We start from the raw sequence: 56385 nt of genomic DNA, 5'->3' as shown, positions 1-56385 counted from the left end.
GCAGATACAGCGCCATCACCACGGCAGAGGTCTTGATGCGCATCACAGTTCCTCCGGGATGTCCGATGCCGAACGGTCCATATTCGTCATCACCGTGTAGAAAACCCAGGAGACCAGCAGGATGACAAGGAAATACATCAGGCTGAACGCCGCCGCCGGGCCGAGATCGAACTGCCCCACCGCCATCTTCACCAGATCGATGGACAGGAAGGTGGTGGCATTGCCGGGACCGCCGCCGGTGACGACGAAAGGCTCGGTATAGATCATGAAGCTGTCCATGAAGCGCAGCAGCACGGCGATCAGCAGCACGCCCGACATCTTCGGCAGTTCGATATAGCGGAAGACGGCCCAACGGCTGGCCTGATCGATCTTCGCCGCCTGATAATAGGCCTGGGGGATGGATTGCAGACCCGCATAACACAGCAGTGCCACCAGCGAGGTCCAGTGCCAGACATCCATCACGATGACCGTGACCCAGGCGTCCAGCACATCGGCGGTATAGTTATAGTCGAAGCCGAGCGCGGCCAGCGTATGGCCCAGAAGCCCGATATCGGTGCGCCCGAAGATCTGCCAGATGGTGCCGACGACGTTGAAGGGGATCAGCAGCGGCAGCGACATCACCACCAGCACGAAGCTGGACCAGAAGCCCTTCTTCGGCATGTTCAGGGCGACGAAAATCCCCAGCGGCACCTCGATGGCGAGGATGATGGCCGAGAACAGGATCTGCCGGCCAAGTGCGGCATGCAGGCGGTCGGAATGGACCATCTCGTCGAACCATTCGAGACCGGCCCAGAAGAATTCGTTATTCCCGAAGGTGTCGTTGAAGGAATAGTTCACCACCGTCATCAGCGGGATCACGGCGGAAAAGGCCACGATCACCAGCACCGGCAGGACAAGGAACCACGCCCTGTTGTTCTGGGTCTTTTCCATCAGGCGGCCCTCTCCTCGGGCGCGACGCGCCAGTCATCGGCATAGACATTGATCTTTTCGGGCCGGAACAGGACGCGGCTGCGGCCCTCGACGGCTTCGCCTTCGGCCAGCACGATGTTCAGGGGCTTGCCCAGAACCGCGCCGCGCAGAAGCCGGTGCCGGCCCGCATCCTCGACGCGGCTGATGGTCAAAGGCAGCCCCTGATCGGCGCTGAGGCGGGCATATTCGGGCCGGATGCCGATCTGCACCCTGCCGGAAGCGGGGGCGTAGTGCGCCCCCAGATCGACGCTTTCGCCGCCGGGCAGAACGGCGCGGTTTCCCTGCACCTCGGCATCGAGAAAATTCATCCCCGGCGACCCGATGAAATAGCCCACGAAGGTATGGGCGGGGGTCTCGAACAGTTCCTCGGGCGTGCCCATCTGGACGACGCGCCCGTCATGCATCACCACGACTTTCTGGGCGAAGGTCAGCGCCTCGGTCTGATCATGGGTGACATAGATCATGGTATGGCCGAATTCGCGGTGCAGCTGCTTCAGCTGGGTGCGCAATTCCCATTTCATATGCGGGTCGATGACGGTCAGCGGCTCGTCGAACAGGATCGCATTCACATCCTCGCGGACCATGCCGCGGCCGAGGCTGATCTTCTGCTTGGCATCCGCCGTCAGTCCCTGCGCCTTGCGCGACAGCATCCCCTCCATGCCGATCATGGCCGCGATCTGATCGACGCGGGCCTTGATGTAACCCGCATCCATGCCGCGATTGCGCAGCGGGAAGGCAAGGTTGTCGCGCACGGTCATGGTGTCGTAGACGACCGGGAACTGGAAGACCTGGGCGATGTTACGCTCCGCCGTCGGCGCATCGGTCACGTCGCGGTCGCCGAACAGCACCCGGCCATGGCTGGGCCGCAAAAGCCCCGAGATGATGTTCAGCAGCGTGGTCTTGCCGCTGCCCGAGGCGCCCAGCAGCGCATAGGCGCCGCCGTCCTGCCAGACATGGTCGATTTCCTTCAGCGCGTAATCCTGCTCCGACGCGGGATGCGGATTGTAGCTGTGGGCAAGGTTTTTCAGCGTGATCTGTGCCATGCGCCTCAGGCCGCCATTGCATAGGACGCGGGCGCGGCAAGCCGGCCTTCGGCGTCGAACAGATAGACATGGGCCGGGTCCAGCCAGACGGTCAGCGGCTGCCCCGGTTGCAGGGCGTGGACGCCCTCGACCAGCCCGACCCAGCGGTCGCCGGCGTGATCGACATGGATGAAGGTCTCGGACCCGGTGATCTCGGTCACGGCCAGCGTGCAGTCGAAGGGTATCGCCGCCGCGCTGTGCTCCGACAGATGCAGGTGATTGGCGCGGAACCCGGCCTGATAGCGGCCATCGGAGAGATCGGCGAAACCCGCGACCGGCGTGCCGCCCAGCACCATCCGGGCGCCCTGCTTTTCGGCCGCCATGAAATTCATCGGCGGATCGCTGAACACCCGCGCCGTGGTGGCGTCCTGCGGCTGGCGATAGACCTGCGGTGTCGGGCCGAACTGCGTCACCCGGCCCTCCCACAGCGTCGCGGTCTGACCGCCGAGAAGCAGGGCCTCCTCGGGCTCAGTGGTTGCATAGACGAAGATCGCGCCGGAAGCTTCGAAAATCCTTGGAATTTCCACGCGAAGCTCCTCGCGCAGCTTGTAGTCGAGATTGGCCAGCGGCTCGTCCAGCAGGACAAGCCCCGCACCCTTCACCAAGGCTCGCGCCAGCGCGCAGCGCTGCTGCTGGCCGCCCGAAAGCTCCAGCGGCTTGCGGCTCAGCATCGGCGTCAGGCGCAGCATCTCGGCCGTTTCGCGCACCGCGCGGTCGATCTCGTCCTGCGGGCGGCCGAGGATGCGCAAGGGCGACGCGATGTTTTCGTAAACCGTCAGGCCCGGATAGTTGATGAACTGCTGATAGACCATGGCCACGCCCCGGTCCTGCACCCGCTGGCCGGTGACGTCCTGACCGTTCCACAGGATGCGCCCGGCTGTGGGCTGATCCAGCCCCGCCATCAGCCGCATCAGGCTGGTCTTGCCCGCCGAGGTCGGCCCCAGCAGCACGTTCATCGTCCCCTTTTGCAATGTCAGGCTGGTGGGATGGATATGCACCCTGCCCCCCACCGCGCGTGACACGCCCTGCAATTCCAGCGCCATTCGGCCTCCCCTTTTCCTGTCGCGCGCGCCTGCTCTCTCTCGGGCGGCATCGCGCCTTATTGCGCGGCGGCGGCCATCCGGGCCTGCCGCACATAATCGTCCATGGCGGCCACCTGTTCGGGGGTCATGTGCAGCCCCAGCTTGGTGCGCCGCCACAGGATATCATCAGCAGCATGCGCGTATTCGCGGGCGATCAGCCAGTCGATTTCGGCCCCGGTCAGGGTCGCGCCGAAATCCGGCCCAAGATCAGCGCCGCTGCGCGCCGCGCCCAGCAGGTCGAACGCCTCGGTCCCATAGGTGCGGATCAGTCGTCTCGCCCAATCCACGGTCAGGAACGGATAGGCGGTCAGCAGGTTTTCCGTCAGCGCCTCCACGCCGTCGACCGGGAAATCGCCGCCCGGCAGCGGCACCCGCGCGGTCCAGTCGCCCGTGGCCTGCGGGAACCACGGCTTCAGCTTTTCCAGCGCGCTTTCGGCCAGCCGCCGATAGGTGGTGATCTTGCCGCCAAAGACGTTCAGCAGCGGCGCGCCCTTGTCATCGACGCTGAGCACATAGTCCCGCGTCGCCGCCGTGGCCGATTTCGCCCCGTCATTATACAGCGGCCTGACCCCGGAATAGGTCCAGACGACATCGGCGGCCGTCACCGGCCGGGCGAAATACTGACTGGCAAAGGCGCAGAGGTAATCGCGCTCCTCATCGGTGCAATGGACCTGATCGGGGCGCCCGTGATGGTCCTTGTCGGTGGTTCCGATCAGGGTGAAGTCCTGCTCGTAAGGGATTGCAAAGATGATCCTTCCGTCCGAACCCTGAAAGAAATAGCAGCGGTCGTGATCATAAAGCTTCGGCACCACGATATGGCTGCCGCGCACCAGCCGCACCCCTTCGCTGGACTGGATATGGGTGACGTTGCGGATCACGTCCTCGACCCAGGGGCCGCCGGCATTCACCAATGCGCGGGCGTAATGGGTGGCGGGGCCGTCCGGGCCCTCGACCTCGACCCTCCACAGATCACCTTCGCGATGGGCGGCGGTGACGCGGGTCCGGGTCATGATCCGGGCGCCCCGCGCCTCGGCATCGCGGGCGTTCAGCACCACCAGACGCGAATCCTGCACCCAGCAATCGCTGTATTCATAGGCCAGCCCGAAGCCCGGCTTCAGCGGCCGCCCGGCCGGATCGGTCTTCAGGTCCAGCCTGGCGGTGCCCGGCAGGATCTTCCGCCCGCCCAGATTGTCATACAGAAACAACCCCAGCCGGATCAGCCAGGCCGGGCGGCGCCCCTTCATCCACGGCATCACCATCCCCAGCAGGCGCGAGGTCGGCGTATCGCTTTCGAAGCGCATGTCGGCCGAATAGGGCAGCACGAAACGCATCGGCCAGCTGATATGCGGCATGGCGGTCAGCAGCGTCTCGCGTTCTTCCAGCGCTTCGCGGACCAGCCGGAACTCGAAATATTCCAGATAGCGCAGGCCGCCGTGAAACAGCTTGGTCGAGGCTGATGAGGTGCCCTGCGCCAGATCGCCCTGCTCGGCCAGCGTCACCGAAAGGCCGCGCCCGACGGCGTCGCGGGCAACGCCGCAGCCGTTGATCCCGCCGCCGATGATGAACAGATCGGCCGGTGCTGATGATGCGGTCGCAGGCACGTTTCCTCCTCACGCGATAGGCTCGCGTTTTTGTTGCCCTCAGCAGTAAAGCTTTCGCCTATCCGGTCAAGAAAAATTATTCGTTCATGTTCGTTTTTGACAAAAGCGAACATTCTTTTCCCAATAAAAAGCACCAAGCGAAGGGGATATGCTGCAATTGCAGCATGAATAGCCCCTTGAATGCGCGTTTTCCTTGGGTCACCCTCAGCATCAGGACAGACGGAGGAACCATGGCGCTGAGCATCCGGCAGAATGAAATCGTCGAACTGGCCCGCGCCGAGGGCCGCGTGCTGGTCGACGATCTGGCCCAGCGATTCGAGGTGACGCTGCAGACCATTCGCCGCGACCTCGGCGATCTGGCCGAGGCGGGGCTGCTGGACCGCGTTCATGGCGGGGCGGTGCCGCGCATGGGGATGGTCAACCTGGGTTACGAGGCCCGGCGGCGGCTTCATTCCGACGCCAAGACCGCCATCGGCGTGGCCTGTGCTGCGGCGATTCCCGACAATTCCAGCCTGATCCTGAACATCGGCACCACGACCGAGGCCGTGGCGCAGGCGCTCCTGCAGCATTCCAACATCACCGTCATCACCAACAACATGAACGTGGCCAATATCCTTGCCGCCAATCCGGGCTGCGAGATCATGGTGGCCGGCGGCGCGCTGCGCCGATCCGACGGCGGCCTCGTGGGGGAATTGGCGACCCAGTTCATCGAACAGTTCAAGGTCGATTACGCGGTGATCGGCACCTCGGCGCTGGATCTGGACGGCGATCTGCTGGATTACGATCTGGCCGAAGTGCGGGTCAGCCGCGCCATCCTGCGCCAGGCGCGGCAGTCCTTTCTGGTCACGGATCATTCCAAGCTCGGTCGCTCGGCCCCGGCACGCATCGCCAGCCTGTCCGATATCCACACGGTCTTCACCGACCTGCCCCTGCCCACGCCACTGATGGACCGCTGCGCCGGCTGGGGCACCGAGGTGCGGATGTGCGGTGAAGTAGCCGGGGGCTGAGCCGCGGCCGCCATTTGTCTGCGGCCACCGCGGACGGCGCAACCATGATTTCGCGGCGCTCGCCCGTTCGGCGTCGCCTGAAACGATGCCGCGCCGTCACAAGGCCATCACAATAACCAAGCGGCGCGTAACGACCGTCTCACTGTTCATCCCGGCGACATCAGCCCGCGCTATATCGACGCCATGGTCGCCCTGCACCGATGAGCAGGCCGCCTTGGGCTGGCCTTGGCGCGGAAAATCGACCAACGTGCTGGGGAACAGGCCAGATCGATTGCCGCCAGCGGATCGCTGCGCGGAGGGGGCTGGCGAAATATGGACGGACCTGATGCAACCTGACCTCATCGCCCTGGGCGAGCCGATGATCGAATTCAACCAACTCTCGGACGGAGGGGCCGGCAACTGGCGGCTGGGGCACGGGGGCGACACCTCGAACAGCGCCATTGCCGCCGCGCGGCTGGGCGCGAAGGTCGGCTATCTGACCGCGCTCGGCGCCGATGACTTCGGGGACGAGCTGATGCGCCTCTGGCAGGCAGAGGGCGTCGATGCCAGCCGTGTCATCCGCAACCCGGCCGCCCATACCGGGATCTATTTCGTCGCCCACGGCCCGCAAGGCCACAGCTTCAGCTATCTGCGTTCGGGTTCCGCCGCCAGCCGGATGCGCCCCGAGGACCTTCCTGCCGATTACATCGCCGGGGCACGGATCCTGCATGTCTCGGGCATCAGCCAGGCGATCAGCGCCTCGGCCTGTGATACTGTCTTCGCGGCGATCGAGATTGCGCGCCGGGCCGGGGTGCAGGTCTCCTACGACACCAATCTGCGGCTGAAGCTGTGGCCGCTGGCGCGTGCGCGCGCCATCAGCGCCGCGACCGTGCCGCAATGCGACATCCTGCTGCCCGGCATGGAGGATGCCGAGGCCTTGACCGGCCTGACCGATCCCGATGCGATCATCGATCATTACCTGTCGGCGGGCGCCCGGCTGGTGCTGCTGAAAATGGGCAAGGAGGGGGCGATCCTGGCCACCCCCGACAGCCGCGACCCGGTGCCGGGCCGGGTGGTGCAGGCCGTGGATGCGACGGGCGCGGGCGATACCTTCGATGGCGCCTTCCTCGCGCGCCTGCTGGCGGGCGATCCCCCGCTGGAGGCGGCGCGCTTCGCCAATGCCGCCGCCGCGCTGTCCACGACCGGCGTTGGCGCCGTGGCCCCGATGCCGACCGAGGGCGCCGTGCGGGATTTCATCCGCCGGTCCTGACGCCGCCACAACCGCAGAGCCACCACGCGCCGGCCGCCGCAAATGGGTGTCAGGAGAGCCGCGCCGCCTCCAGCACCTGCGCCAGCACCGAGGCTGCCAGCATGCGCGGATCGCGAACTGAGGGGATCAGCCCGAAGGGCGCCGCCAATCGCGCCGTCGCCTCGGGCGGGACCCCCAGCGCCAGCAGGTCGGCACAGCGGGCGCGGTGGGCGCGCAGGCTGCCCTGCGCGCCGACATAGAGCGCCGGCGAATCGAGCGCGGCCTGCAACAATCCCGGCTCCCAGTCGTGATCGTGGAAGAACAGCGTCACCGCCGTGCGCGCATCGGCCGTCAGTCCCGCAGGCCAATCCTTGCCCGACAGAAGCCGCGCGCGTTCAAGCCCCGCCAGTGTCTCGGGATCCGGCGAAAAGCTTTCGACCGGATAGCCGGCCGCCGCGGCGAGCGCCGAGAAGACCCGCAGTTCGGGGCCCTTGCCGAAGGCCAACACCCGCAATTGCGGCTGGAGGTTCAACACCAGCGGCCCCAGTTGCAGCATTGCCGGGCGCCGCGCCTGCAGGCTGGCCTGCGCCTGCGCCAGCGCCCGCCGGTCCGGCGCGGGCAGGATCAGGATGTCCAGGCCGCCGCCGCAAGGCAACACCAGATCGCGGAAGGGCGAGCCCGCGCCATAGCGCAGCGCCCGCACCTGCCCGTCCGCCAGCGCCGCGCGGGCATGGATCACCACATCCCGTTCGATACAGCCCGAGGACAGACTGCCCCAGCTTTCGCCGGTGGCACGGATCGCCATGCCCGCGCCGAGGGGACGATAGGACGGCCCCTCCACCCCGATGATCAGCGCCAGCGCGGCCCGGTCGGCCGCCAGCAACGGGCCGAGCGGCAATTCGCTCTCGCACAGGCTGACCACGCGGGCCGCGCTGTCGGGACAGGACAGGTCAGGCGTCGGGCGGCTCATCCCCTCAGCCCGGACAGACCGCGCCGGTGTCGATCCATGCGCGGGTCAACTGACCCAGCACGTCCTGCGAGCCCGGCGCCGGGCTGCGACCCGCGCCCGGATCCCAGCCCCAGCCGACCAGACCATCCGTCGCCATATGTTCGTAAATGGCTTCGAGGTCGCGGCCGCCATTACGCTCGGGGTCCTTGATCTGGGTGCAGATTTCGGCCAGCGACTTGCCAACCCAGCCCATCGAGACGGGGGCCAGCGACCACGGCTCATGCCCCGGAATGCTGCCTTCACCCGAGGTCAGGGTGACGTTCTGCGGCCCGTGACAGGTGTTGCAGGTCATGCCCGGCGCACCGAAATCGGCATCGCCGCGCACCACCGGCGGCGAGTGCGGGTGCATGTCGTCACCCTGCGTCGGGCTGTTCCCGACCGGGTGACAGTTGAGGCAGCGCGGATTCGTCAGCACCTTGCCAATCTCGGTGAACATTGCTGCCGAACGCTGTGATTCATCGGCAATGTTTTCGAACGCATCAGGCCCGGACAGAGTGTCTTGCGCCAATACCGGACGAGCAGCCATCAGCGCTGCGATACACAGAAGGGGCAGATGCTTCATGCGATGGCTCCACCAAAGGGCAGCTGATATTGCTTGTTGCCGGTCAAGGCGCGCCAGGCATTGCCAAGCGCGGGCGCCAGCGGCGGCACGCCCGGCTCGCCCACCCCGGTCGGATCGGCGCCGCTCGGGATGATCGCCACTTCGACGGCCGGCATCTCGGCGATGCGCAGCATCGGATAGGTGTCGAAATTCGATTGCTGGACCTCGCCGCCGGGCGCCAGCGTGATGGCGTCGTGCAGCGCCGTGCCAAGGGCAAAGCCGATGCCGCCCTCCATCTGCGCGCGGATCACGTTGGGATTGACCGGAATGCCGCAATCGACCGCGCACCAGACGCGAGTGACATGGGGCAGCCCGTTGCGGTCCTCGACCTCGACCACTTCGGCCACGTAGGTGCCGAAGCTTTTCACATAGGCGATCCCGTAACCCTTGCCGTCGCGCGTGGGGCCGGTCCAGCCCGAGATCTCGGCGACCTTTTCGATCACCCCGCGCTCGCGCAGGGCCTCGGGCGGCAGCAGGTCCAGCCGGCCCTGCACGGGATCCTTGCCCGCCGCGGCCAGCACCTCGTCGAGGAAGGTTTCGGCGGCATAGCCCGTATGCGTATGCCCGACCGAGCGCCACCACAGCACCGAGACCGGGTTTTCCATCTTCGCCCAGCCGATCCGGCGCGCGCCGAAGCGGTAAGGCAACCCGCTCGACCCCTCGAACGAGGTCGTGTCCGGGCCGCCTTTCAGCATCGCCTCCATCGGGCCGCCGGCCAGGATCGACTGGTTGGCGACGATGTTCTCCCAGCCGACGATATTCCCCTCCGCGTCCAGCCCGGCCCGCAGCTTGTGCAGGCTCATCGGGCGGTAATAGCCGCCCTTCAGATCGTCCTCGCGGGTCCAGACCAGTTTGAAGGCGCCGTCGCGGCCTGCGGCCTTGGCGATTTCGGCGGCCTCGGCGGCGATATGGGCGCTCGCCTGCGCGCGCCGCCCGAAAGATCCGCCTGCCAGCAGCACGTTGATCGTCACCGGCACCCCCAGAATGGCGGCGGCGGTGGGCTGGTCGAGGCCGGGGAACTGGCTGCCGAACCACATCTCGGCCTTGCCTTCCTTCAGCTCGATCACCGCATCCAGCGGCTCCAGCGGGGCGTGGGCCAGATAGGGGAAGCGGTATTCTGCCTCCAGCACCTGCGCGGCATTGGCGAGGGCCGACAGATCGCCCTCCTCCTCGACCGTGACACCGCCTTCGGCCACGGCCCTGGCATAGGCGTCGAACATTTCGTCCGAACTGCGGGTTTCGGCGCCGGCTTCGTCCCAGGTGACTGCAAGCGCGTCGCGGCCCTTCAGCGCGGCATAGGTATTGGTCGCATAGACCGCCACGCCCGAGGGGATCTGGCGAATCATCTCGACCCCTTTGACCGCCAGGGCCCCCTTATCGTCAAAGCTGGCGACAGTGGCGCCGAATTTCGGCGGGTGGGCGACAACCACGGTCAGCATGCCGTCGCGATAGACATCCATGGTGAAGACCGCGGCGCCGGTCGATTTGGCGACCGTGTCCAGTTTGGGCCGGTCCGATCCGATCAGCACGAAATCCTTCGGGTCTTTCACCGGCGGGTCGGCGGGAACCGGCTGCCGCGCGGCGGCCTCGGTCAGCGCCCCGAAGCCCGAGGACTTGCCCGAGGCCGCATGCGACACCACTCCGGCCTTTACGGTGATTTCAGACGCGGGCACGCCCCATTCCTCGGCGGCGGCGGCGACCAGCATGGCGCGCGCGGCGGCGCCTGCCTTGCGCATCTGCATGAAGCTGTTGGCGATCGCGGTCGACCCACCGGTGCCCTGCATCCCGAAAAACAGATTGGCGTAAAGCGCGTTATCGGCAGGCGCGCCCATGGCGCGCATCTGCGCCCAGTCGGCGTCCAGTTCCTCGGCCACCAGCGTCGAAAGGCCGGTATACGGACCCTGCCCCATCTCCAGATGTTTGATCATCACCGTGACCAGATCATCGGTGCCGATGCGGATGAAGGCATTGGGGGCGAACGGGGCGGCGGCAGCGGCAGCGGTCTGCGCGCGCGCCCGGCCCAAAGGCAGCATCAGGCCCAGCATCAGCCCGGCCCCGCCGGCCAGAAAGCCCCGCCGAGAGGTTTCGATTGCGGTCATGGCCTAGCCCTCCAGCGTTTTCGCGGCGTCATGGATCGCCTGCCGGATGCGCACATAGGTGGCGCAGCGGCAGACATTTCCGGCCATGGCGTTGTTGATATCCCCGTCCGTCGGGCTGGACACCTGCTGCAGCAACGCGGTCGCCGACATGATCTGGCCCGACTGACACCAGCCGCATTGCGGCACGTCGATCGCTTCCCATGCCGCCTGGACAGCGGCGATCTCGGGACCCTCCATGCCTTCGATGGTGGTGACCTCGCTGCCCTCGACCATCGAGATGGGGGTAACGCAGGACCGGCGCGGCATCCCGTCAAGCATCACGGTGCAGGCGCCGCATTGTGCGACCCCGCAGCCGAACTTGGTGCCCGTCAGGCGCAATTCGTCGCGCAATGCCCAGAGAAGCGGCGTGTCGGGGTCGATATCCAGATCGACTTCACGCCCGTTCACAGTGAATTTTGTCATGACCTGGCCTCAAAAGCTGGGTTACGCCCCCATGATGAACCCGACAGCGCCAGCGTCAAGGACCCGCAGTGAAATTCGGCATCCGTGATAGGTGATAACGCCGCGCCGGCGTCACGGCGATGGCGGCAGATGGGTGCGAAGGATGACGAAGCCGGTCCCTTTCCGCCGCAGCAGCAGGTGAGCCTGCGCGCACGGGCCGGGACTTCGCGCCGCCTCCGGCGGGGCGCCCGCGGCGCTGACGCGCCATGCGTTCCCGTCCCTGTGGATGAGCGCATAGGGCGCGGCGGTCATCCGCGCTGCGAAGGTCAGCGCCAGATCGTCCAGCATGAAGCCCGACAGTTCCAGCATCCTCGTCCGGGTCAACGTGAAGGGTCGGCCGTTCATGGCGGTGCTGTTATGCCCGGCGCAGAGGGGCATAGATAGCTGGTTCCGCCCCGTGCCGCCCGACCGCCGGGGTCCGGGGTCATATGGCCGCCGAGATCAAAGCCCGGATGCGAGCTGCCCCCTGCCGGGGGCCGGGCGACATAGCAGGGCGCGCCCGCGTCAATGCCCCTGACGATCAGCAGGCGCTTCCAGCTTTGCCCGTCGATGTCAGGATCCCGGCTGCTGCCGGTCACGTTATAGAGCGGTCCGGCCTGATCGACCAATGTGGCGGCGGTGGATGGGAGGATGGCGCCCGCATGCCGGTCGGCAAACCCGGCTAGGGCAGAGGTGATGCTGGTCATGGCGCGTCCCTTCCTCCACCAAGGGAACGCCATCAAACGGGAAGCCGCAACAGGAAACGCCCCAGTGCCACCGCCCGCCCTCAGCCTGTTGGCGACTGCCGCAAGCAGCCGAACCGACAGGACGGCAGGTGCGTAAGCTCGGCTGTGCGCCGTCGAAAGCCCGGAGGTCTGGCCTTACCCGGTAACGTAGGCGCCCCGATCATCACCGATCCGGTGCAGGCCGCGCCCCGACACGTTCCAACGCCCGTGGCGCGGCGGTCAGCCGCCGCGCAGTTGCGGCTGTGCGTTGTCAATACCTCGGCGTTGCTGCGCCCGCGCAACGACAAGCCGCCCACCATCATCGTCTTGCCGATCCTCGCCGCCGCCGCCGATGCGCGCGAAACAAGAAGCTCCGCGCGGCTATTTCAGCTCGCGTTTGAGGATCTTGCCGGTGGCGGTCATCGGCAAGGCGGCGACGATCTCGACGATGCGGGGGTATTTATAGGCCGCCATCCGCGCCTTGCTCCAGGCGATGATCTCGGCGGGGTCCGCCTCGGCGCCCGCCTGCAGGATGATGAAGGCCTTGATCTCCTCGCCATGACTGTCTTGGGGCACACCGATCACCGCGGCCATCGAGATCGCCGGGTGAGTCAGCAGGACTTCCTCGATCTCGCGCGGATAGACGTTGAAGCCGCCGCGGATGATCATGTCCTTGGTGCGGTCGATGACATAGAAATACCCGTCCGCGTCCTGCCGCGCCAGATCGCCGGTGCGGAACCAGCCGTCCCGGATGACGGCCGCCGTGGCCTCGGGGCGGTTCAGATAGCCCTTCATCACATTGGGTCCCTTGATGGCGATTTCGCCCACCTCACCCGGCGCGGTCACGTCATTCCAGTCGGCGTCGATCAGCTTGGCCTCGACGCCCCAGATCGGCACCCCGATCGAGCCCTCGCGCGGCGGCTCGCCGGGTCGGCTGAAGGTGGCGACCGGGCTGGTTTCCGACAGGCCGTAGCCCTCCAGCACTGTCACCCCCAGCCGGGCGCTGATCTGCCGGGTCAACTCCACCGCCATGGCCGAACCGCCCGAAATGCCGAGGCGAAGCCTGTCCGCGATCCGCCCGACATCGACATTCGCGCCGAGCGCCTGCAGCAGCCCCCACCACATCGTCGGCACCCCGGCGAAATAGGTGATATCGTTGCTTTCCATGATCTTCACCGCCTGCGCGGCATCGAAGCGCGGCAGCAGATGCAGGGTGGCAGCAGTGGAGAAGCCACAATGCAGATGCACGGTGGCGCCAAAGCTGTGAAACAGCGGCAGGCAGATCAGATGGGTGTCGCGCGCCGGCAGATTGCCGAACAGCCGGTTCGCAGCCAGCGTGTTCATCATCAGATTGGCATGGGTCAGTTCGGCCCCCTTGGGCTGGCCGGTCGTTCCCGAGGTATAGAGGATGACCGCCGTATCGGTGGCCTCGGTCACGACAGAATCGAAGTCGCCGGGCATCGCGGCCAGGGCCTGGGCCAGCGTCTCCGCGCCGGCGATGGGCCCGGACGCGGCCGGGTCGGCGGTGACGACGAAGAAATCACGGACCGAGGGCGCCTGTGTCAAAGCCGCGTGCCCCTCGGCGGCCATCGGCAGGTCGGGCGTGCCTTCGAAGCAGAAATAGGCCCGCGCCGCGGCATCGTTCAGGTGATAGGCGATCTCGCCGCTTTTCAGCAGCACGTTCATCGGCACCACCACCGCCCCCGCCTTCAGGATGCCGTGATAGATGATCGGGAAGGCCGGCAGGTTCGGACAGCTCAGCGCCACCCGGTCGCCGGGCTGGATGCCGCGCGCGACCAGCAGGTTCGCCACCCGGTTCGCCTGCGCGTTCACCTGCCCATAGTTGAGCCGCTGCGCCCCCAGCACCAGCGCGTCCCGGTCGGGATAATTGCGCGCGGAATCTTCCAGCAATGAGGACAGGTTCAGCATGATCCGCCCCCTGCGCCGGTGGGAATCGCTGCACCGGGCAGGCTGCGTTCGGCGGCAGGGCCGCCTTCGGGTCCGTGAATCATGCCAACTCCTCCTGCTGCGCGGTCGCGCCATGGGCCGGGGACCGGCCAGCGGGCAGCGATGCGCTTCCAGCACCTTCATATCGCGGCCATGGCGTGCTGTCGCGATCCGCGCCCGGTCATGCCGCAGCGTCACCCCGGCGGCACGCGGCGTCAGCCGCGCCCGATATAGGGCATCGCCGTGGCCATCACCGTCATGAACTGCACATTCGTCCCGCCGGGCAGCGTCGCCATGTGCCAGACGGCGCGGGCGACCTCGGCGGCGGGCATCACCGGCTCGATCCGCAACTGGCCGTCGGCCTGCGGCACGCCGCGGGTCATCTTCTCGGCCATGTCGGTCATCGCATTGCCGATGTCGATCTGGCCGCAGGCGATGTCGAAGGCGCGCCCGTCCAGCGACAGCGACCGGGTCAGCCCGGTCACCGCGTGCTTCGACATCGTGTAAGCCGCCGAGCCATAGCGCGGCACCTGCGCCGAGATCGAACCATTGTTGATGATCCGGCCGCCCTGCGGGGTCTGCCGGCGCATTTGCCCAAAGGCCGCCCGCGCGGTCAGGAACATGCCGGTGATATTCACATTCGCCAGCGCCAGCCAGTCGGCGACGGCGATCTCGTCGATCATGGCGGTGGGCAGCGAGATACCGGCATTGTTGAACAGGACGTCCAGCCGCCCGAAACGCACCGCGCTTTCGGTGACCGCTGCCCCGATCGCCTCGGCGTCGGTGACATCGACTGGAAGCACCAGCGCGCGGCCATGGCCCTGTGCCGTCTCCTCCAGCGCGGCGGCGCGCCGGCCTGCCAGCGCGACATTCCAGCCGTTTTCAAGAAACAGCCGCGCCGTTTCGCGCCCGATGCCGCTGCCGGCGCCCGTGATCAGGATCGTTTCCGCCATCTTCTCCCCCTTCATCATCCCGCGTTGACGCGTCGGAATGTTAACGTTATCATTATGCGAGGAGGAGGATTCGGGCAAGTCATTTCCTGGCCCGAGCATCCGGCAACCACGGGAGGAATCGGCAGATGGTCACACGCGGCACCGCCGTGATCTGGGTCCTGATCGAGGCGCTTCTGGCGCTTCTTCTGGCCGGCATGATCGTCATGGTCTTCACCAACGTCGTGATGCGCTATGGCTTCGATTCGGGCCTGCGCTGGGGGATCGAACTGTCGCGGCTAGCCTTCGTCTGGATCGCCATGCTCGGCTCGGCGCTGGCGCTGCGCAGCAACGAACATCTGGCCGTCACCGAACTGGTCGAGACCTTTCTGCCCGGCGCGCTGCGCCCTCTTTGGGTGCTGACACGGTTGGTCATCATCGGACTGCTGGCGATGTTCGTGATCGGCTGCTGGCGGCAGATGATGCTGAACTGGGTGAATATCAGCCAGGTCACGGGTCTTCCCACAGCCCTGTTCTATCTGGCCGGTGTGGTCGGGGGCGGCCTGATGATCGTCGTGGCCATCGGCCAGCTGCTGACCCCGCCGCCCCATGCCGCCCATGCTGAAAGGCCGATCGAATGACGCTGGCACTGTTTCTGGGGGTCCTGATCGGGGCCATTCTGCTGGGCCTGCCGGTGGCCTTCGCGCTGCTGCTGTCCTCGCTCGCGCTGATGCTGCAGCTGGACACGTTCAGCGTCGACATCATGGCGCAGTCGCTCATCAACGGCATCGACAGCTTTCCGCTGCTGGCCATCCCCTTCTTCCTGGTCGCGGGCGAGGTGATGGCCACGGGCGGGCTGTCCAAACGCATCGTGCGGCTGGCGACCAGCCTGCTGGGTCACCGCAAGGGCGGCCTCGGCTATGTCGCCATCTTCACCTCGGTGCTGCTGGCGGGGCTGTCGGGCTCGGCGGTGGCGGATGCGGCGGCGTTGGTGTCGATCCTTTATCCGATGATGAAGCAATCGGGCTATCCCGAGGGGCGTTCGCTGGGCCTGCTGGCGGCGGGCGGCATCATCGCGCCGGTGATCCCGCCGTCGCTGCCGCTGATCGTGCTGGGCGTGGCTGGCAATATCTCGATCGCGCAGCTGTTCATCGGGGGCATCGTGCCCGGCCTGATGATGGGCGCGGCGCTGATGATCACCTGGTCCATCACCACCCGCAACGAGGATCTGGCCGTCGCCCCCCGCGCCAGCGCGGCCGAGCGTTGGGCGGCGCTGCGCGACGGGGTCTGGGCGCTGATCATGCCGATCCTCATCATCGGCGGCATCCGGTCCGGGATCGTCACCCCGACCGAAGCCGCCGTCGTCGCCGCCGTCTATGCCATCGTGATCTCGATGCTGGTTTACAGCGAGATGACATGGAAGATGCTGTTCCACACGCTGATCTCGGCCGGGCGGTCGACGGCGATGGTGATGTTCCTCGTCGGGTCGGCCATGGTCGCGGCCTGGCTGATTACCATCGCACAACTGCCGCAGCAGCTGGCGGTGATGCTTGGCGGGCTGGTCGACAATCCGCGCCTGCTGATGCTGGTGATCATGATCGTGGTCTTCCTGGTCGGCATGGTCATGGACCTTGTGCCCTCGGTCCTGATCCTGGTGCCGCTGATGCTGCCGGTGGTGAAACAGGCGGGCATCGACCCGGTCTATTTCGGGCTGATGTTCATCATCAACTCCTGCATCGGGCTGATCACGCCGCCGGTCGGCTCGGTCCTGAACGTCGTCTGCGGCGTCGGCAAGGCGCCGGTATCGAAAGTGGTGCGTGGCACCCTGCCCTTCGTAACCGCCTATCTGATCCTGCTGGGCCTGTTCATCCTGATCCCCGGCCTCATTACCGTGCCGCTCGCGCTGCTGACCGGCAAGTAATCCAACACAAACGACAACAAGGAGGACCCCATGACCACATTTTTCCGCACCGCCGGACTGGCGGCCGTGCTGGCGCTGACGGCCTTCGCCGCCCAGGCGCAGACCACGCTGAAGCTGGCCCATCCGGTGCCCGAGACCGATCTGCAGCAGAACCTCGCGCTGGAGTTCAAGCGCGTGGTGGAGGAAAAGACCGGCGGCGAGGTCACCGTCCAGATTTTCCCGAACGGCCAGCTTGGCAATGACCAGCAGATGATCGACGGGACCCGTGCCGGCATCATCGACGTGTCGCTGATCGGGCTGAACAACTATACCGGCCTCGTCCCCGAAGCCGGCGCGTTCGAACTGCCCTTCATCTTCCCGACGCGCGAGGTCGCCTATAAGGTGCTGGACGGCGCGCCGGGGCAGGAGGTCGCCAAGCAGATGGAAACCCATGGGCTGAAACTGCTGGGTTATGGCGAGAACGGCTATCGCAACATGACCAATAATCGCGGCCCGATCCGGGTGCCGGACGACCTGAAGGGCCTGCGGATGCGGGTCAACAACTCCAAGGCGCTGAACGACATGTTCGAACTTCTGGGCGCCAACCCGCAGCAACTGCCGGTGGCCGAGCTGTATACCGCGCTGGAAACCGGCGTCGTCGATGCGCAGGACCATCCCATCGGCGTGGTCGTGTCCTTCAAGTTCAACGAGGTGCAGAAATACCTCAGCCTGACCCAGCACGCCTATTCGGCGCTGGGGCTGACCATGAACAAGGCCAAGTTCGACAACCTGACCCCCGAACAGCAGGCCGCCGTGACCGAGGCCGCCAAGGCCGCCATCGACCTGCAGCGCGGGCTGGTGCAGGCCAAGGAAGAAGAAATGATCGCCGGGCTGGAAGCCGAGGGGATGGAGGTCAACCGCGATGTCGACGCCGCTGCCTTCCAGGCCGCGATCAAGCCGGTCTGGGACAATTACGTGGCCGAGAACGGCGACGTGCTGCTGAACCAGGTTCTCGAAACCGCCAAGTGATCGCCTATCCTGCGCCGGTCGAGGCGCGGGCAACCAGCTGCGGCTCGACCTCGATCAGGGTCGGGCCGTTTTTCGTGGCATCGCCGCGCAGCAGATCGGCGATCAGCTGGCCCGCCTGCTCGCCGATGCGGGCTGGAAACGGGTCAATGCTGGTCAGCGCCGGAACCGCCACCCCCGAGATCTCGAAATTGCCGAAACCCGCGATGGCGATGTCATCGGGCACCCTTACCCCCCGCCGCGCGCATTCGGTCAGCGCCCCGAAGGCGGCGGGATCGGCGACCGCGACCACCGCCTCGGTATCGGGCAGCGTGTCCAGCAGGATCGCCATCGCCGCCGCGCCTTCGCGCATTGACACCGGCGGACGCCCCACCGTGATCAGCCGCGAGGGGTCCAGCCCGCGTTCCTCCATCGCCGCGACAAAGCCCCGGCGGCGGTCGGCGCCACGCGTATCATAGGCGGAATCGCCGCCGATGAAGGCGATCCTGCGATAGCCCCGCGCCGTCAGATGCGCGACCATGAACCGCATCACATCGGTGTTGGAAAAGCCCACCACATGCCCCAGCGGCGCCTTGGGCAGGTCCCAGGTCTCGACCACCGGCACGCCGGCCTTCTGCATCATCCGCCGGGCGCGCTCGGTATGGTGGCCGCCGGTGACGACAAGCGCCTCGGGCTGGCGGCGCAGAAGCTGGCCGATCAGGCGCTCCTCCTCGGCCATGTCGTAATTGGTGCGGCCCAGCAGCACCTGCAGGCCGGCCGCGTCCAGCCGCGAGGTCAGCGCGGCCACCGTATCGGCGAAGTTGGCGTTGTTGATCGAGGGGATCGTCACCGCGACAAAGCCGCTGCGCTGCGAGCGCAGGTTCGAGGCGACCGAATCGAAGACATAGCCCAGATCATCCGCAGTCTTGCGGATATGCTCGCGCGTGGCATCGCTGATCGAGGCATCGCTGCGAAACGCGCGCGACACCGTCATCACCGACACCCCCGCTGCAGCGGCCACTTCCTTCATTGTCGGTTTCGTATTCATCCCGGCTCCTTCCGGGCAGGAATAGGGCCGATCAGGCGGGAAAATCCAGCATCTCCGTGACGTGGTGGTGGATTTTGCCGTCGAACCGGCCGGCAATGGCGGCCTGTGTGGCGGCGCGGCTGGACAGCCGGATCGGGTGTTCCAGCGCCGCTTCCATCGTCGGGCGGTCGGGATAGGTGATGGCGAGGATCAGCGGATATTCGGGCGCTCCCTCGTCGCGTTCCTGGCCGAAGGTGATGCGCAACCCGGTCTGGCCGGGGAACTGTCGCCACATCGGCACCAGATCGTTCACCACCGCCTGACGGAAGGCGTCTTCCTGACCGGGCAACAGATGGCCTTCGAAAATCGCGTAACGGGTCAGCATCAGGATACCTCCGGGATGGGCAGGGTTGCGGTGAAATATTCCATGAGCGCGGCCTGATCCTCGGCCCCCAGCCCGGCGCGGGTCAGCATCCGGTGCACCTCGGCGCAGGCCGCGGTCAGCGGCATCGGCGTGGCCGTCGTGCGGGCCACCGCCAGCGCGCCGTCGAGATCCTTGACCATATTGTCGATCCGGCCGGTGCGCCGGTAATCGCGTGCGGCATAGCGCGGCATGTATTCCTGCAGGATGGCGCTGTCGGCACGCCCGCCGCGCAGGGCCTGCGGGATGCGGTCGACGGCGATGCCCGCGGCTTCGGCCAGCGCGGTCGCCTCGGCCACGGCCAGAAAGTTCAGCCCGCAGAGGACCTGGTTGATCAGCTTGGTCGCCTGCCCGGCCCCGACCGGCCCCATATGGGTGATGTTGCTGGCGACATGGGTCAGCACCTCGCGGGCGCGGGCCACATTGGCCGCGGTCCCGCCCAGCATCAGCGTCAATTCGCCGGTCGCGGCCTTCGGCGCGCCGCCCGAGAGCGGGCTGTCGACCCAGGCGAGCCCCGCCGCTTCGGGCCGTGCCGCCAGATCGCGGGTGGCCGCGGGATCGATCGAGGACATATCGATGATCAGCGTCCCCGGCGCCGCGCCCGCCGCCACGCCCTGCGGGCCGAACACCGCCGCTTCGACAATTCGCGGGCTGTTCAGGCTGAGGATGACCGCATCCGCCCCCCGCGCCGCAGCGGCGGCCGAGGGCGCGGCCTCGGCCCCGAGCGCCACCAGCGCCGCGACCTTTTCAGGGTCCAGATCGAAAACCCGCAGCGACTGTCCCACGGCGCAGAGCCGCGCGCCGATGGCCCCGCCCATGGCCCCGGCGCCGATGAGTGCGAGGGTCACAGCGACACCGAGATGCCGCCGTCGACGAACAGCGTATGCCCGTTGACGAAGCTGGACGCATCCGAGGCCAGAAAGACGCAGGCGCCGACCAGTTCCTCGACCTTGCCCCAGCGTCCGGCGGGGGTGCGCCCTTCCAGCCAGGTGCTGAAGGCCGGATCGGCGACGAGGGCGGCGTTCAGCGGCGTGTCGAAATAGCCCGGCGCGATGGCGTTGCAGTTCAGCCCCAGCCGCGCCCAGTCGGTGGCCATGCCCTTGGTCAGGTTGCCCACCGCCCCCTTGGTCGCGGTATAGGGCGCGATGCCGGGCCGGGCCAAGGCCGTCTGCACGCTGGCGATGTTGATGATCTTGCCGCGCCCGCGCCCGATCATGTGGCGCGCGACCGCCTGCCCGACATGGAAGACGCTGGCGATATTGGTCTGCAGCAGACGCTCGAAGGCCTCGGCCGGGAAATCCTGCAAGGGCGCGCGGTGCTGCATGCCGGCATTGTTGACCAGAATGTCGATGGGGCCGGTCCCGGCCTCGAAGGTGTCGACGGCGGCGCGCACGGCCTCGTGGTCGGTGGCGTCGAAGCTCAGCGTCTCGACGTCGAAGCCCTCGGCGCGCAAGGCCTCGGCAGCCGTTGCCAGCCGGGTCGCATCGCGCCCGTTCAGCACCACCGTGGCGCCCGCCTGCGCCAGCCCGCGCGCCAGCGCCAGGCCGATCCCCTGCGTCGATCCGGTCACCAGCGCCCGCCGCCCCGTCAGATCAAACATGCCGCCGGCTTCAGACATCGCCTCAACTCCCCGCTTTTCAAACGCCTCTGGCTTCTGTATGTTATCGTTAACAAGCCATGTCAAGCGAGTCGTCCATGCCGGAACAGATGAAAGCCGTCGTCGTCCATGCCGCCCAGGATGTGCGGATCGAGGATCGCCCCGCGCCGCCGGAACCCCAGCCAGGGCAGGTGCTGCTGCGGCTGGCCGCCGGCGGCATCTGCGGATCGGATCTGCATTACGCCCAGCATGGCGGCTTCGGCACCGTGCGCCTGAAGGAGCCGATGATCCTCGGGCACGAGGTCTCGGCCCATGTCGAGGCGCTTGGCGAGGGCGTCGAAGGGCTGCATCCGGGCCAGCTGGTCTCTGTCTCGCCCTCGCGGCCCTGCCGCAGCTGCCAGTATTGCCTTGAGGGGCTGCCCAATCATTGCGAGAACATGCGCTTCTACGGCAGCGCCATGCCCTTCCCGCATATTCAGGGCGCGTTCCGCGAATACCTGCTGGCCGATGCCCGCCAATGCGTCCCCGCCGACGGGCTGACGCCGGGCGAGGCCGCGATGGCCGAGCCGCTGTCCGTCGCCCTTCACGCCACCCGCCGGGCGGGGGGGATGCTGGGCAAATCCGTGCTGGTGACGGGCTGCGGACCGATCGGGCTGCTGTCGATCCTGGCCGCGCGGCGGGCGGGCGCGGACCGCATTGTCGCCGCCGATCTGTCGGATTTCACCCTGGCGCTGGCGCGGCAGCTGGGCGCCGATGAGGTCGTGAACCTCGCCCGCGATCCGTCCGGTCTGGCGCCTTTCGCCGCCGGCAAGGGCACTTTCGGGGTGATGTATGAATGTTCGGGCGCGAATGCGGCGCTGAATGCGGGGATCGCGGCGATGCGGCCGCGCGGGATCATCATGCAGCTTGGCCTCGGCGGCGACATGACCATTCCGCTGGGGCTGCTGACGGCGCGCGAGATCGACCTGCGCGGCGCCTTCCGCTTCCACGAGGAATTCGCCACCGCCGTCAGTCTGATGCAGAAGCGCCTGATCGACGTGCGCCCGCTCATCACCCACAGCCTGCCCCTGTCCAGGGCATTGGAGGCGTTTCAGGTCGCCGCCGACCGCAGCCGCGCCATCAAGGCGCAGATCGTTTTCGACCAGACCGAGGAACCCAAGCAATGAGCCAGACCATCGCCATCGGCGCCTATACCGACACCGACAGCGCGGCTCTGGCAGAGGAACTGGACGCGCGGCCCCTGCCCGATCTGTCGGTGCTTGCCGCCCTGCCCGAAGCCGACCGTCAAAGCGTCCGTGCGCTTGCCTACAAGGGCCATGATCCGCTTGGCGGGGCGCAGATGGACCTGCTGCCGAACCTGCAGGTGATCGCGAATTTCGGCGTGGGTTATGACGCCATCGACGTGAGCGCAGCCAATGCCCGCAAGGTGCTGGTGACGAATACGCCCGACGTGCTGACCGAGGATGTGGCCGATCTGGCGGTCGCCCTGATCCTTGCGCAGGCGCGCGAGGTCGTGCCGGCGGCGCAATATGTCCTCGATGGCGACTGGGCGCGGGGGGCGGCGCTGCCGCTGGCGCATAAGGTCTCGGGCCGACGCGTGGGGATTCTGGGCCTCGGCCGGATCGGCCAGCAGATCGCGCAGCGCATGGCCGGTTTCAACTGCCCGGTCCATTACTGGTCGCGCGCGCCGAAGGACACGCCCGAAGGCTGGACCTGGCACCCAACGCCCGAGGCGCTGGCGGCCAACAGCGATTTTCTGGTCATCGCGCTTGTCGGCGGGGCCGAGACCGCCGGGCTGGTGTCCGAACAGGTGATCGCGGCGCTGCCGGACAATGCGGTGGTCGTCAACATCTCGCGCGGTTCGACCGTGGACGAGGACGCGCTGATCGCGGCGCTGGAAGCCGGTCGCATCCGCGGCGCGGCGCTGGATGTGATGCTGAACGAGCCGAACCCGAACCCGCGCCTGCTGGCGCTGCCGAATGTCCTGCTGCTGCCCCATATCGGCAGCGCCACAGTTGAAACCCGCGCCGAGATGGGCGCCCTGCAGCGCCGCAACATCGCCGCCGTGCTGGCGGGCCAGCCGGCCGAGACGCCGGTCAACACCGGCTTCGGCGCCTGACAGAAGCCAGCGGTCGCGCACCTGGCGTCGCGACCGCCGGCCGCGCGGGGCGGCGCGCGCAGCCCTCACGCCGAGAATGCAAACGCCCCTGCCCCCGCCACGCGGGACAGGCCCTCGTCCCCCGTCCGTCCCCCGCCGCATTTCCTTGCCTGGCCGGCGACGCTTGCCGCCCTGAGGCCGCCGGCTCGGTTTTCTGCGCAGCAGCAGCGACGGGCGCTCAGTCCCGCGCCTCATCGTCGGGATGGCCGATATCGACGAACCAGCCGCCGAGGCAGCGCACCGCAGGGGCGCGTGGATCGGGGGTATCGGTGCGCGCCTCCATCCCGGCGCGGAAGCGTTCGGTATTGTCCTGCGGGTGATAGCCCAGATGCGCGGCACGGGAATTGTCGACCGGCTTCACCTTGTTGTCGGACATGCCCACGGTGACGGTAAAGCCCACGCGCGGCGCGGTCAGCGCCGCCGTCACCAGCCGCACGCAATCGTCAAAGGACAGCCAGGACCACAGCATCCGCCGGTCGGCGGGCTCGGGGAAGGACGAGAAGATCCGGATCATCACGCTTTCGATGCCGAACTTGTCCCAGTAGAGCCGACCCAGATCCTCGACGAAGCATTTCGACAGGCCGTAAAGGGTGTCCGGCCGGTGCGGGGCGGCGGTATTCACATGCTCCTCAAGCTCGTTATAGCCCATGGCGTGCACCGAGGAGGCATAGATCACGCGGGGAACGCCATGCTTCCGCGCCCCTTCATAGATGTTATAGCTGCCGCGGATATTGGCGTTCAGGACCTCTTCCCACGGGCGTTCATGGGGCGCGCCGCCGAAATGGACGATGGCATCGACACCCGCGCAGGCGGCCATTGCCGCCTCCATATCGGCAAGATCGAAGGTCAGCACCTCCTCGTTCGGTCCGCAATCGGTGATCCGCGCGACATCGGCCAGCCGCAACTTGCGGGCCAGTGGCGCAAGACCGCGGCGCAGTTCTGTGCCGAGGCGGCCGGCGGCGCCGGTGATCAGGATGGTGTCGAAACGCGGGCTCATAAGGCGGTCTCCCTTACAGGTTTCATGCGCAGCCGGTGCACGCCAGCATCCCCCTTGTGACGGCGGGCGCACGGAGGAGGGGCGGCGCCCCGACTGCCGGTCCGGGGGGATCCTATATGAGCTTCGGCCAGAAGGTAATCCGGCACATCTCTGTCTCAGCGCCCGGCCCTGCGCTGGCAACTGCCCGGCTTGGCGCCGACAATTGCGGCGGCGAAGGAATTGCGGCGGCGAAGGCGACCTCGGCCGTGGCCCCGGTCACGTCATCGCCGGCCTTCAACCTTGCCAGCAGCGCGTTGAAGATGATCTGCGTGGCCTCTCCGGCGATGACGCGCTGAACGGGAGTATCATCGAGTCGGTTTCCGCGCCGGAATTTATCTGCCACCGCTTGGCGCGGGGCGAGTGTCCTCTTTGCCCGCGCCGCCTTCCGGGCTGCGCCGGCACGATGCGTGGCCGCCGGAACAGCCGGCTCGTCAATGCCAAGCACGATCATCTTGATCCCCTGCGCCGCCATCAAGGCCGAGGACATCGGCACCGAAAGCCCGATGGCGACATGATTCAATGGGTCAAGCAATGCCGGATCGGGCATGACGATTACGACATGCGGGACCATAACCGCATCGTGGGTTTTCACCCCGAGGCGAACACTTTCACACTCGCCGACGGCTTTTCCACCCATGGCCTGCTACAGTCCCCCCGCTATCGGCCACGCCGATCGTGGACGGCGGCTTTCGCGCCCCTGACTTGACCGCCTTGTGCAACGAACGCATGCCGCTGAACGGACCCTTCGTGGGAGAAGCGGTGTTCTGACCCTTCAGAGCATATCGCCGAGCGCCTGCCGGTCGATCTTCGAGCCGTGCCGGCGATCCATCGGCAGGCGGTCGAAATGGCGGATGACGGAAATGTTCAGGCTGCGCGCCGCGTCCTGCCACTCGGGCAGATGCGCGGCGTCGCCGGCAAGCGCGAGCACCGGGGTTCCGCGCCGCCCGATCAGCGCCGCCTGCGTGACGCCGGGCCATTGGCGGGCCGCGATCTCGACATTGAAGGGGAAGCGGGTGACGCCGCCGATCACCACCTGAGAGCCGAGGCGGCCAAGCAACCACAGCCGCCCCTGCCCGTCCAACCGCCCGGCATCGCCGGTGCGGTGCCAGATGATGCCGCCCTCGGGCAGCTTGTTTTCGGCATCATGCGCAGGGTTCAGATAGCCGGGATTGACATGCGCGCCAGCGACCTGGATTTCGTGCTCGCGGATGCGCAACCGCAACCCCGGAACCGGACGCCCTGCCAGCAGCCCCGCGCCCTGCGACATGGCCGCGCGGTCGTTCTCGGTGATGTCGCAGGCGTCGAGATGGGCGATGGGCTCGGCCTCGGTCGAGCCGTAGACGCAGGTGATGCGGGCATTGCCACGGCGTTGCAGCCGCGCCAGCAGGTCCGGGAAGACCGGGCCGCCACCGGTGAAGATATGACCCAGATCGGGGGGCAGTCCCGCCTCGGCGAGTTTTTCGCAGAGCGCCGGCGGGATCAGCGCACGGGTGACGCGCTGGCGGACCATCCAGTCGCGCAGCCGCTGCGGGTCCAGTCGGTCCAGCCGCGACATCCGCCAGTTCGGCAGGATCGAGGTGCGGCCGGCGGCGATATTGATCAGCGCGAAAACCGGAAAGGCCACCAGGTCACGCTCGGCCCGGTCGCTGTGCAGCAGGGGCGCGATGGCGGCATGCTGGGCCATCAGGAAGGCGTGGCTGCGCGGGATCGCCTTGGGCTGGCCGGTGCTGCCCGAGGTAAAGGAAATCAGCGCGGTATCCGCCGCCGAGGGCGCCGGCGCCGGCGCCATGGCGGCCGCCTGTCCGCCGAGGATCGTGACGCCCCACAACTCGGGCAGCAGGATGCCAAGGGCGCGATACCAGCCGCCGGCGCAGAAGCCTTTGGGCCGGGTGACACGGGTTGCATGGCGCAGACCCGCCAGACCCATGGCAGGTTCCGGCAGCACCGCCACCGCCCCCAGCGCCCATAACGCGGCCAGGCTGGCGTAAAGGTCGGCATCGACCGGGCGGGCGATCAGCACCCGGTCGCCGGGGCCGATCCCCTGTGCCTGCCAGCGGACGGCAAAACCATCGGCGCGGGCTTTCAGGGTGGCGAAGCTGGTTTCGCGCCCGCGCCCGTCGACAATGGCGATGCGATCGGGAAAGCGGCGGGCGGCGGCGGCGAACTGTTCGGGCAGCGTGGTCATGCCAGCCGCAGGCCGAACAAGGTGTAGCGGCGAAAGACCTCGGCCCCCTCGACGGCGCTGCGCATCGCCGAGAGGTTGTCGTCATGGATCAGCGCGTGGATGGCGGTGTCGTAACCCAGCGCGCGGGCACGGCTGTGGAAGGCATGGGCCAGATGCCGTCCGGCGCCGGGCATCAGGCTGGCATAGGTCTTCAGGATCGCGGTCTTCGTCTGCGGCCCTTCGGCATAGTTCGGGATGCCGAACAGAAAGCCTGCCAGCCGTCCCTCTGGCGTGGTGGCAAAGAAGATCAGCTCGGGCTTCATCAGGGGCAGGACGGGCATGTACATGGCCAGAAAATCCGCGCGCCGGATCGGCCTGTAGAAGGCATTGCGGCTGAACGCCTCGACCGAGAGGTCGAAAACCTGCCCGAACAACGCCGCGGGGTCTTCCCCCGACCAGGAGGTGATGGTGAAGCCTTCGGCGGGCGGGGGCGGCGCGGCCGCGGTCCGGTCCAGTGCCACGCGGGCTGAAAAATACCGGCCAATGGGCTGGAAGCCCGCCTCGGCGAACAGATCCGGCGCAAAGGGTTTGTTGCTGGGCTCAAGCAGGAAGGGCGGGCTGCCATCGCTTTCGGTGACGAAGCGATAGCTGTGCCAGGTGTCGCCATCCATCGGAGCGATCAGTTGGCGGATGCCGAAGGCGCGCGCCTGCGCCAATGCCTCGGCCAGAAGGGCGCGGCCGGCGGCGGCGTCGGGGCAGACGAAGTTACCCAGCGTGGCCGCGGGCGCGCCCTGCCATTCGGGGCCCTCGGGATAGAGGGTCAGGCGGCCACCCCCGGCCCGGATGAGGATGGGGTCCATGTCAGCCTCCGATCGTGGCGATGGCGTGAAGATAAGCGCCGAGGGGCAGGATCAGCGCCAGCACCGACAGTTTTGTCATCCGGCGCTGGTGGAAATGCCGGGGTGCGAGGCTGGGAACAAGCGCCGTCAGCGCCAGACTGGGCAGGACCATGCGCCAGAGCGGACCGGCCCAGTTCGCCTCGGCCGGATTTGCCATCAGCGCCCATTGGCGCAGCAGGCCCAGCCCGGCGGTGATCGCGATCAGCGCCGCTGCGCGCCGCCACACCGGCTGGGGCACCAGCGCCAGCGCCGCAAGCCCGGTCGCCAGCCCCATCATCGCCGCGCCATAGAAGGAGATCGCGTTCCAGCCCGTAGCCTGCCCCAGCACCAGCGAGCCGAAGCTGATCAGCGCCACCGCAGCCACAACATCGAGATCGGGGAAGCGGCCCGCTCCGGGATTGGCGTCGCGCGCCCAGACATGGATGAACAGCACCAGAAGCGGGACCACCGCATTGTGGAAGGCGGTCGCGGCCAGCAGCAGGAACAGCGCGATGACGTAAACGCGCGCGCTGTGCCTGGTCAGGCCAAAGCGGCCCGCGACCGACAGGAAGGCAAGCACCGACAGCGCGAACCCGACCGCCAGCACCGCCAGCGACAACGGATCCTTCTGGGCATGCGTCGTCAGGAAGATCAGCAACCCCACCGGCAGGAACAGGTTGTCGAAGCCTTGCCAGCTGGTCGCTTCGACCATGGTGCCGAAGCCCGCGACCATGGCCGAGATCAGCAGCATGTTCACGGGCGGCAGCGGCGTCATCAGCATCAGGCAGACCAGCGAAATCAGGAAGCTGAGCGTGAAGAAGACGACGCTGCCCTCGATGCTTTTGCGGCCCTCGCCGACGATGAAGAACCTGCGGCCATAGCTGCTGCCCGCCAGCGCCGCGGCGGCATCGGCGAGCGTCAGGATGGCAATGGGCAGGACGTAAAGCCAGGGCCGGTCGCCCGACAGGAACATGCACATGCCGATCGCGATAGCCAGCATGAGATCGCCATAGGACTGCCGCTCGACCCCGTGTAGCGTCGCGCCAAGGCCCGTGGTCGCCACCTTCGGCAGCCGCAGCACCCCCATCACCACCAGCGTGACCCCGACCAGCAGATAGACCGGCCAGCGGTCGGGAAACAGCCAGGGCAGCGTGAGGGCGTAAAGCCCGGTGGTGATATGGATCAGCTTGCGCTGCATCTCGGCGCTGATGTGATGGGCGGCGGCCATGCGACGCAGCAGCGCCATCAGCCCGAGCAGCACCAGGACTGAACAAAGCGCGATGGCGATCTGCAAAGGCGCGCTCAACCGATGACCTCCTCGACCACGAAATCGGAATAGAAGAAGGCCTTGTCCTGCGCCTTCAACCGGTCCTCGATGGCGCTCAGGGTTCGCACGCGGGCTGCGTGTTCCGGTGGCACCCGGCGCGGCGCCATCATGTTCCAATAGACCAGCCGCGCGCCGGGATTGGCGGCATCGAGGATGCGGCCATAGACCTGCGAGAAGACCTGCGGCGGCATGTATTCGAAAATGTCCGAGAGGTTATAGCCATCCGCCCGCTCGCCGGTGGAGACGAACGCCTCCAGCGCGCCGGGGCGGATCTTGATCCGCTCCAGACGGTCGCGGATGGTCCGGTAATGCTCGGGACGCCAGCTCATCGGCAGCGCGGCGCCATGGCCGCCCTTCAGGATCCAATGCAGATAGGGGTTCTGCGCCGGATCGAGATCTACGCCCGCATGGCGGATGCGGCTGGCGACATGCCGGGCCGGGCTGCCCTCGACATGGTCGAAAAACGCCTTGTCGCGGCCCATGCGGCCCATCACGAAGCGCGAGAAAAACAACTTCACCAGCAGCCGCCAGCGCAGGTTGTTGAACCGCTGGTTCAGAAACAACTCGCGTTCCGGGCGCGGGCGCGGAATGAAGGTGTCGTCGATGGTCCGCCTTGAATGGACGAAGGGCAGCAGGCGGGTGCGGAAGATGCGGAAATAGCGCTCGAACCTGCCGACGCCGCCAGCGCCATGGGCCGCCACCTCCTGCGACAGCGCGGCCCAGAAGGCGCGGGTTTCGGGGTCAAGATCAGCGGTCGCGCGCTCCAGCAACGCCTTGCGGCGCGGACTTGGACGCGCGCCCATCAGCTCCAGAAACTCGGCGTGATCCAGCGCCCGGAAGGCGCCCATGCGCAGGTGGAGGCAGGCGATCTGGGCGGGCGACAGATCCACCACCACCACACGCTCGGGATCCAGCGTCAGCATCGCCAGCGCATTGTCCCCGGCCGAGCAGATCGACACCAGCGTGGCCCCCCGCTGATCGCCAAGGGCTTCGGTCAGGACATCGGCATCCTCCCACAGCTGGGCGTAGCGGATGTGGTCGAAGCGTGCCCGCGCGGCGATGTCGGAACTATGCATCCAGCCGCTCCACCCTGCCGGTCGCGCCATCGACGCCGAGGGTTTCGCCATCGGTGATCCAGTCGGTCGCGCCCTTCAGCCCGACGACGCAGGGGATGCCCAGTTCCCGCGCGACAATGGCCGAATGCGACAGCAGCGAGCCGCGTTCGACCACAATGGCCGAGGCATTGGAAAACACCGCGATCCAGCCCGGATCGGTGTGGCGCGCGACCAGAATATCGCCGGGGGCAAGGCTTTCGCGGCGCGGGTCGCGGATGATGCGCGCGCGTGCCGTGACCCGCCCGGCCGAGCAGCCGGTGCCCATTTTCACCCGCGCATCGCTCGGCGGCGCGCCGGTGGCGGTGGCGGTCCAGACGGGGGCAATGGCCGGGCCGTAGATCTCGATCCGTTCCGGCGGATCGGGACGGCGGCTTGACACCGCATCCTCGGCCTTGCGCAGCCGGGCGATGGCGGCAAGGTCCGGGGACAGTCCAAACCCCTCGACCGCGCCCAGCACCTCGGACGTGGTCAGCCAGAAGATATCGCGCGGCTCGTCCAGCAGCCCACGGGCGTGAAACTCGCGGCCGAGGGCCAGGAATACCCGCCGCGCATAGCCAAAGATGCGGGTGCGTTCAAAGCGCAGATTCTCGCGGTCGCGGACGCGGGCGCGGGCCCAGTTCGTCAGCGCCCGCGCCACCCGGCGGCGCAGCGGGTTTTTCGGGAACAGCGCCCGCCAGTCCGCTTCGCCGGAGGGGAGAGGGCTGCGCGGGCCCTGCGCGGCGCTGGCGGCGATGGCGGCCAGAAGCGGCGCCGGGTCCTGCATAAGGGGGATGCTTTCCAGCTTCAGCTCCTCGGTGCAGCGATCACCGAATTTCTGCAGATAGGCATCCAGCTCGGCGACGATCTCGGGATGGCCGTTCAGTGCCGTGACCCCCTGCGTCTCCAGCGCCGCGGTCAGCCCGGCGGCGCGCACCATCTCGCCCATCCGGGCGATGCGGCGCGCCGGCTCGGCCGAGATGATGTCGCCCTGGCCGATCATGACGTCGTTATGCAGCGCCAGCCCCTGCGGCCCCAGCCATCTCTCCAGCATCCTGCGCGAGGCGCCGAAGCCGATCATGCACAGGAAATCATTGACGAGCGGCGCGTCCCAGCGGTCCAGCAGATCGGCCTCGATCCGGCGGAACTGCGCGGCAAGCGCGACCGGGCCGGCGGTGGCAAGGTCCAGATCGCTGCCAAGAGCGGCGTTCAGCCGGGCGTAGAAGCGCGCCCGCGTGCGCGGCAGCCACGCCGCCTGCCACAGCAGCCCGGCCCCGACCCGCGCGACCCGCAGGTATTCCGTCACCCTTGCGAATCCCTGCGCCGGGGGCGGCCCGATGCTGGCGGTCAGCGCCTGCGGCAGCGGCTCGGACAGGCCCATCATGGTTTCCATATAACCCCGGTTCAGTGCGAAACCCGGCAGCAGCGCCAGCGCCCGGTACCAGTTGCCGAGATTGTAATAGACCCGCCCGTCCACCCGGCCCAGCATGTTGGCGAATATCCCGGCATGATCGGCGACGGTGGCGGCAGGCACGCCCAGCAGGTCCACGAAGGCGCGATAGACCCGGTCATAGACATGCATGGCAAAGCTGTAGGTCAACGGGCTTACAATGCCCGGATAGCTTTCAATGATGTTGGAATTGTCGAAGACCGTCAAAGTGTCGTCGGCGGCGGGCGCAGGCCGGAGGGGGGTGGTGATCGGGCGGCTTTGCAGGATGTGCAGCCCGTCCGCATCGATGGCCCATTCGATGTCCTGCGGCGCGCCGAAGGCCGCCTCGGCCCGGCGCGCGAGATCGGCAATCGCGGCGGCCTGTTGGGCGGTCAGCACCGCCGGCCGCGCGGGCGCGGTCACCGCCGCGCCGAAGACCCAAGGCTCGCCGTCGACCTCACCCGCGACCAGCCGTTCGCCCAGACCCGCAACGGCCGAGATCATCACCTCGCCCCGCAGCCCCGAGACCGGATTGGCCGAAAAGGCCACCCCGGCCGCCCGCGCGTCGATCATGCGCTGAACGATGATGGCGGGGGCCTCGGCTGCGCCGCCGCTGCGTCTGGCGCGGTAGGTCCGGATGCCGTCGGTGAAGCCCGAGGCCCAGACGGCCGCGGCGGCGGCGATCACATCCGCTGCGGCGACGTTCAGGCGGGTGTCGAACTGGCCGGCATGACTGTGTTCGGCGCCGTCCTCGCCCCGGCCGGAGCTGCGCACGGCATAAGGGGCCGGACCAAGCCCCGCCATCGCGGCGGCAAGCTCCTCGGCCAGCCGGGGATCGGGGGTGCCATCGGTGAAGGCTTCGGCGCGGATCACGATGAAGTCGGGCGGTGCGAAGCCGGCGGCGGCCAGTCGGTGCAGGCTGGCCGCCTTGCCGCCGACCTGCGCCGGATCGCCTGCCGTGTGCTGGGGGACGACCAGCCTCATGTCAGCGCCCGGACGAGGAAGGGCGCGAAACCCGCGGTGGCATAGCACAGAAAGACCCACAGGCCGGACAGCGTATCAACCAGTTTCTGCGCCTCGGGCGTGGGGGCGGCCGCATAGCGCCGCGCCGCGCCGGCGCAGGCGGCAAAGCCCAGCAGGGCGACCATGCCACTCAGCCACAGCGCACCGGTGCAGGCGCCGACACCAACCAGCAGCAGCGCCGACAGCCCGACCGCGAGTGTCCAGACCCGCGACGCAGATCCCGGCCCCCACAACCGGGAATAGCTGTCGACGCCGGCGATTTCATGATCGGTCGCCCACAGCTTGCGCCCGATCTCGAGCACGCAGCCATTGACGAAGGACAGCCCCAGAAACAGCCACAGCCCGGCGGGCGCGCGGCCATGGGGCATCCATTCCAGCGCGGTCAGCAGCAGGTCGATCAGCGGCATGATCGCCATATGGCTGACCAGATACAGAACCGGCCGCGCCTTCAGCCATGCCGGCGCGCCGAATTCCAGCGTCATCGCCGCGAGCCACATCCAGACCAGCCCCAGCAGCCACAGCACCGGCGGATACCACAGCCCCGCCGCCAGCGCCGTCAGCGCCATGCTGGCGCCCCCCAGCGTCAGGATCAGCCTGAGCGAGACCAGCCCGCGCGGGATCGGCCGGTCGGGGCGATAGTGACGGTCGTCATCGAGATCCTTCCATTCGTCGCAGGCGCGCATCTGGAAGAACAGCGTCATCGCGATCACGAAACCAGCCAGAAAGGCCGGCCAATGCGGCAACCCCCGTCCCGCCAGTTGGGCCGAGGCCGAGATGCTGGCCGCCGAGAACACCCCCAGCAGCGGCGCCGTTCTGGCCAGCGGAAACCGCTCGGCCTGATAGATCCACAGGTTGCGCAGGCTCATCGGTGGCGCGCCAGGGTTTCATGGGCGCGGGCGAACTCGCCCGCCGCAATGGCGGCGACGATGGAGATCTCGCCGCAGAGGCAGGTGGCGGCAGCGACCTCGGCCAGGGCGGCGGCCTTGCCCGCACCTTTCAGGCCAAGAATGTTCAACCCGGCGGTCTGGCTGGGCAGTCCGGTGCCCCCGCCGACCGAACCAACGAGGATGTTGGGCAGGGTGACGCTGACGAACAGGTCGGGGCCGCGCGCCTCCATCCGGGTGATGCCGACCGCGCTTTCGGCCACGCAAGCGGCATCCTGCCCGGTCGCCAGATACAGCGCCGCGAGGCCATTGGCGAAATGCGCCTGCGCGCCGATCTGGCCCGACAGATGCGCGCCCAGATCGGCGACCCGGCCATAGTCCAGCATCGCCTGCACGCTGGTGCCCAGATGCTTTTCGACCACCACCGCAGGCAGCGTGACCGAGGCACTGATCTTGCGCCCGCGCCCGGTGATCAACCCGAGGAACGAGGCCTTCTTGTCACCCGAGAAATTGCCCTCGATATACCAGGCGCGGAGCGGGACCGGGCATTCGGCCAGGATCGCCTGACACAGCGCATGGGTGGCGATGGTGACCATGTTCTGCCCGGCCGCGTCGCCGGTCGTATAGCGGCAGATCAGAAAGACCACATCATTATCGATGATCGGTTCCAGTGCGGTCAGCTTGCCATGGCGCGTCGTCGCCTCGGCCGCGCCGATCAGATCGTCGATATGGCAGACCACCCATTCGACGAAGCGCCCGGCATCGAACAGGCCGCCGAAGACGAAGGCGGGCGTGCGGATGACCCCTTCATAAAGCAGCGCTGTGCTGATTCCGCCCGCCTTGGTGGCGACATAGGCCCCCCGCGCGTAAGACGCCACCAGCGCCGCTTCGGTCGTGGCCATGGGGACGTGGAAATCGCCCTTGGCGTTCAGCCCATTGACCCGCATCGGGCCGATGATACCGACCGGCAGTTTCACGGTGCCGATGAAATTCTCGATATTGGCGGAATAGACCTCGGGCGCGGTCATGGTGTCGGGGTCCGCCAGCGCCGCCTGATCCGCCGCCGTGGCGGTACCGATCAGCCGCGCCCAATAGCGCCCGACCGAGGCCGCACTGGCCTGCCGGACCGGGCGCAGGGTGGTGAACTCCTCGTCGCTGGGCAACATGCGCGCTTCCAGCGGTTCGGTCTGGAAGCGCGCCCGGACACGGCGCAGCATCTCCTGGACATGCGAGGGAATGGTCATTTGGCGGTTTCGAAACCCGACGGACTGATGCTACCACATTCCCGCAGATGGCGGGTTTTGTTGGAAAAGATCAGGTATGCGCACAAAACTCAAGCATCGGTGGAGCGTCGGGCACAATTACCTGACCGGCATCACCTTCGGGCGATGGATGCGGCTGCTGGCGCAGAACGGCTTCCGCATCTCGCCGGCCTATCTGCACCGGGCAGCCTTCATCACCGCCGCCAGCCTGCCCAATTCCGCCTTCGCCGCCATTGAAAAACTGCGCTTCGGCAGCGCGATCGAGGCCGCGCAGATCAGCCGGCCGCCGCTGTTCATCCTCGGCCACTGGCGCAGCGGCACGACCCATCTGCACGACCTGCTGGCCTGCGACCGGGCGCAGTTCCAATTCGCCAACACCTATCGGGTGGTGAACCCGCTGACCTTCCTGACTACCGAAACCGTCGCCGCACGGCTGTTTTCCTGGCTGGTGCCGCCGAAGCGGCCGATGGACAACATGGCGCTCAGCCTCGCCTCGCCGCAGGAGGACGAGTTCGCGCCCCTGCTGATGAGCCTGTGTTCGCTCTATCTGGGTATCAGCTTTCCGGCCCGGCAGGATCATTACGAACGGCAATTGAGCTTTCGCGGCGCCGATCCGGCCGAGGTCGCCGCGTGGAAACACGCCCTGCTGACCTTCTGCAAGAAACTGTCGCTGCGGGATGACCGGGCGCTGCTGCTGAAATCGCCGCCCCACACTGCGCGTATCCGCACCCTGCTGGAGATCTTCCCCGAGGCCCGATTTGTCCATATTCACCGCGATCCTTACCGGGTCTTTCAGTCGCAGCGGCATTTCTTCGACACGGCGGGCTGGTATACCTATCTGCAACGCCCCGATCCGGCCGCCATCGACGACGGCATCCTGACCCGTCACGAAACCATGTATGACGCCTATTTCGACGATCTGCCGCTGATCCCGGAAGGCCGTTTCTGCGAATTGCGCTTCGACGCGCTGGAGGCCGATCCGGTGGGCCAGATCGCCACAGTCTATGACCGGCTGGGGCTGGACGGGTTCGACCGGATGCGACCGGATCTTGTGGCCTATCTGGACGGCCTGCGCGGCTATGAAAAGAACCGCTTCCCCGAACTGGACGCGCCCACCCGCGCCGTGGTCGCCAGCCGCTGGCGGCGCAGTTTCGAGACCTGGGGTTACCCGACATGAGCCGCGCCCCCGGCCCGCGCGGCCACCCGATCACTGGCTCGCTGGCGGGTTTTCGGCACGATCCGCTGGGGCTGATGGCGGGCGCGCTGCGGGCGCATGGCGATATCGTGCGCTTCCGCTTCGCCCATATCACCGCGCATCTGCTGAACGATCCCGACCACATCGCGCAGGTGCTGTCGCGCAACGCAGCGAATTACGACAAGAACACCCGCAGCGCCGCGCTGATCCGCGACGCCTGCGGCGACAGTCTGCTGTCGGGCAACGAAACGGCCTGGGCGCGCCACCGCCAGCTGCTGGCGCCGGTTTTCCAACCCGGCGCGGTCGCGCCCTGGGCGCCGCTGATCGACGCCCGGATGCAGCCCGTGCTGGCCCGCTGGGATGCGGTGGCGCAGACCGGCGGCCAGATCGACATCGTCGCCGAGATGATGTCGCTGGTCATCGGCATGGCCGCGCGGCTGTTGTTCTCGACCGAGATCGACGTGGCCCGGATCGAGGCGCCGCTGGCGGTGCTACTGGAAGATACCTGGCGCCGGCTGCAGGCGCCCTTCGATGCAGCGGTGATCTCGGCCGCCTTTCACCGGCGCGCCTTCAAGGATGCCCGCGCGCAGATCGACGCCGTGGTGATGCAGATGATCCGCGACCGGCGCCAATCCGACCGGCGCCCCGATGATGTCCTGTCCCGCCTGATCGCCGCGCATGAAGCCGAGGGCGCGGCGGCGCTGACCGATACCGAATTGCGCGACGCCGCCGTCACCCTGCTGCTGGCCGGGCACGAAACCACCGCCAATGCGCTTGCCTGGATGTTCTGGCTGGTCGCCCGCGAACCCGCGCGCGGCCTCGAAACCACCGATCCGCAGAAACTGCTGGCCGAGGCGCTGCGGCTTTACCCCTCGATCTGGATCATCGAGCGGCGCGCCATCGCGCATGACCGGATCGGCCCCTACCGGATCGGCGCCGGCAGCACGGTGCTGATCTCACCCTGGCTTCTGCACCGCAACGCCGCATTCTGGCCCGACCCCCAACACTTCGATCCCGAACGCTTCGGCCCCGGTCAGAGCGGGGCGCGCCCCCGCCACGCCTACCTGCCCTTCGGGCTGGGGCCGCATCGCTGTATCGGCCTGCATCTGGCGCGGCTGATTGCGGGGCGCATCATCGCGGCCAGTTATGATCACTTCCGCTTCACCGCCCGCGATCCCGACCCCTGCCAGATCCGCCCGCAGATCACCCTGCGCCCCAGCGGCCCGCTCTGGCTGCGACCGTACCGGATCTAGTGGCGGCCGCCCGGTCACGATCCGCGGTCCATCTCGTTCTTGGCCCACAGATATCCGATGAAGGCACCCTTCACGATGCGCAGCAGCACCAGCGTCAGCAGCGTTATCCCAACCGTCAGCACGGTCAGGAAGGTGACCGGATCGGGCTGGAACAACACCCAGCCAAAGCCGATTGCGGGGATGAGCAGCAGCATGACGAAGGTCATGGTGAAGAAGGCGGGACCGTCCGCCGCCGGGTATCGGCCCAAGGGCGCGTCGCAGTGATGGCAGGCGTCCACCACTTTCAGATAGCCGTCGAAGATCCGGCCGTCGCCGCAATTGGGGCAACGGCCGAGCGCGCCGCGCTTGACGGCGAGCGAACTGTCGCGTGTCTCGGTCATGGTCAACATCCTTGTCGAAATCCGCCTTGAAACCTGCGCGCCGGGCCGGTGCAGCCCTGCCGCCCGCGTGGCCAGCCAGATGAGCTTGCGCGCCACCGACTGGGCGATCTTCACGAAATTATGGACAAGCACACCCTGCTCATCAATGCGATAGTTCACCGACAGTTCGGTGATGCCGAGCGGCGCGTGAATATCGAAAAAGCGCACCCCGGCCCGCTGCGCGCCGCGCACCGATTCGGGCACGATGCAGAATCCCTCGCCGATGGCGACAAGACTCAGCGCGGTCTGCAGGTCCTGACTGAAGACGCGCCGTTCGAATTCCAGCCCCCGCAGCTTGCATTTCTCCAGCACGAAATCGGCATAGTTCGGTCGCGGAAATTCGGGATAGAGGATCAGGTTCTCGCCGGTCAGCTGCCCGAGGTCGCAATTCGTGGCGCTGCCCGTCACCATCGTATCGGGGGCGGCGATGATCAGCGGCTCCTCGCGCAGCTTGCGGCTCATGAACTCCTTGTCGACCAGCGTGGGGCGGGCGAAAGCCACGTCGATCTCGCGGCGGATCAGGCTGCGATAGAGTTGGGCGTTGTTCATTGGGATCAGGCTCAGCGCGACGCCGGGGTAATTGGCGCGGAAGGATTTGATGATATTGGGCACGATCCCGAAGGTGGCCCAGCCGACAAAACCGATCCTCAGCCGCCCCGCCGCGCCCTGCCCGATCCGGCGCACCTCCAGCTTGGCATCGTCGAGCTGCTGCAGGATGCTGCGCCCGCGCTCCAGCAGTCGTTCACCGGTCTGGGTCACGGTGATGGCGCGTTGACCGCGGTTGAACAGCACCGCTTCCAGTTCGTCCTCGATCTGCTTGATCTGGCGCGACAGGGGGGACTGCGCCATGCCCAGCCGTTCGGCGCCACGCCCGAAATGCAATTCCTCGGCGAGGGTGACGAAGTAGGTCACCAGACCCACGGCGCGCATCCGCTGTTCGTTATGCATGATGCCGCTCAGGCTGCACTCCAGTCCCGACAGCCAGTCATCGCGCCCAAGCGGTTCAAAGGCACAGGAATGGGCCGTCTGCCCAAAGGCCAGCGTTGCCATGAAGAAATAGATGCCTTGGCTGTGCGCGCAGACCGCCCAGATGATCCGGGCCAGGGCAACTGCCACGCCGATGCCCGCCGCCATCGCCACGGGTAGCATATTGGCCCAGCAGGAAGCTGCCCCCCTCCCCCGGTCGAGCGGGACCATCGGCCCGAACGAGGTTTCGACCGCGCGGCGATCTCGGTCACCTCGCCCTCGACCGCCAGCGGCGTGACCTTGTGTATCGCAGAAGACGACGGCGCCGACAGGATACAGCCGGCGCCGTCGTCTGGCAGGTCGGAGGATCAGCGCCAGAGGATCGTCGCAACGTGATCGGCGGCAACCCTCTGGATTGCCTCGAACCGGGCGCCGGCGGCCCAGTCCGGCCCCCAATCCTCGGCCAGTGTCAGGGCCATCCCCTCCGGCAACCAGTCGGCATGGGCGGCGGAAAAGGCGCGAAACTGCCGGGTGGCGGGATAAAGCGCCTTGAAAAGCGCCTCCTTCGCCGAGAAAACCCGTGTGACCTCGTGATGCAGGGACAGGCCGGACCGGCCGGGCGGCAGTTCGGGCATGACATCGGGGGCCAGCCGACGTGCGGTCTCCGGGGTCACCAGCCGCTCGATATCCAGCCCGATCAGCCGCGCCGTCCCGGCAGGTGCGGCAATGGCTGCGGCGAGGCTGCCGCCATGGCTGATGCTTCCCCGCCAGCCGGCGGGCCAGACCGGCAGGCCGTCCGCGTCCATGCCGGGCGCCTCTGCTTCGGCCAGCCCGGCCCGGCGCAGCGCCGTCCGTGCGGCGAGGCGACCTGCGGTGAAGCTCGCCCGTCGCCGGGGCGCGCTGGCGCGGATGCGGGCGGGCAGCGTGATCTGCTCCGTGGCGGCCAGCGGCACCACGGCCAGCCCGGCGCCGGGCGGCAGATGCAGGCCACGCAAGGCCGCAGCTAACAGTTCGGCAGGCATCCGGGTCACATCCGCTCCTCTGCTTGATCCGTGTCGGCGCTGCGCCGGGACCGCCGGCACCATTTCCACCCAGGATCCGACATGCAACGTCACGCCGGGCCAGCGGATGCCGTTATCGCCTTTTGATCGCCTGCGCCAAGTCAAATGACCGACCGGTCCGTTCAACTTGGCGTCCCCCTGTTGGCGAGCGGACGCCAGAGAGAAGATCAGGCATCTTCGCGCCTTCATCACGGCTCGGCCGTATCGAGGCCCGAAACAATGGCGCTCACGGTTCACGGGTGGAAATTGCCGTGATCCTTGAATTCGGTGTGCAGGGCATATAAGGCTTTAACTCAAGTTGAAGGTTAAGGACCTGCGCCATGAAAATCGGCGAAATCGCCAAGGCCGCCGGCGTCAGCACGTCGCGCATCCGTTTCTATGAACGCGAGGGGATCATCCCGGCTGCCGACCGCAGCGCCAACGGCTATCGCGATTATCCGGCCGAACTGGTGACGCTTCTGCGTTTCATCGAACAGGCGCAGGGCCTCGGCTTTACGCTGCGCGAAATCTCGGGTGTCGGAATCGGCACCGGCGAACATATCGTGTCCTGCGCGGACGCGCTGGAACTGCTGGCCGGCAAGCGCGACTCGATCACTGCCCTGATCGCCGAAGCCCAGGACCGCAAGCAACGGATCGAAGCGCTGATGGCGGAACTGGAAGCCAGCAGGGCCGCGCGGCGCGCGACGGGTTGAGGAACCGGCGGCCAAAAGCCGAATACCAACGCGTGACGCCATTGGAAATGCATCCCCGCCTGCCTACATGCGAGCAGCAAGCATATAGGGGGACCAAGGATGACCTATACGAAATCCGACGATGCGATTGCCCGCCTGACGCCCGAACAGTTCCGCGTGACCCAGCAGAACGGCACCGAGCGCGCCTTTACCGGCGAATATGACGAGCATTTCGAACCCGGTATCTATGTCGACATCGTCTCGGGCGAGCCGCTCTTCGCCTCCAGTTCCAAGTTCAATTCGGGCTGCGGCTGGCCGTCGTTTTCCAAACCCATCGTCGACGCGAATGTCAACGAGTTGCGCGACACCAGCCACGGCATGATCCGCACCGAGGTGCGGTCCGCCCATGGCGACAGCCATCTGGGCCACGTCTTCCCGGATGGCCCGCGCGAGATGGGCGGCCTGCGCTACTGCATCAACTCGGCCAGCCTGCGCTTTGTCCCCAAGGCAGAGATGGCGGCCGAAGGTTATGGCGACTATCTGGATCAGGTGGAGGAGAGCTGATGACCGAACGTGCTGTTTTGGCCGGGGGCTGCTTCTGGGGCATGCAGGATCTGATCCGCAAGTTGCCGGGGGTCGAAGCGACCCGCGTGGGTTATACCGGCGGCGATGTGGCGAACGCCACGTATCGCAATCACGGCAGCCATGCCGAGGGGATCGAGATCCTGTTCGATCCGGCGAAGATCAGCTATCGCCAGCTGCTGGAATTCTTTTTCCAGATCCACGACCCTTCGACCCGCGACCGGCAGGGCAATGACCGCGGCACCAGCTATCGCTCGGGGATATATTACACCTCCGACGCGCAGCATCAGACCGCGCTGGAGACGATCGCGGATGTGGATGCCTCGGGCCTGTGGCCGGGCAAGGTGGTGACCGAGGTGAAGCCGGCAGGCGATTTCTGGCAGGCCGAGCCGGAGCATCAGGACTATCTGGAACGCATCCCGAACGGCTATACCTGCCACTTCCCGCGCCCGAACTGGGTTCTGCCCAGGCGCGCCGCGGAATAGCCTTTATCTGCGCCGGGTCCGAGCTTGACGTGGAGCCTCGCCCGGATCGGCGCGTGGCTGCCGGCCCCACCATCGCCTTGTAGCCACGAAGCGCATGCCCCGGCCGTCGCTCCACCGCTTCAAGGAAAAGGGTCAGCGGACTGACCCGCTGACCCGCTGAAAATCTTCAGCCGCGAATGAAGGCCAGCAGATCCCTGTTGATCGTCTCGGCCTCGGTGGTGGGCATGCCGTGCGGGAAGCCCGGATAGGTCTTCAGCACGCAGTTCTGCAGCAGTTCGGCCGATTTCTTGCCCGAGATCTCGAACGGGACAACCTGATCGTCCAACCCGTGCATGACCATCATCGGCGTGGTGATGCTTTTCAGATCGTCGCGGAAATCGGTCTGCGAGAAGGCAACGATGCTGTCGTAATGCGCCTTGGCGCCGCCCATCATGCCCTGACGCCACCAGTTGTCGATCACCGGCTCCGACGCCTTCGCACCCGGACGGTTATAGCCATAGAACGGTCCCGCCGGCACGTCATGGAAGAACTGCGCGCGGTTTTCCCTGGTGTTCTTCTGGAAGTCGTCAAAGACCGACTTGTCGATCCCGTCCGGGTTATCCGCCGTCTTGACCATCAGCGGCGGCACCGCGCTGATCAGCACACCCTTGGCGACCTTGTCTTCCGGGTGCCGCGCGATATAGCGCGCGACCACACCGCCGCCGGTCGAATGGCCGACATGGACCGCCCCCTGCACGCCCAGATGCCTGACCACGGCGGCGGTGTCATCGGCATAATGATCCATGTCGTGACCGTCCCAGACCTGTTGCGAACGGCCATGGCCGCGACGGTCGGTGGCGATGACGCGGAAGCCCTCGCCCAGAAAGAACATCATCTGGGCGTCCCAGTCATCCGCGCTCAGCGGCCAGCCATGGTGAAAGAAGATGACCGGAGCGTCTTTCGGGCCCCAGTCCTTGAAGTAGATTTCGACGCCATCATCCGTGGTAACGTAACCCATTTATATTACTCCGATATATCTCAATGACTGTGGCACCACGGCGAATTTTTCCCGGAAAGGATGGCGTCGTCGGACGGTTTCAGCACGCGGCCGAAGGAATCGAATACCCGGCAGACAGACGCAGCGTCTTCAACACATCAACGCAAATAATCGTTCACAAACAGTCTTCTGCCGAAAGGCGGCACGGCAGGAAGATTCGGTATCCGAAAGCTGACGACCTCCTCTTTTCAGGACGATTCGCGGGGATGCCAGCCAAGGCTAACATTGAACCGGAGTTAAGGGTCAAGCGCCCTGAAGAAGGCCATTCGCACCTCCGCTGACCGCCGGGAGGATCGGGCCAAATGCCGCTGGCCGGGGCGGCCTGCAGCCGGTAATCTACATATCCGCCGCAGCTGCGGCATGCCCCCCGCGTTGGACCATATGCGCCCTGCCAAGCATGGCCAGCGACATCACCCGTTCGGCATTGCTGGCGCAATCCATGCCGTCTGGGCGGCTGGAAAGGGCTTCGCTGATGGCCAGCAGATGCGCCTTGCTGGCTGCGAGGCGCGCCTGCGCGATCTCGATCTCGGTGATTTTCCGGCTCAGCGTCGCAGTCAGCAGGTCGTGGTCCCAGACCGCCAGATCGCGCGGGACCAGCATCTGCATCTCCTCCAGCGTGAAGCCCGCATCCTGCGCCAACAGGATCAGGCCGATGATGATGACCGCATTTTCGGGATAGACACGATAGCCGTTCGGCAACCGCTCAACCGCCCGCAAGAGGCCGATCCGCTCGTAATAGCGGATGCGGGATTGCGAGAGCCCGGTCCGCCGGGAAAGCTCGCCTATCCTCATCCCCGTTCTCCCTTCGCGCTCTGCCGTCAAAGTAACCGCGCGCCCCCAAACTGTCGAGCAGCCCCCCGAAGGCGGCCCGCATCTGCAAGGCGCGGCCCCCCGTCGCGGTGCGTCCGCATGGGCGGCCGATCCAAAGCCGAGCGGGCTGTGGGCAGCAGCGGAAACCGCCGCCGCTGTCACTGTCGCTGTCGCGGTCCCGTTTCAGCGCGGGTCAGCCGCTTCGCGCGGCGCCCGGCGCCAGCGTCGCAGCCTGGCGGCGACTCGGGCGAGGCTAGCTGTAGCGCGCCACGGCCAGGTCGGTCGCGTCGATCTCCGGCGCGCGGCCGGAAACGAGATCGGCGATCACCCGGGCCGAACCCGAGGACATCGTCCAGCCGAGCGTGCCGTGTCCGGTATTCAGGAACAGACCCTTGACCCTGGTGGGACCGATCACCGGGGTGCCGTCCGGCGTCATCGGGCGCAGCCCCGACCAGAAGCGCGCCCGCGACACGTCGCCGCCGGGGAACAGATCGGTGACGGAATGTTGCAGCGTCAGCCGGCGCGGCTCTCCCAGATCGTTGGTATAGCCGGAAATTTCGGCCATGCCGCCGACGCGGATACGCTCGCCCAACCTGGTGATGGCGATCTTGTAGGTCTCGTCCATGACCGTCGATTCGGGGGCGAGCGCCGGATCGACGATCGGAATGGTCAGCGAATAGCCCTTGACCGGATAGACGGGCAGCCGGATCCCGTGCGACTTGACCAGCAGGGGCGAGAAGCTGCCAAGCGCCACAACCACGGCATCCGCTTCCAGCCTGCCATTCGCGGTGACCACGGCGCGCACCTCGCCGCGTTCGACCTCGATGCTGCGGATGATGCTGTCATAATTGAACTGCACGCCCAAGGCGGCGGCCTGCACCGCCAGCGCATTGGCGAATTTGAAGCAATCGCCGGTTTCATCCTGCGGGGTCAGCAGACCGCCGACGATCTTCTCGCGCGCATGGCGCAGCGCGGGCTCGGCCCGGATGCAACCTTCCGGGTCGAGGATTTCATAGGGCACCCCGTCCGCCGCCAGCGCCTTCACGTCCTTTGCCGAGGCGTCCAGCTGCGCCTCGGTGCGGAACAGCTGCAGCGTGCCCTTCACCCGTTCGTCATAGGAGATGCCGGTCTCTGCGCGCAGTTCCGCAAGCGCGATCCGGCTGTAATCGGCCAGCCGCAGCATCCGGCCTTTGTTGATAGCATAGCGTCTGGAGGTGCAGTTGGTCAGCATCTGCAGCATCCAGGAAATCATCGCCCGGTCGACCTTGGGCCGCAGGATCAGTGGCGCGTGCTGCATCAGCAGCCATTTGATCGCCTTCATCGGAATGCCGGGCGCGGCCCAGGGCGAGCAATAGCCGAACGAGACCTCGCCCGCATTGGCAAAGCTGGTCTCCAGCGCCGGGCCGGGCTGACGATCGACGACGGTGACTTCGTGCCCCGCCTTGGCAAGCTGGTAGGCCGAGGTGACGCCGATAATGCCGGCGCCGAGAACAATGACTCTCATGAAATCCTCGGGAAACGAGAGAAAGGGTCAGAAACGGGTCTGGACGCTATTGGAAACGGTACCGCGTGTCTGTGCAAGACCTTGTTGCATCGGCAATATGTCAATCTTCTGCGACTTGCGTTGCTGCCGTGCAGATCGAGTTTCAGCCCCCCCGGTTGGGAGGGCGCGGCGCATCCGCGTTCCGAATAGCCACCCGAGCGCCGGCGGGTCGCGCAGAGGGTCGACCTCCCCTCCTTGAGGGATCGGCGGCGCCTTTACCGTGCGCCGGCGAGAAATTTACCCGTTTTCAGCCGCGGATTCCCCTTGAACCTCTAGTTGCTAGAGACCTTAGATTTCGATTCGATGAAGGCAATTGCCCTGTCCGGGGCCGAGGGAACAGCATGACGACATCCGAAAAACAAAGCGCCGCCGCCTGTGACTGGACGGTTTCCGGCATGGATTGCGGGTCCTGCGCGACAAAGATCAAGGACGCCGTGAGGCGCCTGCCGGGGGTCAGCGGCGTCGAGATCGGCATCATGTCGGAGCGGCTGCGCCTGACGCTGGACGAAACCCAGACAGGCCGCGAAAAGGTCGAGGCGGTCGTGAAATCGCTTGGCTATGGCATCGCACCGCGCACGGCGGGGGCAAAACAGGACTTCGTCCTGTCGGGGGACGGCCCCGCGGCGGGGAATGGGCACGATCATGCCGGACATGACCATGACCACGACCACGCGCATGACCACGACCATGACCATGACCATGACCATGGGCCGAAGAAGGCCGCTGTAGCCCGCAACGACATTGGACATGGCAGCCCCGGCCATGTCCATGATGACCCCGCCGACCGTGGCAAGCGATGGTATCAGACCGCCAAGGGCAAACTGGTGATCTTCACCGCGATCCTGCTGGCTGCGGCCTGGATCATCGAACTGCTTGCCCCGCAGATCGGCAAATGGGCCTTTGTCGCGGCTTGTGTGATCGGGGTCGCCCCCATCGCCCGGCGCGCCTTCGCGGCGCTGCGCATGGGCCAGCCCTTCACCATCGAAAGCCTGATGACGGTCGCCGCCATCGGCGCCCTGTTCATCAATGCCGCAGAGGAGGCCGCGCTCGTCGTCTTTCTGTTCGCGGTGGGCGAGGTGCTGGAAGGCGTCGCCGCCGGCAAGGCGCGCGACGGTATCCGCGCGCTCGCCAACCTGGTCCCCAAGACCGCGCTGCTGGAGGTGGGCGGGGCAACGCGCGAGGTCCCGGCATCGAGCCTGCTGGTCGGACAAACCGTCCTTGTCCGTCCCGGCGACCGCATCCCGGCAGATGGCGAGATCGCCGAGGGCACCTCGGGCGTCGATGACAGTCCGGTGACGGGCGAAAGCGTGCCGGTCACCAAGGGGCCGGGCGATCCCGTCTTCGCCGGCTCGATCAATACCGAGGCGGCGCTGCGCATCACCGTCACCAAGGCGGCCGAGGACAACACCATCGCCCGCATCATCCGGCTGGTCGAGGAAGCCGAGGACGCGCGCGCGCCGACCGAACGTTTCATCGACCGCTTCAGCCGCTGGTACATGCCCGCCATCGTCGCCGTCGCGGCCTTGGTCGTCGTGGTGCCGCCGCTGGCCTTCGGGCAGCCCTGGGACACATGGATCTATCGCGGACTGGCGCTGCTGCTGATCGGCTGCCCTTGCGCGCTGGTGATCTCGGTTCCGGCCTCGATCGCGTCGGCCCTCTCAACCGGCGCGCGGCGCGGCTTGCTGATGAAAGGCGGCGCGGTGATCGAGGCCGCGGCCCGAACGCGCCGCGTCGCCTTTGACAAGACCGGCACGCTGACCCATGGCCGCCCGGCCGTCACCGATATCGTCACCTTCGGCGAGGTGACCGAGGTCGACCTGCTGGCCGTCGCCGCAGGCGTCGAAACGGGATCCAGCCACCCGCTGGCCGTGGCCATCCTGAACAAGGCGCAGGAGGCGGGCGTCCAGCCCCTGCCCTCGCGCGATGCCAGGGCGCTGATGGGCAAGGGCGCGACCGCCACCGTCGGCGATGCACCGGCCTGGGTCGCCTCGCCGCGCCACGCGCTGGAAATCGGGGGGCTGGACGAAGCCGGATTGCGGCAGGCGGCTGGCTTTGAAGACGAAGGCAAGACTGCCGTCGCCGTTTTCCGCGACAAGACCCCGCTCGGCCTGATCGCCATGCGTGACGAACCGCGTGGCGACGCGGCCGAGGCGGTGCGCCAGCTGACCGGGATGGGCGTCAGCTCGGTCATCCTGACCGGGGACAATCCCCGCACGGCAGCGGCCATCGCCGGCGGCCTGGGCATGGAGTTTCAGGCCGACATGATGCCGGAAGACAAGCTGATCGCGATCCGCAGGATGAGCGAACAGGGCGGCGTGATGATGATCGGGGACGGCATCAACGACGCTCCGGCGCTGAAGCAGGCCAATGTCGGCGCGGCGATGGGTTCGGGCACCGATGTAGCGCTGGAAACCGCCGACGCAGCGATCCTGCGCGACCGGGTGACGGACATTCCGGCGTTGCTTCGCCTCGCCCGCGCCACCATGACCAATATCCGCCAGAACGTGACCCTGGCGCTGGGTCTGAAGGCGGTGTTCCTGGTGACCTCGGTTCTGGGGCTGACCGGTCTGTGGATCGCCATCATGGCCGATACCGGCGCCACAGTTCTGGTCACCCTGAACGCCCTGCGCCTGCTGCGCTTCAATCCCGAACGCGAGGCGTGACGCGGTGATACCGGCCATCGGGTCGGCCGTCTTCGCGGCCGTTGCGGTGGGGTTGTCTGCCCCTCACCGCAACGGCAGCAAGGCGATGCTTCATCGGCACCGACCCTGTGGCACTGCCCTTGGTGACCTGTTTCCCACAGCGGCGTTCCTGATTGACGTGCCGGTCATGACGGAGAGGGAAATCGCTTGTCGATACTGCTTTCCCGGCTCGCCCGCGCGACACGCCGATCGGCAGGTTTGAAAGCGCCTTCCAACAGAGCGAGATAGGTTGCCGGCGCATTCCCCAACCCATTGCCGGCATTTTCCGGGTCGCCAACGGAATCCGCATCACCACCCGCAGCGACTTCTCTGCAGAACAGGCATCGCCGATTGCCCGACCAGCGATGAATATCGCTGCCGAAGCGTCTGCGACGTTAAATGGGTATCTAGGGCAGTTCTTTCCCGGCTGTTTTCTGGACAGCCCGCAAACCGGAGTTCTGACCAGAAATTCTGCCTTGGGCTAAGTCAGCGCCGATCCGATCACACCAAAAGGAAACACGGGCCGTAGCCCGTGTTCCAATGTGGTGCTCTGTCGAGCTTGTTAACCGCTCGACCGCGATTTCTGAATGTTCTCAGATAATCGCGTCAGGAACGAAACGTCAAGAGCGTTTCGTCATTCAGAGATCGCGGTCCAGCCGCAACGCAAATACGTCGCAAACACTATCATTGCACATTGTGGATAATCTCGCGGCGTGCGGCAAAGATCGAATCTGCGTCGTCCCTCTGAAGCGTTTAAGCTCGTCCAGAACCGGGAGCGCCGCCGGGGCGAACCAGACCTTTGCCGAAGTGAATCGGAGAAGGCGCGGCTCTCACTACGGTTAAGGAACTGGCGCGGATCGAGAGCATATTTCTCAGCAAATGCATTCCCTTATCGAATAAATCCCATGGACAAGCGCATATCGGTCGGCATTCAATGCAAATGTTCCAAATTTACGGTCATGCCATGCACACACGCCTCGCCCTCGATATCGGCACCTCCTCCATCGGCTGGATTCTTTATCAGATTACCGATGACCGCCCGACCCGAATCCTCGATGGCGGCGTGCGAATCTTCGGGGATGGCCGCGAGGCGAAGACCGGGCAGTCGCTGGCAGTGGGGCGACGCACGGCCCGCGGGATGCGCCGGCGCCGCGACCGCTATCTGCGCCGACGCGCCGCGCTGATGAAGCGTCTGGGCACCGCCGGGCTGATGCCCTCGGATCCGGCCCAAGCCGCCGCGCTGAACGCGATCGACCCTTACGAGCTGCGCGCGCTCGGCCTCGACCACCGGCTGCCGCTGCCGCATCTGGGGCGGGCGCTGTTCCACCTGAACCAGCGGCGCGGCTTCAAGTCGAACCGGCGCACCGACAAGGGCGACAATGAAGGCGGCCTGATCAAGGACGCGACCGCGCGGCTGGATCAGGCGATGATGGCTGCGGGTGCGCGCAGCTATGGTGAATTCCTGCACATGCTGCGTCAGCAGGCGGGCGACGCGCGCGATGTTCCCGCCGTTCGCACCCGTATCAACCCGCATCTGACCGGCGAGGACGGCAAGGAGCAGCCGGGCTACGACTTCTATCCCGAACGCCGGCATCTGGAGGAGGAATTCCACAAGCTCTGGCAGGCGCAGGCGCAGCACCATGCGGCCCTGACCGACGAATTGCGCGACAGCCTGTTCGAGACGATCTTTTACCAGCGCCCCCTGAAAACCCCGGCTGTCGGGCGCTGCCTGTTCCTGCCCGAACCGCGCCTGCCCAAGGCGCATCCGCTGACCCAGCGCCGCACCCTTTACGAAACGGTGAACATGCTGCGTGTGGTCACACCGGGCGAGGCCAAACGCCGACTGACGCGCGAGGAACGCGACATCGTCATCCATGCCCTCGACAATCGCAAGATCCTCGCCGGGCCGGGCAAGAACGTGATGACGCTCGCCGCGCTCGGCAAGGACATCAAACTGCGCCCGGACCAGAGTTTTTCTCTGGAAACCGCCAACCGCGACTCGATCGCCTGCGACCCGGTGCGGATGAGCCTCGGCTATGAGGGCCGCTACGGCGCGCAATGGTCGACCCTGACCATTGAACAGCAATGGGAGCTGATCCAGCAGCTGCGCGAACAGCAGGATGGCGAAGCACTGGTGCAATGGATCATGGACCGCACCGGCTTCGACCGCAACCGTGCCCGCGCCATCGCCGATGCGCCTTTGCCCGAGGGCTTCGGTCGCCTCGGCGAAACCGCCACCCGCCGCATCCTTGAGGTGCTGATCGGGGGCACCGCCGATCAGGAGGTGGCAACCTATAATGAGGCGGTGGCCTTCTGCGGCTGGGACCATTCGCGCTTCGGCAAGGGCGAGGCGCTGGAACGCCTGCCCTATTACGGCGAGGTGCTGGACCGTCATGTGCTTCCCGGCACCGGAGAGCCCGATGACGACCCGGTCACCCGCTTCGGCCGCATCACCAACCCGACGGTGCATATCGGCCTCGGTCAGGTGCGACGGCTGGTAAACCTGATCATCGACACCCATGGCCGCCCCGACCAGATCGTGCTGGAACTCGCCCGCAACCTGAAGATGAGCGAGGAGGAGAAGCGCGAACTGGCCAAGACCAACGCCAAGAACCAGCGCGCCGCCGAAGCCAACAGCGACGATATCGCCATCCTGAACGACACCCGCGCCGCCGGGCAGCCGGCCATTGTCGATAATGGCGCCAGCCGCGCCATCCTGCGCATCTGGAAGGAAAGCTCGTCCGATGTGCTGAACCGCGTCTGCCCCTATACGGGCACGCAGATCACCCCCGCCATGCTGTTCGACGGCAGCTGCGATATCGACCATATCCTGCCCTATTCGCGCACGCTGGACGACAGTTTCCCCAACCGGGTGGTCTGTCTGAAATCCGCCAACCGCGAGAAGCGCAATCAGACCCCGTGGGAGGCCTGGGGCAACACGCCGAAATGGCCCGTTATCGAGGCGAACCTGAAGAACCTGCCCGGGAACAAGGCCTGGCGGTTCCAGCCCGACGCCATGACCCGCTTTGAAGGAGAGCGCAACTTCGAGGCGCGGGCGCTTGTCGATACGCAATATCTGTCGCGTCTCACCCGCGAATATCTGGAAAGCCTCTACGCCGATGCGCTGGCGGCTGGCCGCCGCCCGATCTGGGTGGTCGCGGGCAAGCTGACCGAGTTGCTGCGGCGTCATTGGGGCCTGAACGGGCTGCTGCCCGACGCGCATCGCGGCACGTCCAAGGCCAAGAACCGTCAGGATCACCGCCATCACATGATCGACGCGGCCGTCGTCGGCGCGACGGACCACAGCATGGTTCAGCGCATCTCGAAAATGTCCGCCGCGAATATCGCCAATGGGCTGGAGGCGCTAGCCGGCACGATCCTGCCGCCATGGCCGGGCCTTCGCGATGACCTGAAGACGCAGCTCGACCGCACCATCGTCAGCCACCGCGCCGATCACGGGCGGATCGACGCGCAGGCACGCAAGCAGGGGCGCGACAGCACCTCGGGGCAGTTGCACAACGACACCGCTTATGGCCTGACCAGCGAAACCCTGAACGGCGTGCCGCTGGTGGTCAGCCGCAAACCCATCGACAGCCTGACCCCGGCGATGCTGGACAAGATCCGTGACTCGCATCTGGCTGGGTTGTTGCGTCACGCGATCGAGGGCAAGGAAGGCAAGGACCTGAAGGCCGCGATCGAGGCCTTCCGTGGCCGCCCCGGCCCCTATCATCGCATCCGCCATCTTCGCCTGATCGAACCGGTCGATGTCATCAAGATCCGTGACCGGAACGGCAAGGCCTACAAGGGTTACAAGGGCGACAGCAACCAGTGCTATGAGGTCTGGCGCCTGCCCGATGGTCGCCTGACCCATCACGTCGTCTCGACCTTCGACGCCCATCAGGGCGGCGAATCCCGCCCGCATCCGGCGGCGAAGCGGCTGATCCGGCTGTTCAAGGACGACATGGTCAAGCTTGATGACAGCAAGTTCGGGCCGGTGATCGCCACGGTCAGAAAATTCGATGTCAACGGCGGTCTTTCTCTGGTTGCCCATAACGAAAGCAATGCCGATCAGCGCTACCGGAAGGACAAGGAGGATGTGTTCATCCGCATGCAGCCCTCGGCGCTGATCAGGGCCGGGGCGCGGCGCGTGGTTGTCGACGAGATGGGCCGCTTCCGCGACCCCGGTCGGCCGCCGGACAGAATCCGTTAGGAGCGAATCGCCCGTCACGTTAGCATTTTCTTGTGTTTTCGTGGTGAGTTACCGGCTTGGACCAGATCATAGATATCAGCCAGGAAGGCCGACATCTGTCCCGCGAAAGGGGCTTTCTGAAGGTCGAGGCCGAGGGCGTGTTGCTGGGCCGTGTGCCGCTGGACCAGATTGCCGCGGTCATCGTCCATACCCATGGCGTCACCTGGAGCAATTCGCTGCTGGTCGAGCTGGCGGATCGCGGCGCGCCTGTCATCCTTTGCGCGGCCAATCATCAGCCCCGCGCGGTGCTTTGCTCGCTGGACGGCCACCACGCACAGAATGCGCGGATGCGCGCCCAATGGGATGCGCCCGCGCCGCTGATCAAGCAGGCCTGGAAGCAGATCGTCATCGCAAAGATCAGGATGCAGGCCGCCGCACTGGCCACCATCGGTCAACCTCCCGCCCGGCTTGAGCAGATCGCCCGCGGCGTGCAGTCGGGCGACAGCGGCAATGCCGAGGCGCAGGCCGCGAGGGTCTATTGGCCGATGATGATGGGCAAGGATTTTCGGCGCGACGCCGATCTGCCCGACATTAATGCGCTGCTGAATTATGGCTATACGGTGCTGCGCGCCGCGACCGCGCGCGCCGTCGCGGCCGCCGGACTGCACCCGACCATCGGGCTGTTTCACTCGAACCGCGCGAACGCCTTCGCACTTGCCGACGATCTGATGGAGCCCTTCCGGCCCCTCGTCGACCTCACCGCCCGCGCAATCGCCGCACGTGACGGCGCCGACGTCACCTCTGACGCGAAACGCCGGATGGCAGAGCTGATCGCGCTCGATCTGCCGCTGACCGGCGAGACCAGCCCGGTTTCGGTCGCCCTGTCGCGGCTGGCCACATCGCTGGCCCAAAGCTTCGAGACCCGGCGGCTGGCGCTTGCCCTGCCGGAATCCCCCGCGCCGCTTGTGCTGGCGGGGCTTGGTCGATGAACGCCCCCGCCACCTTTCTCAGCGGATATCGCCTCATGTGGATCCTCGTCATGTTCGACCTGCCGACCGACACCAAACCGCAGCGCAAGGCGGCGGGGGATTTCCGCAACTTCCTGCTGGACGAAGGTTTCGAGCGCAGCCAGTTCTCGATCTACGCGCGTTTCGTGAACGGCAAGGAAGCCTTTGAGGCCCGCATCCGCCGAATCGAGCGGTGCCTGCCCTCACAAGGCGACGTCCAGATCCTGAGCATGACCGACCGTCAGTATCGGGATATCGTCCATTTTTCGGACCAGGGCCGACGACGAGCCCGGGAAAATCCATCGCAACTGGTGCTTTTCTGATGCGATTCGATGATTTTCACCACACCCGCCCTTCTGCTTTCCATAAGTATTTCAATGGATTGTAGAAGGACGAAGTGTAGCCATTCAGAAATCGCGGTCCAGCGGCAACTGCCGCCCGCTCGTCCATGAGCGCCAGCGTAGTGTAGCCATTCAGAAATCGCGGTCCAGCGGCAACTTGGCTGGCGGCGGCACGGAAATGCGCTATAGTGTAGCCATTCAGAAATCGCGGTCCAGCGGCAACTGCACGTCGCGGCGCACGGTCTCGAACGCCCAGTGTAGCCATTCAGAAATCGCGGTCCAGCGGCAACGCATTCTTCCGTGGGCTTCCAGTCCGGGCAGTGTAGCCATTCAGAAATCGCGGTCCAGCGGCAACTGCTGGACGCGCGTCAGGTGCCGTTCGATCAGTGTAGCCATTCAGAAATCGCGGTCCAGCGGCAACTCGCTGCGGTCGCTGAATGAAAAGACATGAGTGTAGCCATTCAGAAATCGCGGTCCAGCGGCAACTAATCTCGTCGATCCCCGGTTGGATAGCGTAGTGTAGCCATTCAGAAATCGCGGTCCAGCGGCAACTGGATGCAGCTAGGCATCAATCCGGTCTTGAGTGTAGCCATTCAGAAATCGCGGTCCAGCGGCAACTGCTGGCTGCGACGAGTGCTGCGCTTGGTAAGTGTAGCCATTCAGAAATCGCGGTCCAGCGGCAACTTGATTGGGAAGCAACCGCCTGCGCCGTGCAGTGTAGCCATTCAGAAATCGCGGTCCAGCGGCAACAATATATATAATAAAATGCGCGCAGCGTGAAGTGTAGCCATTCAGAAATCGCGGTCCAGCGGCAACAGAATGATCGCGCGGGCGTTAGCTGCGCTGAGTGTAGCCATTCAGAAATCGCGGTCCAGCGGCAACCGGTCGCGTTCGATTTCCATAGTCTTGACCAGTGTAGCCATTCAGAAATCGCGGTCCAGCGGCAACTATTCTGATCGCTCGGCCGCGGCGTTTCGCAGTGTAGCCATTCAGAAATCGCGGTCCAGCGGCAACTATGGTAACCATCCGGCGTAGGCCGCGGACGGGTGTCCGTGCTCAGGGAGTGGGCTTGGGTGCTTTGGGCTTGCCGGGCCGCGGGGACCATTTCTTCGCGAGTTGGTCAAAGCGTTCGACGATCCTGTCGATCCTGGCATCTTCGGGATCGAAGGTTGCACCTGACCAGCCGACCATGTCGTCGTGCTGCTCGTGGTCCGGATCTGCGAGGGCTTCGAGGAATTCCTCGTAGCCCGGAGCACCGCCGACATCCTCGGGCGGGCAGGCCCCGCTGGCCTTCAGAAGCCTTGGATAGGTCACGCCCGGGGTGGCCTCGGTGACCCGCTCGATCCGGATGCTGTGGTCCCAGTCATCGCCGAAGTCGTAGACATACTGGATCGTCCTGACGCCGGTATCCTCGAGCACCTTCTGCAGCGTCGCCTTCTTCGCGGGCATCGGGCCGTCGTAGAATCCGTCCGGACCGGGCACGCCCCAGCCCGCCCCCCCGGCCCTGAATTCGTAGAGATGGGTGTCCGTCCAGCCCATCGCCGCCTGGACCACCTCATGCAGCCGGTCGAGCCTGATCTTCAGCGGCACCTCGATATGGCGCATCGGCTGAGGATCGACGTCGTTCAGAAGGATCCGGAGGCGGGCGATCAGGGTCATGCGGCCCTCCTTTGCGGTATTTGCGACCAGTTCCAGGGAAGAAGTTCCGGCAGGCGCGACAGGGGTATGTCCGGCAGCCGGGCAAGGACATCGGCCAGCCAAGCCTGCGGGTCGACGTCATTCATCTTGGCCGTGACGATCAGGGAATACATGAAGGCGGCGCGGTCGCCACCGCGCGGAGATCCGGCGAAGAGCCAGGCTTTCCGCCCGAGGGCGACGCCCCGCAGCGCGCGTTCTGCTGCGTTGTTCGTCAGGCAGATGCGGCCATCATCGAGGAAGCAGGTGAAGGCGTCCCAGCGGCCGTCCTCCTCGAACATGTAGTTGATCGCCTTGGCGACGGGGTTGTGCTTCGACATTCGGGCGCGTTCGGTCCGCAACCAGTTGTGCAGATCCTGGACCATCGGGCGCACCAGCCGCTGACGGGCGTCATGGCGGGCCTCGGCGGTCAGGCCGGTGATCTCGCGCTCGGCATCGAAGATGGCGTCGAAGCGTTTGACCGATTCCAGCGCGATGGGCGAGATCTCCTCGGCCACCGATCTGCCCTTGCGGGCCGTGGCTTTGATATCCGCCAGTTCGAAGAACTTGCGCCGGGCATGCGACCAGCACAGCGCGCTCAGCACCGGCGCGGGCCTGTGGCTGGCATGATAGAGATCGTTGTAACCGCCATAGGCGTCAGCTTGCAGGATGCCGGTCCAGCCCGTCAAATGCCGGGTCGGGTGTTCTTTCCTGCGGTCGGTTGAGAAGTAATAGAGCGCTGCCGGCGGCGCCCCACCGGCAAAGGGCCGGTCATCCCGCAGATAGGTCCAGAGCCGGGCGGTTTGCGTGCCACCTTTGGCCAGCAGCGGCACGGTCGTGTCGTCAGCATGCAATCGCTCGGCGCCGAGGACATGGGCGCGGATCAGATCGTGGATCGGCTGCAGCGCCACGGCACAGGCCCCGACCTGATCGGCCAGGGTCGAGAGGCTGATCTCGACGCCCTCCTTCGCATAGCGCTCGGCCTGCCTGTTCAGGGGCTGATGCTGGCCAAACTTCTCGAACAGCACCATGGCCAGCAGGTTCGGGCCGGCCCAGCCCCGGGGTGTCGGGTGGAACGGCGCTGGCGGCTGGCTGATCTTCTCGCAGTCGCGGCAGGTGAACTTCTCGCGGACGGTTTGCACGACCTTCCACTGCCGCGGGATCACCTCCAGCGTCTCGGTGATGTCCTCGCCCATCTTCACGATGCGCGCCGAACCACAGCAAGTGCAGGAAGTCGGCGCCTTAACCACGACGCGCTCGCGGGGCAAATGCTCGGGGAACGGCTTGCGGGCTGGGCGGCGGCGTTCGAAGGCCGCGACCATCGCCCTCGGGCCCGTCGCCTCGGCTTTGGCCCGGTCATCGGCAATGTCGGTCTCGATGTCTTCGAGCTGCATCTCCAGTTGCTCGATCAGCCGGGCATGGCGTTCGGCACCATGGCCATATTGCTCGCGGCGGAGTTTGGCGATCTGCAGTCGGAGGTGCCGGATCATGTCTTCAGAGGCCGAGACGATCGCCTGAACCTGGGTCAACTCCCCCTTGGCGGCGACCAAGGCGTCCTCTGCGGCAGATGCGCGAGTCTCTGCCGCGGCGAGTGCGGCGCGCAGAACAGCGATCTCCGAGGTGGTCTCCGACATGCCGAAGACCTATCACGAAACCCCGGAATAGTCCAATAAAACAAGGGTATTTTGACTATCAACCCGCCGAGGCAGGCCGCTGCGTCCAGCGCGGATTGCGCCAGTCGATTCCTTCCAGAAGATAGCCGAGCTGCGCCGCCGAAACCGGAACGGCTGAGCCATTCTGGCTCACCGGCCAGATGAACTTCCCCGCCTCCAGCCGCTTCAGATACAGCGACATGCCGACCCCGTCGTGCCACAACACCTTGATCAGGTCACCCTTGCGCCCCCGGAAGCAGAAGATCTCGCCACCGTGCGGATCGCGACCCAGGCCCTGCTGGACCTTCAGCGCCAGGCTGTTCATCCCGCACCGCATGTCCGTCACCCCGCCTGCAATCCACACGCGCGCCCCCGCCGGAAAGGCGATCATGCGCTGTCCAGCACCGGAAGCAGCCGCGCCAGAATGACCGGGTCAATTCCCGCAGGAACCACGAGGTGCCGGCCATTCACCAGTGTGATCGCGACTGTGACGGCATCGGAGATCTCCAGCTCTGCCGCAGGTGATACCGATACAGGCACAGGTTCGGCAGCAATCATCACCGGCGCAAAGGTCAGGGCAGGCTCATTTCCGAGAAGGCCCTCGCGATAGTCCTTCCGCCAGCGCGTCAGCAACGCGCGAGAGATATCGTGACGCCGCGCCGTCAGCGCCACGCTGCGCGGGCGCGACAGGCTTTCCTCGACGATACGGATCTTCTCGGCAGCCGACCAGCGACGCTGCCGACCACTATCGGTCACCGAGAGAACCTCGACTTGGGAACTGAAGCTATGGGTGTCCATAGCTTCAGCCTCCTACATCCATCCCGCCTTCAGCGTCAGACGGTCCTCACCGGGAGCTTAC

At 66.4% G+C, this 56385-nt stretch carries 51 protein-coding genes and 1 CRISPR repeat array (1 of these 52 only partly in view); of the genes, 16 read left to right on the top strand and 35 right to left on the bottom strand.

The window, feature by feature from the left end; all coding sequences use genetic code 11:
* The 5 genes in view from H1S04_RS13750 to glpD are tightly spaced (at most 56 nt apart) and all read right to left on the bottom strand, a layout consistent with a single transcriptional unit that may run on beyond the window.
* Positions 1 to 43, bottom strand: the 5' portion of a protein-coding gene (locus tag H1S04_RS13750; protein ID WP_181746108.1) for a carbohydrate ABC transporter permease. 761 nt of this gene lie to the left of the window's left edge; 43 of the gene's 804 nt are visible here — the first part of the coding sequence; its start codon is at positions 41 to 43; its stop codon lies beyond the left edge, outside the window.
* Positions 43 to 930, bottom strand: a complete 888-nt coding sequence (locus H1S04_RS13745) for a carbohydrate ABC transporter permease (RefSeq protein ID WP_181746107.1) — start codon at positions 928 to 930, stop codon at positions 43 to 45. The genes H1S04_RS13750 and H1S04_RS13745 overlap by 1 nt, the downstream gene beginning before the upstream one ends.
* Entirely contained in the window at positions 930 to 2012 is a 1083-nt protein-coding gene (locus H1S04_RS13740; protein WP_181746106.1) for an ABC transporter ATP-binding protein, read from the bottom strand. The genes H1S04_RS13745 and H1S04_RS13740 overlap by 1 nt, the downstream gene beginning before the upstream one ends.
* 5 nt (positions 2013 to 2017) lie before the next feature.
* Entirely contained in the window at positions 2018 to 3094 is a 1077-nt protein-coding gene (locus H1S04_RS13735; RefSeq protein WP_181746105.1) for an ABC transporter ATP-binding protein, read from the bottom strand.
* A gap of 56 nt (positions 3095 to 3150) precedes the next feature.
* Entirely contained in the window at positions 3151 to 4734 is a 1584-nt protein-coding gene (gene glpD, locus H1S04_RS13730; protein WP_181746104.1) for a glycerol-3-phosphate dehydrogenase, read from the bottom strand.
* Between the two features lie 230 nt (positions 4735 to 4964).
* Between glpD and H1S04_RS13725 the strand changes: the two genes are divergently transcribed.
* Together H1S04_RS13725 and H1S04_RS13720 are read left to right on the top strand one after the other, a co-directional pair.
* Positions 4965 to 5741, top strand: coding sequence for a DeoR/GlpR family DNA-binding transcription regulator (locus tag H1S04_RS13725; RefSeq protein WP_181746103.1), 777 nt, complete (start codon positions 4965 to 4967; stop codon positions 5739 to 5741).
* Positions 5742 to 6066: 325 nt separating this feature from the next.
* Positions 6067 to 6990 carry a sugar kinase gene (locus H1S04_RS13720; protein ID WP_181746102.1) on the top strand — a complete coding sequence of 308 codons (924 nt, stop codon included), beginning with the start codon at positions 6067 to 6069 and terminating at the stop codon, positions 6988 to 6990.
* Between the two features lie 49 nt (positions 6991 to 7039).
* Here H1S04_RS13720 and H1S04_RS13715 read toward each other — a convergent pair whose 3' ends face one another.
* The 8 genes from H1S04_RS13715 to H1S04_RS13680 all read right to left on the bottom strand — a co-directional run bounded on the left by H1S04_RS13715 (position 7040) and on the right by H1S04_RS13680 (position 14783).
* Entirely contained in the window at positions 7040 to 7939 is a 900-nt protein-coding gene (locus tag H1S04_RS13715) for an XdhC family protein (protein ID WP_181746101.1), read from the bottom strand.
* A gap of 4 nt (positions 7940 to 7943) precedes the next feature.
* Complete coding sequence (locus H1S04_RS13710; protein WP_181746100.1) at positions 7944 to 8540, bottom strand: Isoquinoline 1-oxidoreductase subunit; 597 nt, start codon at positions 8538 to 8540, stop codon at positions 7944 to 7946.
* Positions 8537 to 10678 carry a xanthine dehydrogenase family protein molybdopterin-binding subunit gene (locus H1S04_RS13705; RefSeq protein WP_181746099.1) on the bottom strand — a complete coding sequence of 714 codons (2142 nt, stop codon included), beginning with the start codon at positions 10676 to 10678 and terminating at the stop codon, positions 8537 to 8539. Before H1S04_RS13705 ends, H1S04_RS13710 begins: the two co-directional genes overlap by 4 nt.
* 3 nt (positions 10679 to 10681) lie before the next feature.
* Entirely contained in the window at positions 10682 to 11140 is a 459-nt protein-coding gene (locus H1S04_RS13700; protein WP_181746098.1) for a (2Fe-2S)-binding protein, read from the bottom strand.
* Between the two features lie 111 nt (positions 11141 to 11251).
* Entirely contained in the window at positions 11252 to 11524 is a 273-nt protein-coding gene (locus tag H1S04_RS13695; protein WP_181746097.1) for a hypothetical protein, read from the bottom strand.
* A complete protein-coding gene (locus H1S04_RS13690; protein ID WP_181746096.1) occupies positions 11521 to 11865 on the bottom strand; it encodes a hypothetical protein in 345 nt (114 codons plus the stop codon). Before H1S04_RS13690 ends, H1S04_RS13695 begins: the two co-directional genes overlap by 4 nt.
* Before the next feature lie 399 nt (positions 11866 to 12264).
* Positions 12265 to 13812: a long-chain fatty acid--CoA ligase gene (locus H1S04_RS13685; protein ID WP_181746095.1), complete on the bottom strand. Its 1548-nt coding sequence runs from the start codon at positions 13810 to 13812 to the stop codon at positions 12265 to 12267.
* A 233-nt stretch (positions 13813 to 14045) separates the two neighbouring features.
* Positions 14046 to 14783 (bottom strand): SDR family oxidoreductase, encoded by a 738-nt coding sequence (locus H1S04_RS13680; RefSeq protein ID WP_181746094.1) that lies wholly within the window; start codon positions 14781 to 14783, stop codon positions 14046 to 14048.
* A 125-nt stretch (positions 14784 to 14908) separates the two neighbouring features.
* Between H1S04_RS13680 and H1S04_RS13675 the strand changes: the two genes are divergently transcribed.
* Genes H1S04_RS13675 through H1S04_RS13665 form a run of 3 tightly spaced genes read left to right on the top strand, consistent with a single transcriptional unit; the run spans position 14909 to position 17688 of the window.
* Positions 14909 to 15400 carry a TRAP transporter small permease gene (locus H1S04_RS13675; RefSeq protein WP_181746093.1) on the top strand — a complete coding sequence of 164 codons (492 nt, stop codon included), beginning with the start codon at positions 14909 to 14911 and terminating at the stop codon, positions 15398 to 15400.
* Positions 15397 to 16680 (top strand): TRAP transporter large permease, encoded by a 1284-nt coding sequence (locus tag H1S04_RS13670; RefSeq protein ID WP_181746092.1) that lies wholly within the window; start codon positions 15397 to 15399, stop codon positions 16678 to 16680. Before H1S04_RS13675 ends, H1S04_RS13670 begins: the two co-directional genes overlap by 4 nt.
* A 30-nt stretch (positions 16681 to 16710) precedes the next feature.
* Complete coding sequence (locus tag H1S04_RS13665) at positions 16711 to 17688, top strand: DctP family TRAP transporter solute-binding subunit (protein WP_181746091.1); 978 nt, start codon at positions 16711 to 16713, stop codon at positions 17686 to 17688.
* Between the two features lie 4 nt (positions 17689 to 17692).
* Here H1S04_RS13665 and H1S04_RS13660 read toward each other — a convergent pair whose 3' ends face one another.
* From H1S04_RS13660 to H1S04_RS13645, 4 genes are read right to left on the bottom strand one after another with little or no spacing between them, the layout of a single operon-like run.
* Positions 17693 to 18712 carry a LacI family DNA-binding transcriptional regulator gene (locus H1S04_RS13660; RefSeq protein ID WP_255435622.1) on the bottom strand — a complete coding sequence of 340 codons (1020 nt, stop codon included), beginning with the start codon at positions 18710 to 18712 and terminating at the stop codon, positions 17693 to 17695.
* Positions 18713 to 18743: 31 nt separating this feature from the next.
* Positions 18744 to 19076 (bottom strand): hypothetical protein, encoded by a 333-nt coding sequence (locus H1S04_RS13655; RefSeq protein ID WP_181746090.1) that lies wholly within the window; start codon positions 19074 to 19076, stop codon positions 18744 to 18746.
* Positions 19076 to 19960, bottom strand: a complete 885-nt coding sequence (locus H1S04_RS13650; protein WP_220185238.1) for an NAD(P)-dependent oxidoreductase — start codon at positions 19958 to 19960, stop codon at positions 19076 to 19078. Before H1S04_RS13650 ends, H1S04_RS13655 begins: the two co-directional genes overlap by 1 nt.
* Positions 19957 to 20712, bottom strand: coding sequence for an SDR family oxidoreductase (locus H1S04_RS13645; RefSeq protein WP_255435621.1), 756 nt, complete (start codon positions 20710 to 20712; stop codon positions 19957 to 19959). Before H1S04_RS13645 ends, H1S04_RS13650 begins: the two co-directional genes overlap by 4 nt.
* Positions 20713 to 20819: 107 nt before the next feature.
* On the opposite strand from H1S04_RS13645, the gene H1S04_RS13640 reads away from it, so the two are divergent.
* Positions 20820 to 21875 (top strand): L-idonate 5-dehydrogenase, encoded by a 1056-nt coding sequence (locus H1S04_RS13640; protein WP_181746088.1) that lies wholly within the window; start codon positions 20820 to 20822, stop codon positions 21873 to 21875.
* Positions 21872 to 22828 carry a 2-hydroxyacid dehydrogenase gene (locus H1S04_RS13635; protein WP_181746087.1) on the top strand — a complete coding sequence of 319 codons (957 nt, stop codon included), beginning with the start codon at positions 21872 to 21874 and terminating at the stop codon, positions 22826 to 22828. The genes H1S04_RS13640 and H1S04_RS13635 overlap by 4 nt, the downstream gene beginning before the upstream one ends.
* A gap of 217 nt (positions 22829 to 23045) precedes the next feature.
* Here H1S04_RS13635 and H1S04_RS13630 read toward each other — a convergent pair whose 3' ends face one another.
* From H1S04_RS13630 to H1S04_RS13590, 9 genes are all read right to left on the bottom strand, one after another.
* The gene (locus tag H1S04_RS13630) at positions 23046 to 23864 is read right to left on the bottom strand and encodes an NAD(P)-dependent oxidoreductase (protein WP_181746086.1); all 819 of its coding nucleotides are present in this window, start codon (positions 23862 to 23864) and stop codon (positions 23046 to 23048) included.
* A gap of 112 nt (positions 23865 to 23976) precedes the next feature.
* Complete coding sequence (locus H1S04_RS13625; RefSeq protein WP_181746085.1) at positions 23977 to 24450, bottom strand: hypothetical protein; 474 nt, start codon at positions 24448 to 24450, stop codon at positions 23977 to 23979.
* A gap of 225 nt (positions 24451 to 24675) precedes the next feature.
* Entirely contained in the window at positions 24676 to 26088 is a 1413-nt protein-coding gene (locus H1S04_RS13620; RefSeq protein ID WP_181746084.1) for an AMP-binding protein, read from the bottom strand.
* Complete coding sequence (locus tag H1S04_RS13615; RefSeq protein ID WP_181746083.1) at positions 26085 to 26927, bottom strand: hypothetical protein; 843 nt, start codon at positions 26925 to 26927, stop codon at positions 26085 to 26087. The genes H1S04_RS13620 and H1S04_RS13615 overlap by 4 nt, the downstream gene beginning before the upstream one ends.
* Before the next feature lies 1 nt (position 26928).
* Positions 26929 to 28251 carry a hypothetical protein gene (locus H1S04_RS13610; protein WP_181746082.1) on the bottom strand — a complete coding sequence of 441 codons (1323 nt, stop codon included), beginning with the start codon at positions 28249 to 28251 and terminating at the stop codon, positions 26929 to 26931.
* Positions 28248 to 29348, bottom strand: coding sequence for a DUF3419 family protein (locus H1S04_RS13605; protein WP_181746081.1), 1101 nt, complete (start codon positions 29346 to 29348; stop codon positions 28248 to 28250). Before H1S04_RS13605 ends, H1S04_RS13610 begins: the two co-directional genes overlap by 4 nt.
* A complete protein-coding gene (locus tag H1S04_RS13600; RefSeq protein ID WP_181746080.1) occupies positions 29341 to 31776 on the bottom strand; it encodes a PEP/pyruvate-binding domain-containing protein in 2436 nt (811 codons plus the stop codon). The genes H1S04_RS13605 and H1S04_RS13600 overlap by 8 nt, the downstream gene beginning before the upstream one ends.
* Complete coding sequence (locus tag H1S04_RS13595) at positions 31773 to 32681, bottom strand: UbiA family prenyltransferase (RefSeq protein ID WP_181746079.1); 909 nt, start codon at positions 32679 to 32681, stop codon at positions 31773 to 31775. Before H1S04_RS13595 ends, H1S04_RS13600 begins: the two co-directional genes overlap by 4 nt.
* Positions 32678 to 33943 carry a hydroxymethylglutaryl-CoA reductase gene (locus H1S04_RS13590; RefSeq protein WP_181746078.1) on the bottom strand — a complete coding sequence of 422 codons (1266 nt, stop codon included), beginning with the start codon at positions 33941 to 33943 and terminating at the stop codon, positions 32678 to 32680. Before H1S04_RS13590 ends, H1S04_RS13595 begins: the two co-directional genes overlap by 4 nt.
* Before the next feature lie 76 nt (positions 33944 to 34019).
* Between H1S04_RS13590 and H1S04_RS13585 the strand changes: the two genes are divergently transcribed.
* Together H1S04_RS13585 and H1S04_RS13580 are read left to right on the top strand one after the other, a co-directional pair.
* A complete protein-coding gene (locus H1S04_RS13585; RefSeq protein ID WP_181746077.1) occupies positions 34020 to 35138 on the top strand; it encodes a sulfotransferase in 1119 nt (372 codons plus the stop codon).
* Positions 35135 to 36409 carry a cytochrome P450 gene (locus H1S04_RS13580; protein ID WP_181746076.1) on the top strand — a complete coding sequence of 425 codons (1275 nt, stop codon included), beginning with the start codon at positions 35135 to 35137 and terminating at the stop codon, positions 36407 to 36409. The genes H1S04_RS13585 and H1S04_RS13580 overlap by 4 nt, the downstream gene beginning before the upstream one ends.
* Before the next feature lie 14 nt (positions 36410 to 36423).
* On the opposite strand, the gene H1S04_RS18790 is transcribed toward H1S04_RS13580, so the two are convergent.
* Positions 36424 to 37977 (bottom strand): LysR substrate-binding domain-containing protein, encoded by a 1554-nt coding sequence (locus tag H1S04_RS18790; protein ID WP_255435620.1) that lies wholly within the window; start codon positions 37975 to 37977, stop codon positions 36424 to 36426.
* A gap of 185 nt (positions 37978 to 38162) precedes the next feature.
* A complete protein-coding gene (locus tag H1S04_RS13565) occupies positions 38163 to 38816 on the bottom strand; it encodes a 4'-phosphopantetheinyl transferase (RefSeq protein WP_255435630.1) in 654 nt (217 codons plus the stop codon).
* Positions 38817 to 39175: 359 nt separating this feature from the next.
* Between H1S04_RS13565 and H1S04_RS13560 the strand changes: the two genes are divergently transcribed.
* The 3 genes from H1S04_RS13560 (at position 39176) to msrA (ending at position 40593) form a co-directional block, all read left to right on the top strand.
* Complete coding sequence (locus tag H1S04_RS13560; protein WP_181746074.1) at positions 39176 to 39547, top strand: MerR family transcriptional regulator; 372 nt, start codon at positions 39176 to 39178, stop codon at positions 39545 to 39547.
* A gap of 99 nt (positions 39548 to 39646) precedes the next feature.
* Positions 39647 to 40090: a peptide-methionine (R)-S-oxide reductase MsrB gene (gene msrB / locus H1S04_RS13555; RefSeq protein ID WP_181746073.1), complete on the top strand. Its 444-nt coding sequence runs from the start codon at positions 39647 to 39649 to the stop codon at positions 40088 to 40090.
* A complete protein-coding gene (msrA, locus tag H1S04_RS13550; RefSeq protein WP_181746072.1) occupies positions 40090 to 40593 on the top strand; it encodes a peptide-methionine (S)-S-oxide reductase MsrA in 504 nt (167 codons plus the stop codon). The genes msrB and msrA overlap by 1 nt, the downstream gene beginning before the upstream one ends.
* Before the next feature lie 166 nt (positions 40594 to 40759).
* Here msrA and H1S04_RS13545 read toward each other — a convergent pair whose 3' ends face one another.
* The 3 genes from H1S04_RS13545 to H1S04_RS13535 all read right to left on the bottom strand — a co-directional run bounded on the left by H1S04_RS13545 (position 40760) and on the right by H1S04_RS13535 (position 43943).
* Positions 40760 to 41590, bottom strand: coding sequence for an alpha/beta fold hydrolase (locus H1S04_RS13545; RefSeq protein ID WP_181746071.1), 831 nt, complete (start codon positions 41588 to 41590; stop codon positions 40760 to 40762).
* Positions 41591 to 41965: 375 nt separating this feature from the next.
* Positions 41966 to 42421: a MerR family DNA-binding transcriptional regulator gene (locus H1S04_RS13540; protein ID WP_181746070.1), complete on the bottom strand. Its 456-nt coding sequence runs from the start codon at positions 42419 to 42421 to the stop codon at positions 41966 to 41968.
* Between the two features lie 271 nt (positions 42422 to 42692).
* On the bottom strand, positions 42693 to 43943 hold the full coding sequence (locus H1S04_RS13535; RefSeq protein ID WP_181746069.1) for a D-amino acid dehydrogenase: 1251 nt from the start codon (positions 43941 to 43943) through the stop codon (positions 42693 to 42695).
* Between the two features lie 380 nt (positions 43944 to 44323).
* Here H1S04_RS13535 and H1S04_RS13530 point away from each other — a divergent pair, with 380 nt between their 5' ends.
* The 4 genes from H1S04_RS13530 to cas2 all read left to right on the top strand — a co-directional run bounded on the left by H1S04_RS13530 (position 44324) and on the right by cas2 (position 52182).
* Positions 44324 to 46645, top strand: coding sequence for a heavy metal translocating P-type ATPase (locus H1S04_RS13530; RefSeq protein ID WP_181746068.1), 2322 nt, complete (start codon positions 44324 to 44326; stop codon positions 46643 to 46645).
* A 982-nt stretch (positions 46646 to 47627) separates the two neighbouring features.
* Positions 47628 to 50873, top strand: a complete 3246-nt coding sequence (gene cas9, locus H1S04_RS13525; RefSeq protein ID WP_181746067.1) for a type II CRISPR RNA-guided endonuclease Cas9 — start codon at positions 47628 to 47630, stop codon at positions 50871 to 50873.
* A gap of 56 nt (positions 50874 to 50929) precedes the next feature.
* Positions 50930 to 51841, top strand: a complete 912-nt coding sequence (cas1, locus tag H1S04_RS13520; protein ID WP_181746066.1) for a type II CRISPR-associated endonuclease Cas1 — start codon at positions 50930 to 50932, stop codon at positions 51839 to 51841.
* Positions 51838 to 52182, top strand: coding sequence for a CRISPR-associated endonuclease Cas2 (cas2, locus tag H1S04_RS13515; RefSeq protein ID WP_255435619.1), 345 nt, complete (start codon positions 51838 to 51840; stop codon positions 52180 to 52182). Before cas1 ends, cas2 begins: the two co-directional genes overlap by 4 nt.
* A 73-nt stretch (positions 52183 to 52255) precedes the next feature.
* Positions 52256 to 53214: direct repeats of the CRISPR family, unit length 36 nt; unit sequence AGTGTAGCCATTCAGAAATCGCGGTCCAGCGGCAAC.
* Between the two features lie 42 nt (positions 53215 to 53256).
* Here the strand turns inward: cas2 and H1S04_RS13510 are convergent.
* The 4 genes from H1S04_RS13510 to H1S04_RS13495 are packed head-to-tail and all read right to left on the bottom strand — an operon-like array spanning position 53257 to position 56324.
* On the bottom strand, positions 53257 to 53859 hold the full coding sequence (locus H1S04_RS13510; RefSeq protein WP_181745529.1) for a plasmid pRiA4b ORF-3 family protein: 603 nt from the start codon (positions 53857 to 53859) through the stop codon (positions 53257 to 53259).
* Entirely contained in the window at positions 53856 to 55508 is a 1653-nt protein-coding gene (locus H1S04_RS13505; RefSeq protein WP_181745530.1) for an IS66 family transposase, read from the bottom strand. Before H1S04_RS13505 ends, H1S04_RS13510 begins: the two co-directional genes overlap by 4 nt.
* A gap of 58 nt (positions 55509 to 55566) precedes the next feature.
* Entirely contained in the window at positions 55567 to 55917 is a 351-nt protein-coding gene (gene tnpB / locus H1S04_RS13500) for an IS66 family insertion sequence element accessory protein TnpB (RefSeq protein ID WP_112312267.1), read from the bottom strand.
* Complete coding sequence (locus H1S04_RS13495) at positions 55914 to 56324, bottom strand: transposase (RefSeq protein WP_181745531.1); 411 nt, start codon at positions 56322 to 56324, stop codon at positions 55914 to 55916. The genes tnpB and H1S04_RS13495 overlap by 4 nt, the downstream gene beginning before the upstream one ends.
* Positions 56325 to 56385 lie beyond the last annotated feature (61 nt).

The organism is Paracoccus sp. S1E-3, assembly GCF_013868135.1.
Taxonomy (GTDB): domain Bacteria; phylum Pseudomonadota; class Alphaproteobacteria; order Rhodobacterales; family Rhodobacteraceae; genus Paracoccus.
This window is presented reverse-complemented; position numbering and strand designations above follow the sequence as displayed.

Bases quoted from the DNA above. Each gene is read 5' to 3' on its own strand.
- H1S04_RS13745 (WP_181746107.1), bottom strand. From the start codon at position 930: ATGGAAAAGACCCAGAACAACAGGGCGTGGTTCCTTGTCCTGCCGGTG.
- H1S04_RS13740 (WP_181746106.1), bottom strand. From the start codon at position 2,012: ATGGCACAGATCACGCTGAAAAACCTTGCCCACAGCTACAATCCGCAT.
- H1S04_RS13735 (WP_181746105.1), bottom strand. From the start codon at position 3,094: ATGGCGCTGGAATTGCAGGGCGTGTCACGCGCGGTGGGGGGCAGGGTG.
- H1S04_RS13725 (WP_181746103.1), top strand. From the start codon at position 4,965: ATGGCGCTGAGCATCCGGCAGAATGAAATCGTCGAACTGGCCCGCGCC.
- H1S04_RS13720 (WP_181746102.1), top strand. From the start codon at position 6,067: ATGCAACCTGACCTCATCGCCCTGGGCGAGCCGATGATCGAATTCAAC.
- H1S04_RS13715 (WP_181746101.1), bottom strand. From the start codon at position 7,939: ATGAGCCGCCCGACGCCTGACCTGTCCTGTCCCGACAGCGCGGCCCGC.
- H1S04_RS13710 (WP_181746100.1), bottom strand. From the start codon at position 8,540: ATGAAGCATCTGCCCCTTCTGTGTATCGCAGCGCTGATGGCTGCTCGT.
- H1S04_RS13705 (WP_181746099.1), bottom strand. From the start codon at position 10,678: ATGACCGCAATCGAAACCTCTCGGCGGGGCTTTCTGGCCGGCGGGGCC.
- H1S04_RS13700 (WP_181746098.1), bottom strand. From the start codon at position 11,140: ATGACAAAATTCACTGTGAACGGGCGTGAAGTCGATCTGGATATCGAC.
- H1S04_RS13695 (WP_181746097.1), bottom strand. From the start codon at position 11,524: ATGAACGGCCGACCCTTCACGTTGACCCGGACGAGGATGCTGGAACTG.
- H1S04_RS13690 (WP_181746096.1), bottom strand. From the start codon at position 11,865: ATGACCAGCATCACCTCTGCCCTAGCCGGGTTTGCCGACCGGCATGCG.
- H1S04_RS13685 (WP_181746095.1), bottom strand. From the start codon at position 13,812: ATGCTGAACCTGTCCTCATTGCTGGAAGATTCCGCGCGCAATTATCCC.
- H1S04_RS13680 (WP_181746094.1), bottom strand. From the start codon at position 14,783: ATGGCGGAAACGATCCTGATCACGGGCGCCGGCAGCGGCATCGGGCGC.
- H1S04_RS13675 (WP_181746093.1), top strand. From the start codon at position 14,909: ATGGTCACACGCGGCACCGCCGTGATCTGGGTCCTGATCGAGGCGCTT.
- H1S04_RS13670 (WP_181746092.1), top strand. From the start codon at position 15,397: ATGACGCTGGCACTGTTTCTGGGGGTCCTGATCGGGGCCATTCTGCTG.
- H1S04_RS13665 (WP_181746091.1), top strand. From the start codon at position 16,711: ATGACCACATTTTTCCGCACCGCCGGACTGGCGGCCGTGCTGGCGCTG.
- H1S04_RS13660 (WP_255435622.1), bottom strand. From the start codon at position 18,712: ATGAATACGAAACCGACAATGAAGGAAGTGGCCGCTGCAGCGGGGGTG.
- H1S04_RS13655 (WP_181746090.1), bottom strand. From the start codon at position 19,076: ATGCTGACCCGTTACGCGATTTTCGAAGGCCATCTGTTGCCCGGTCAG.
- H1S04_RS13645 (WP_255435621.1), bottom strand. From the start codon at position 20,712: ATGTTTGATCTGACGGGGCGGCGGGCGCTGGTGACCGGATCGACGCAG.
- H1S04_RS13640 (WP_181746088.1), top strand. From the start codon at position 20,820: ATGAAAGCCGTCGTCGTCCATGCCGCCCAGGATGTGCGGATCGAGGAT.
- H1S04_RS13635 (WP_181746087.1), top strand. From the start codon at position 21,872: ATGAGCCAGACCATCGCCATCGGCGCCTATACCGACACCGACAGCGCG.
- H1S04_RS13630 (WP_181746086.1), bottom strand. From the start codon at position 23,864: ATGAGCCCGCGTTTCGACACCATCCTGATCACCGGCGCCGCCGGCCGC.
- H1S04_RS13625 (WP_181746085.1), bottom strand. From the start codon at position 24,450: ATGCCCGATCCGGCATTGCTTGACCCATTGAATCATGTCGCCATCGGG.
- H1S04_RS13620 (WP_181746084.1), bottom strand. From the start codon at position 26,088: ATGACCACGCTGCCCGAACAGTTCGCCGCCGCCGCCCGCCGCTTTCCC.
- H1S04_RS13615 (WP_181746083.1), bottom strand. From the start codon at position 26,927: ATGGACCCCATCCTCATCCGGGCCGGGGGTGGCCGCCTGACCCTCTAT.
- H1S04_RS13605 (WP_181746081.1), bottom strand. From the start codon at position 29,348: ATGCATAGTTCCGACATCGCCGCGCGGGCACGCTTCGACCACATCCGC.
- H1S04_RS13600 (WP_181746080.1), bottom strand. From the start codon at position 31,776: ATGAGGCTGGTCGTCCCCCAGCACACGGCAGGCGATCCGGCGCAGGTC.
- H1S04_RS13595 (WP_181746079.1), bottom strand. From the start codon at position 32,681: ATGAGCCTGCGCAACCTGTGGATCTATCAGGCCGAGCGGTTTCCGCTG.
- H1S04_RS13590 (WP_181746078.1), bottom strand. From the start codon at position 33,943: ATGACCATTCCCTCGCATGTCCAGGAGATGCTGCGCCGTGTCCGGGCG.
- H1S04_RS13585 (WP_181746077.1), top strand. From the start codon at position 34,020: ATGCGCACAAAACTCAAGCATCGGTGGAGCGTCGGGCACAATTACCTG.
- H1S04_RS13580 (WP_181746076.1), top strand. From the start codon at position 35,135: ATGAGCCGCGCCCCCGGCCCGCGCGGCCACCCGATCACTGGCTCGCTG.
- H1S04_RS18790 (WP_255435620.1), bottom strand. From the start codon at position 37,977: ATGCTACCCGTGGCGATGGCGGCGGGCATCGGCGTGGCAGTTGCCCTG.
- H1S04_RS13565 (WP_255435630.1), bottom strand. From the start codon at position 38,816: ATGCCTGCCGAACTGTTAGCTGCGGCCTTGCGTGGCCTGCATCTGCCG.
- H1S04_RS13560 (WP_181746074.1), top strand. From the start codon at position 39,176: ATGAAAATCGGCGAAATCGCCAAGGCCGCCGGCGTCAGCACGTCGCGC.
- msrB (WP_181746073.1), top strand. From the start codon at position 39,647: ATGACCTATACGAAATCCGACGATGCGATTGCCCGCCTGACGCCCGAA.
- msrA (WP_181746072.1), top strand. From the start codon at position 40,090: ATGACCGAACGTGCTGTTTTGGCCGGGGGCTGCTTCTGGGGCATGCAG.
- H1S04_RS13545 (WP_181746071.1), bottom strand. From the start codon at position 41,590: ATGGGTTACGTTACCACGGATGATGGCGTCGAAATCTACTTCAAGGAC.
- H1S04_RS13540 (WP_181746070.1), bottom strand. From the start codon at position 42,421: ATGAGGATAGGCGAGCTTTCCCGGCGGACCGGGCTCTCGCAATCCCGC.
- H1S04_RS13535 (WP_181746069.1), bottom strand. From the start codon at position 43,943: ATGAGAGTCATTGTTCTCGGCGCCGGCATTATCGGCGTCACCTCGGCC.
- H1S04_RS13530 (WP_181746068.1), top strand. From the start codon at position 44,324: ATGACGACATCCGAAAAACAAAGCGCCGCCGCCTGTGACTGGACGGTT.
- cas9 (WP_181746067.1), top strand. From the start codon at position 47,628: ATGCACACACGCCTCGCCCTCGATATCGGCACCTCCTCCATCGGCTGG.
- cas2 (WP_255435619.1), top strand. From the start codon at position 51,838: ATGAACGCCCCCGCCACCTTTCTCAGCGGATATCGCCTCATGTGGATC.
- H1S04_RS13510 (WP_181745529.1), bottom strand. From the start codon at position 53,859: ATGACCCTGATCGCCCGCCTCCGGATCCTTCTGAACGACGTCGATCCT.
- H1S04_RS13505 (WP_181745530.1), bottom strand. From the start codon at position 55,508: ATGTCGGAGACCACCTCGGAGATCGCTGTTCTGCGCGCCGCACTCGCC.
- tnpB (WP_112312267.1), bottom strand. From the start codon at position 55,917: ATGATCGCCTTTCCGGCGGGGGCGCGCGTGTGGATTGCAGGCGGGGTG.
- H1S04_RS13495 (WP_181745531.1), bottom strand. From the start codon at position 56,324: ATGGACACCCATAGCTTCAGTTCCCAAGTCGAGGTTCTCTCGGTGACC.